This is a genomic window from Roseimarinus sediminis, assembly GCF_050433125.1.
In the GTDB taxonomy this organism is placed as follows: Bacteria; Bacteroidota; Bacteroidia; order Bacteroidales; family Prolixibacteraceae; genus Roseimarinus; species Roseimarinus sediminis.
In genome coordinates this window covers 238735-296405 of the sequence record NZ_JBNPXV010000006.1, presented here as the reverse complement: position 1 = coordinate 296405, position 57671 = coordinate 238735, and the positions used below count along the sequence as shown (strand labels likewise).

Sequence of the window (57671 nt, the reverse complement as noted above, 5' to 3'; positions counted from 1 at the left end):
CCGTTAAACAAACAGCGAATTAACAAACAAGCATGGTTCGCCTGCTGGAAGATCATATGATCCAACAATTTAAGCGAGACCCATGAATCACAATTAAAAAGAAAGAACGAATGAAAATATCAGTTATTGGAACAGGTTATGTAGGTTTGGTTTCGGGCACATGCATTGCCGAAACAGGCGTTGACGTTGCCTGCGTCGACATTGATGATAACAAGATCGAGCGATTGAAAAACGGAGAAATTCCTATTTACGAGCCCGGCTTGCAGGAAATCTTCAACAAAAACAAGGAAAAAGGAAGACTGTGGTTCACAACCAGCATTGAAGAAAGTCTGAAAGATACCGACGCCATCTTTATTGCAGTAGGCACACCGCCCGATGAAGACGGCAGCGCCGATCTGAAATACGTACTCGGTGTGGCAGCTGAAATTGGCCGGCACATCGATCATTACATGGTCGTAATTACCAAAAGCACCGTACCTGTTGGCACCTCGCAAAAAGTGAAGGCAGCCATTTTGAAAGAACTGGAACTACGCGGAGCCAATGTTCCTTTCGATGTGGCATCGAACCCTGAATTTCTGAAAGAAGGGAATGCGGTGGAAGACTTTTTACGCCCCGACCGCATCGTGGTGGGTGTTGAGTCGGAAAAAGCAAAGAAGGTAATCAAGAAATTGTACAAACCCTTCCTGCTCAACGGGCATCCCATTCTGTTTATGGACATTCTTTCGTCCGAAATGACCAAATACGCCGCCAATTCTATGCTGGCCACAAAAATCAGTTTCATGAACGAAATGGCCAACCTGTGTGAATTGGTTGGTGCCAACGTCGATGCCGTGCGCAAAGGAATTGGTTCCGATCCGCGCATTGGCAACAAGTTCATTTATCCCGGAACTGGCTATGGCGGCTCATGCTTTCCGAAGGATGTACAGGCACTGATTCGTACAGCCGACAGTATGGGCTTTTCCCTCGATGTTCTCAAAGCCGTCGAACTGGTCAACAATCGACAAAAGTCGGTTCTTGTTTCAAAAATCAAACAACATTTCAATGGACAACTGAAAGGACTGAAATTTGCAGTTTGGGGACTCGCGTTTAAACCCAAAACCGATGACATGCGCGAAGCACCATCATTGGTAATCATCGATGCACTGTTAAGCGAAGGGGCCGAGGTATCGGCTTACGACCCGGTAGCCATGAACGAAGGCAAGCGCATTCTGGGGAATAAAATCAACTTTGCCAACGACGAATACGATGCCTGCATCGACGCCGATGCACTGATTTTGGTCACCGAATGGCCCGAATTCCGTCTGCCCAATTTCAGGGTACTGGGCAAACTGCTCAAATCGAAAACCATTTTCGACGGCCGTAACATATACGATCCCGACGAAATGAAAGACATGAACTTCAGCTATTACAGCATTGGCCGTAAAACCGAAGTGAATAAATAAAACAGCTTATGAAGCGCATTCTCGTAACAGGAGGAGCCGGGTTTCTGGGATCACATTTGTGTGAACGCCTGCTGAACGAAGGCAACGAGGTTATTTGTCTTGATAATTATTTTACAGGAAAGAAAAGTAAAATCATACATCTGATCGATCATCCGTACTTCGAATTGGTTCGTCACGACGTCACCATGCCCTTCTACATCGAGGTGGATGAAATTTACAACCTGGCTTGTCCGGCCTCTCCCATTCATTACCAGTACAATCCCATAAAAACCATTAAAACATCGGTCATGGGATCGATCAATATGCTGGGACTGGCCAAACGCGTCAATGCCAAAATACTTCAGGCCTCAACCAGCGAAGTTTATGGCGATCCTGAAATTCATCCTCAAACCGAAGATTACTGGGGAAATGTAAACCCCATTGGAATCCGCTCGTGTTATGATGAAGGAAAACGCTGTGCCGAATCGCTCTTTGTCAACTACCATACGCAGAACAAGGTAAAAATTAAGATCATCCGCATTTTCAATACCTATGGGCCCAAAATGGAACCCAACGATGGCAGGGTAGTTTCCAACTTCATTGTGCAGGCATTGAAAGGAGAAGAGCTCAGCATTTTTGGAGACGGATCACAAACCCGCAGTTTTCAATACGTAAGCGACCTGCTCGAAGGCATGATCAGAATGATGGCTACCGGAAACGATTTTACAGGACCTGTAAACATTGGCAATCCCGATGAATACACCATACTTGAACTGGCACAAAACATCATCGCACTGAGCGGGTCGAAATCAAAGTTAAAATTTCATCCTCTGCCTGAGGACGATCCTGCACAGCGCCAGCCAGACATTGCACTAGCCAGGGAAATGCTGAATGGCTGGGAACCCAAAGTTGACCTGCGTGAAGGACTGGCAAAAACCATTGATTATTTCGACCAGTTACTTTCGGGAAAAATTATTACTTAGAAGGCACAGGCAAAGCAAGTACCATCTTAATCATAAAAAGCAAAAAAATGAAAGGTATAATATTAGCCGGAGGTTCCGGCACCAGACTCTATCCAATCACCAAAAGCATATCGAAGCAAATTATTCCGGTGTACGACAAACCCATGATTTATTATCCCTTGTCGGTGCTTATGCTGGCCGGGATCAGAGAAATTCTGATCATTTCGACACCCGACGATTTGCCTTTGTACCGCAAGTTGCTCGACGATGGCAGCCAGTTGGGAATTGCGCTCAGCTATGCCGAACAGCCCTCACCCGACGGTCTGGCCCAGGCCTTTCTGATTGGTGAAGACTTTCTGGGCGATAGTCCGGTCTGCCTTATTTTGGGCGACAATATTTTTTACGGCTACAACTTTAGGAGTACATTAGAAAAAGCATCGAGGCTGGAAAAAGGAGCCACTGTTTTCGGTTATTATGTGAACGATCCCGAACGTTACGGAGTTGCCGAATTCGACCAAAACGGCAAGGTACTGTCGATTGAGGAAAAACCAGAAAAGCCAAAGTCGAACTACGCAGTTACAGGGCTCTATTTTTACGACAATACGGTGGTCGAAAAAGCAAAAACACTGAAACCGTCCAAAAGGGGCGAACTCGAAATTACCGATCTCAACAAATGCTATCTCGAGAACAACCAGCTCAATGTAGAATTACTGGGCCGCGGCTTTGCCTGGCTCGACACCGGCACTCACGACAGTCTTTTGCAGGCATCCAATTTCATTGCAACCATTGAAAAAAGGCAGGGATTGAAGGTTTCTTGCATAGAAGAAATTGCTTACAAAAAAGGCTACATCGGTAAGGAGCAACTGATGCAACTGGCTCACCCCATGTTGAAAAACGACTATGGAAAATACCTCGAAATGCTGGTGAATGATCAAATCAAATCGTTTTAAGAATGAAAATAATCAGAACAAGCATACCCGATTTACTGGTGATTGAACCAATTGTTTACAAAGACCAGCGCGGCTATTTTTACGAAGTGTACAACGAAGCCCGCTTTTTCGAACAGGGCATCAAAGCCAAATTTATTCAGGACAACGAATCGAAATCGAACAAGGGAACCATTCGTGGCCTGCATTACCAGCTCGATCCGCATGCCCAGACCAAGCTGGTAAGGGTGATCGAAGGCATTGTATACGATGTGGCTGTTGACTTACGGGCAGGATCGCCAACATTCGGACAATGGCACGGCGAAATTCTGACTGCCGACAACAAAAAGCAGTTTTACATTCCACGGGGCTTTGCCCATGGTTTTTCGGTATTGAGCGAAAGCGCTGTTTTTGCCTACAAGTGCGACAACTTATACAACAAGGAAGCCGAACGCGGAATTCGCTTCAACGATGAAACACTCAACATCGACTGGAAAATTGCCCATGATCTTGCACTGGTTTCGGAGAAAGACCTGCAACAGCCAGCTTTTTCCGATGCTGAATACAACTTTGTATTTTAAACGCTCTGGAGAAAAGAAAAGCCGGACAAATGTCCGGCCCTGCTAATATAATCTATGAAAAAAAACGATGCTTATCTTGGGCTCTGTCTTTGAGTTCCACGTCGTTCAGGCGACTCGCGGCGCTCTTCCATCCTTTGACGACGTTCTTCCATTCGTTGCTCTTCTAACTCGAGGTGTTTCTTGTATTGTTCGGGAGTAAGAATTTCTTTCAGTTCAACATTCTTTTCATCCCTCAACTTTCCCATTTTCTCACGCATTTGTGAGCGGTCTCCCTGAGCATCCTGAAAGAGCTCCCTCATCTTATCACTGTATTTTTTATTCAGTTCCTGCACCTTGGTTGTCTGATCGGCATTGAGCTTCAAATCAGTTACCATTTGCTCGGTTTGGCGTTTGACCATCGCTTCGGGGTCAAATTGCCGGCCCTGTCCACCTGGTGGCTGGGCATATGTCATCAGGCCTAACAGCACACCAACGACAAGTAAAAAAAATCTCAGCTTCATAATTTTAGTTTTTAGCAAAAGTTAATATGCTTCTATTGATCATTCTGAGGCTCAAAAGTTTAATTCTTAGCCTAACAAACGTTCTCTTTTTTGCAAATTCATCAGTCCGCCCAACACAAAAACCACAGTGCCACTTATCAGAAAAATCCGGTTTTTGGTGGTCAATGCCTGCCACACTACGTTACTTACATCCGAGGGATTATTGTAAGGATTGAAGAAAATATTCCAGTAGCTCTCCCCAATTTCATCGCCCAGAATAAGCAGAAAAACACCAAGAATAATTACAACTGCCGCAGTTGCATTACCCGAACGAAGCACAGTTGACAGGAAAAAGGTAAACAGACCTAAAAACAAGAGGGGCACCATTACCTGAACAATCATGTCCACCATGTTGTACGACACGAAGACATATTTCAGCAACCAGGCAATGGCAAAAAGTATCACAAGGGTAATTGCATAAATCATAATTAACCGCATAAGCCATACCCGGTACCGATAATCGGGAATTCCAAAAATCACCTCCAGTGTCCGGCCATCTTTTTCACTTTGAATCCCATAAGCTACAGGATAAAAAAGCAACAAGGCCCCTACAAGCAGCAAGGTACTGTACACCCCTCCCTCATCTACAGCATCGCCACTGAATAGATTTACGCCCACAATAAACAATGAGAGCGCCAGCGCACTAACCAAAAAATAAATGAACCGGTTTCCAAAAATGATTTTCAGATTGTATCGTATCATCTGAAAATTATTAATTATTGTTTTGCTTTTAAATGATCTCATGTTTTTCTTCATTAATGAAATTGAAAACACTTGTAATCAGCATCGGTGTTCTTTAACTTACACTAGCTTACTTTCTTCCCCTTTTGTAACCACAGGTAGGCATCCTCGAGGTTGGGAGCCATTGCTGTCGCCTCAGGATGCGGCTGTCCGTCGGACACAATCCGAAGTTTTACCATGTGTCCCTCCTTAGTATGATGTGCCACATTGAATTTTTTAGTGTACGCTTCAAATTCAGTCTCGTGTACCTGTAACTGCCATACATGCCCATCGGCTTCATCGGTCATATTGCGTGGCGATCCGATATATTGAACCTCGCCCTTTCGGAGTACGGCCACCTGCTTGCACGAACTGGCAATGTCTTCGATAATGTGGGTTGAAAAAATAACAATGCGCTCGCGGCTGAGCTCAACCAGCAAGTTTCTAAAACGGATTCTTTCACGCGGATCAAGGCCGGCAGTAGGTTCATCAACCACCAGTACCCTGGGCAAATGCAAAAGTACCTGTGCAATTCCGATGCGCTGTTTCATTCCACCCGAAAACGACCCGATCTTCTTGTCTTTGTTCTCCCACATGTGAACACTTTCGAGTACTTGTTGCACCCTTTTGTTTCTTTCCTCAGGGTTTTTCTGTTTTTTCAGAATCGCCTGATATTGCAGATAATCCCAGGCCGTCATATTTTCATACATTCCAAAATCCTGCGGCAGATAACCAATTAGTCCCTGTAATTCCTCTCGTTTCAGGTCGGTATCGATATTGTTGAACCACACCTTGCCGTAGCTTTGCTGATTAATGCCGCAAATGGCACGCATGAGTGTCGACTTACCGGCACCATTAGGCCCCAGCAAACCATACATTCCCTTGCCAATTTCGAGTGTTACCCCTTTGAGTGCTTTAAATGGCTGCTGCTTTTTCCCAATTATCGGAATCGACAATACAAACTGGAACAATACCCGACGTAATTCACGGTGGCGGCCTTTCAGTCGCTTCACGTTAATATGTTCGCGATGAATTTTGTTTGAAACAGCATCGATAAGCAGGGCAGCATAGATGAGCAACAACAGAACAATGGAGCCACCAATGTTTTCGTAACTCAGATAGAGATAGGCTACAGCAGCCAGCGGAAACAACCAATGCCACAACTGTTTGGCCAGTTTCACTATCCGCCAGGCACTTTTACCTTCCGAACGCCAAAGTTTCAGCACATTTATTACATCCATTACCATAAAAAACACGGCCGAAAGAAAGGCAAACTTCCAAAATCCCTTTTCAACATAGAAAAACGCCATGTAGGCAGCAAAGCCAATGAGCGGTAACTTCCAGCTCAGTTCATTCAAATCGGAAAACTTTCGATAGTTTTTGGCTTCATTAAAATGGGTGCGCAACTGTTTTCCACCCCGCCATTCACGCACAAAGCGCCCCGGACGGTCGTATACTTTTACCAAATTCTGTATTCGTATCACAATGTCATCATCGACAGGAATGCTGGTTTCGCTTGCCTTTCGCAAACTGTTCAGAATAAACCATACAATAGCAGGCACCAGGGTAATCAGTAAAATGGCACACACCATTTGCCAGATAAAACTGTTCACTTCGAGATAAATAAATAAACCACCTCCGGCAAATAAAGCATATTGAAGTAACTTGAGCCACACGGGCAAATCGCGGAACCAGGCCAGCGCATTATGTAAGCCCGAGTAAAAAGTCGGGATAAATACCAATGTAAGTACTGTACTGAAAGCCAGTCCGCCAATTACCGTTAAAGCAAAGGGGGCACCTATGATTCCCACATACTCCGATTTGCCCATGGCCAGCGGCAACATGGCAATAATGGTGGTTATGGCTGTAATCATGATGGGACGCAAACGTGCCAGTCCGGCCATCATGAGCGCACGCTGACGCCGATAACCGCGCTTTTGCAGAATATTGCTGTAGTCGATCAGGATGATGCCATTGTTCACCACCACCCCCAGTAAAATGATAAAGCCGGTAAGCGTGTTGGCCGACAATAAGGAGTTGCCCGATGCGATGAGTAAAAGCAGGGAACCTATTGCCGCCAGCGGGATCGAGAACATCATTACAAACGGAGTGGCAAACGACTCAAAAACCGAAGCCAGAATCATGTAAATCAAAAAGAAAGCCAGTGCTATCAGTGGATAGTAAGCAGCAAAATCGTCTTCCTCATGAACCACCTCAACGGCAATACCGGCAGGCATTGGGATCGAAGCCACCAAATTATCAACTTCGGTACGGGCCCCTTCGAGTAAATCCTTATCGCCGGTGATTTCATCATCGAAACTATAGGTCAGCTCGATGGTTTTTTCCTGATTCAGCCGGTTGATGCGCGAAATTCCACGGCTATAGTAAATGCGCGAAATATCCTGTAATGCAAAGATTGAGCCTTCGCTGTTCTGAATTTCGAGGTCTTCGAGATCAGTCATTCGCATGGGAGTTAGTTCCTTCACCGTGTCGGTACGAATAACGATGGCATATTCTTCGTTGTTGTGCTGATAGTAAAAGCCCGATTCTACTTCTTTTCTGAACGATGACAATTCACTCATCACATTGGTCATACTCACATTGTTTCGGCCGGTCATTTCGGGATCGAACAAGAGATGCACTTCAGGACGGTTCGAAGCCAGATTATCGCGTACACGGCCAATCTGGTCCATGTCTTCGAGATAATCTTCCATATCGTCGGCCACCTTTTCCATCATGGTATAATCTTCCCCTTTGATGATTACCCGTTCCTGATTCGATCCAATGCCCATCATCCGCTCCATTCGCTGGCCCTGACGCATGCCGCCACCACCGGTACCCGACTGTTCACTGGCGGCTGATTGTTCAAAGTCGATTTCGGCACCTCGATCGTGTTCATCCATGATGTTTTCCACTTCACCGCGGATACTTTGGAAATCACGACCCGCTATTTTTCCAAAATCCTCTTTTAAAACCAGGGTAATTACCGCACTTTCTTCTTCAATTTTACTACTGATAAAATCCCTTTCGGCCAGTTCCATCAGTGCTTCTTCAAGACCAGTCACCAGTTCGTCGGTGGTTTCGAGGGTAGCCCCCGAGTCCATGGTCACGTAAAGGTTCATCTGGTTGTTCTCGACTTCCTGCAGGCTTTGCGTTTGCGTGGCCAGGCTTATCAAAAGCGTGGCAAAAAACACCACCAGGCCGCTAATAATGGTCGTCACCGGATTACGCATGGCCGTTTTCAGCAAGAGCAGATACACCTGTACCATACGGTTTCTGATTGATACTTTTTCAAAAATGGCCATACGGTTTTGCTGTTTCTCCCGCCTCAAAATCAAATAGGTCACCATGGGAATGAGCAAGAGTGCCACCAAAAAAGAGATCATCAGGGTCGAGACAATGGAAACACCGATTTGTCTTCCGAATAATTTCACAATGATGTCGTCGGTAAACAGGAAAGGCAGAAACACGCAAACAGTGGTGAGCGTGGCTGCAAAAACCGAGCGCCAAACCTCGCGGGTCCCGTTCACCACCGCATCGCGTACAGGCACCCCCCGCCCCGCCAGCCGGTAAATGTTCTCAAGTACCACCACGCTGTTATCGATGAGCATGCCAATGGCCAGTGCCATTCCTACCAGGGTTATGCTATTGAGGGTAATACCAAAAGCGTAAAAGAAATTGAAGGCAGCGTACACCGAAATGGGAATCGAAAGTGCTACTGTAAATACCAGCCTGATGTTCCGAAGAAAGAACCACAGGATGATCACCGCCAGTATTCCGCCAATCAGTGCCAGCTCGATGATCTGGTCGATGTTCTTCTCCATTGTTTCGGCCGAGTCGCTCTGCACCAGCAACTCAACGCCCACCGGTTTCAGCTGCCGGTTCAGCTCATCAATCACTTCGCGGGTGCGGTGCGACAGGTCAATCAGGTTGGCTGTGTTGTCATTGATTAGTACCATCGAAATTACATCCATGCCATTCACCCTGCTGTACGATGTTTCCTCTTTGGTTCCGAAGGTAATGGTGGCAATGTCCTTGAGCAGGATGCCCGAAGTGCGGTCGACAACCACCTTCCCGATGTCTGAAATATCTTTGAACTCAGCCGACACATTCACATAGTAGCGTGCCGAGGCATCGTACACTTCGCCCACAAAAGTCCGCTCGTTATGTCCACTTTGCAGCAACTGGCGAATGCGAGCCGGGGTAAGTCCGTAGGCTTCGGCCACATCGGGTGCAATTTCTATCTCGATTGATTTTTCTCTTCCTCCATAGATGTTCACACTCGAAATGCCGTCGATATTCAGCAGCGGATCCTGAATTTCCTTTTCAGCTACATTCCGCAAGCGGTCAACACCACCTTCGCCCAGCACCTGAATGCTCATGAACTGATTGAGCATGGCACGCAAATCGACCTTGTCGAGCACAATCATAAATTCAGCTGGAATTTCGGCTTTCACCTCATTCAGCTTTTCCTGAAGGCGCAACTGCGCATACTTCAGATTCACCCCCTCGTTGAAGGTAATTTCGATGGTTCCGTTTCGCCGGGTAGCCATCGAGCTGATTTCCTCCACACCGTCCATCTGACCAATGGCTCCTTCGAGCGGAATAATGGCCTGCTTTTCCATGTAACCCGGATCCACCTCGATGGTCGAGTTCACCATCACCACCATGGTGGGCAACTCAGGCGTTGGATACAGCTCCATCGACAACTTATTGTACGAGATGATCCCCAACATCACCATGGCTAAAAAAACCATGCTGATCAGTGTTCTTCTGCGGATAATAAAATCCATATTTTATGTTTTATAAGTCATTGAAAAAAAGAGTCATTAGTCACTAAGGAAAAAGTTATTAGAAAACTTTCTTAATGACTATTGACCATTTCCTTCTTTCTATTGACTATTTCCTTTTTAGTCATCACATCGTAAACACAAGGGATTACAACCAAAGTCAGCAGGGTCGATGTGATCAATCCGCCAACTACGGCCCAGGCCATGGGCGAACGCAGCTCGGCACTTTCGCCAAAGCCAAAGGTCAGTGGCAACAGGGCCAGTATGGTTGTTAAGCTGGTCATGATAATGGGCCGAACTCTTTGCAGGGTACCCTGAACGATGGCCAGTCGTTTTTCCATGCCCTTTCGTCTTAGCTGATTCACTGTATCTACAAGAATTATCGAGTCGTTCACCGCGATACCCGCCAGCATAATCATCCCAATGTAAGCCATAATGTTAAGCGGTGTTCCGAGGAAAAAGAAGGTGAGTACTGCACCTACCATGGCCAGCGGAATGGTGAGCAAAATGGTAAACGGATGAATCAGCGATTCAAACTGAGAGGCCATCACCATGTAAACAAGTATGATTGACAGGATGAGTGCAAAAGTCAGACCTTCCATCGATTCACGACGTTTTACTTCATCGCCGGCCATGCGTATGCGATAGCCATCGGGAATGGGCAATTCGGCAATCTTCTCCTCGAGGCTGCTGACTACATGATCGAAAGCCACCGATTCATCAACATAGGCACTTACTTTTCCTACCCTGCTCTGATTGCTGCGGTGAATTTCGCGCGGAAGCTGTTCTTCGGTAATAATGGCCACATCGGCCAGTCGGTATTTGTTGGCTCCACTGGTAATCTCCAGCAGTTCCAGTTCTTTTTTGCTCAGCTTTGGCTGTCTGATGGTGATGTCGCGCATCTCCCCTCCTTCGTCGTACTGACCTGCATCAAGCCCTTCGAGACGGTTTTGCAGTTGCGAAATAATTTGCTCAACCGTAAGATTAAAATAACCTGCCTGAACCCGATCGATGTAAATATCAATTTCGGGAGCTCCGTTTTCGATGGAACTTTCAACATTGTACAAGCCATTCATTCCTTCGGTAACGGTTTTCAGGCGGGCCGTTACCTCGCTGATGATCTCAAGATCTTCGCCCACCACTTCAACCACCAAAGGAGCTTCGTTATTTCCAAGGGTCGACTGCAGGCTACCCTCTTCCTGTTTAAAGGTAAAAGCCACCTCGTTGTTGGCCGCCATGATGTTGCTGAATGTTTGCATCACCTGGTCATAGGCCTCAACACCGACAGCATTCAGGCTCACATACATTAAAGCACTATTTTCACTGCTCAGACTAGTTCCGCCTGCACTTGCAGCCACTTCGCCCACCTGGGTGTACACCGATGCAATTTTGTCACCCATGGCATCGTGTATCATGCTTTCGATGCTTTCCAGCGTGGCGCCCGATGTTTTCAATAACGAACCTTCGGGCAATTCAAATTCTACAGTAAAATTATCGGATGTGGCACCGGGCATGAATTCACTTCCAATGCGGGGAATCAGGAGCATCGAAGCCCCGGTAAGCACTGCTGCTACAACGATCACTCCCCAGCGATAACGCAGAAACCACTCCAGTACCTGCGGATACCATTTCATTTTAATTGATTTTGCCTGCGGTGCTTTGGCTTTCTTTCCAAACAGTTTACTTACCAGAACAGGAATGACCAGAATGGCAACTGCCAACGATGAAAGCAGCGAAAAGGCCACTGTCCAGGCCATGTCCTTGAATAACTCGCCCGAAGCTCCCTGCAAATAAACAATTGGCAGGAAAACAACAATGGTTGTTAAGGTAGAAGCCGTGATGGCTCCCCCCACTTCGGCAGCACCATCGATGGCCGAACGAACTACACTCTTACCGCGCTCCATGTGGCGATAAATATTTTCCATTACGATGATCGCATTATCGACCAGCATCCCCGCTCCCAGGGCCAGACCACCCAGAGTCATTACGTTCAGGGTGAGTCCCTGAAAATACATCAGGGTAAAAGTGGCCACAATTGATACGGGAATGGCAATACTGATGACCAGGGTGGTACTAATGCGTCTTAAGAAAACAAACAGCACCACGATGGCCAGTAAGATGCCGGCCAATGCCGATTGTCGTACTTCCTTAATGGCACCACTAATGAATTTTCCCTGGTTTTTTACCACGGTAAATTCGTAACCCGGCAAGGCTTTGCCGATGTCATCCATGGCTTCGTTCAGTGCTTTTACAGCCTTCACCGTATTGTAGCGGGGCTCTTTGTACACCGACAAGCCAATACAACGCTCCCCATTCAGGGTCACCATGGTTTCGGGTTCTTTATTTTGAACTGAAACAGAGGCTACATCGTAAAGATACACGGGTACGCTTGCCACCGATCCGTCGATTTGTTCTTCGCTTTTCATGCCAACGATGATACGCTCCAGATCGCCGGGCGAGCTAATCATGCTCAGCCCCTTCACACTGAAGTTGACTCCGTTTTCCTCGATCGATCCGCCAGACACATTGCGGTTATAGCTTTGTATTTTCTGACTCAGCTCTGAGGCGGTAATTCCGTATGCTTCGAGCAAATAGGGATTGGTTTCAACAAGAACCTCGGCCACCTCTTCGCCGGCCAGTTTTACATCGGCTATTCCTTCGAGCCTGATCAGCTCATTTCGGATGTAGTTTTCGGCCACCTTGCGCACTTCGTCGAGGTTGAGCAGTTTGTCGTTTTTCAGCGCAACCACCATGACCGGCATGGCATTCGGGTCGTACTGAGTTATGCTTATGGCATCGATGTCTATATTTTGGGCGTAGGTGGTCATGGCCTTCTGAAGGTCGAGAAAAGCCTCATCCATGTCCTTGCCCCAGCTGTACTCAACGGTGATGGTGGCATAGCCCACGCGGCTAAGCGACGATACATTCACCACATCGCTCTGCCTGATGGCCTGCGCTTCGATGTTACGAACAAAGAGGTTTTCTATTTCGTCGGGCGGACGGTTGCCTGCTTCCATTTCGATGTACAAGCGGGGATTGTTTAGTTCGGGAAACAGGTCAACTCCCAGCCGTGAGAATGAGATGTAGCCCAGCAACAAAACAGCCATCACCATCATCAACACCGTAACCGGGTAGTTGACCGAAAATTGCGTTAATTTCTTCATCTTTTCAGCTATTAGATGTTAGAGTAAAGGCCAAGACATGAAATTGAAGATGAGGATACTTGTGATTCATAAGACATAGTTACATCACAGTTCACACCATTCAAGCTACAGGTCTTAAGTCTTCGGTCTCTTATCTTTGATCTAATTTTTTTCAATTTTGAACTTTTACCTTGGTACGATTCGACAGCATCTCGTAACCTTCAACCACCAGTTTTTCTCCAGTATTCAATCCGCTAAGAATTTCCACTTCCGTATCGGTTTCGATACCGGTATTAATTGGTTTTTCAACGGCAGCATTGCGTTCAACAATGAACACCACCTTGCCACGCCGCTTGTTTTGAATCACGTCGCGGTCGATCACAATGGCACTGTCGCGTTTTTCCACCACAATTTCGGCTTTGACAAACATTCCGGGGCGCATCAGCAGGTTGGGGTTTTTAACTTCAAGCACGCCCTTGAAAGTGCGGGTGGCTTCGTTAATGGCCGGTGAGAGCTCGGTAATGACCGCCATTAAAGTATCGTCTTTCAGGTTATAGTTCGTTACAAAGGCCTCCTGCCCCAGTGTGACTGTAGCAATAAATTTCTCGGGAAATTCGGCATTTAGTAAAAGGGAACTGTAATTCATGACCGAAGCGACCAGTGTTCCCGATGGCACCCTCACTCCGGGTGTAAAATAAGGCAGGTTAACAATCACTCCTTCGAAGGGGGCACTCACCACCAGCTTCTTCATTTGCAATTCGGCATTTTCAAAATCATATTTGGCATTCAAATAGCCCAGCTCCGAAGTTTGCAATTCGCGCAGGGTTACCCCGCCTTTGTCGTAAAGCGATTGCTGCTTTTCGTATTCCTGTCGGGCATTTTCCAGATCGAGCTTTTTGGCTTCCATGCGGATACTCAGTTCATATTCCTTGTTTTCGAGTTGAACCAATGCCTGTCCCTTCTTCACCCGATCGCCCATTTTAAAGGGTTTATTCGTTGCGGGATTGATCATCAGCCGGTAGTTTCCTTCGGCTTCGGTGCTCAGCTCAATGCTTCCCTCGGGCGAAACAGTGCCGTTAATTGCCAGCGTGTTGTAGATGCTTTTCTTTTTCACATCGTTTACCCTTACCGGTACACTTACATCGGCTCCCTGTGTTGACTGCTGATTTTGGCAAGCAGAGGCAAGGAGCAACAGGGCCAGGCCCAAAACGAATACTTGTAATCTCATTGCTGTTTGATTTATGTGGTAGTTCATTGCTGTTCTTATTTAACTGTTACTAATTGATGTCTTCAAATTCAGGAGAATAAACCGAAGGCACAATGCTCGTCCGTTTTTCAAAATCCCAGAGCGTCTGAATCTTCATGTTCAAGAGTCCCAACTTATAGTTGATGAGTGCATTGGTCAGTTCATTTTTTTGCGATGAGAGCTGGTTCTGGTAAAGGCTAAGGTCCATCCCCGTCAAATCGCCGTTTTCGTATTTTTCGAGATTCAGTTCGTAGGTCAGGCGTGCATTTTCGATGCTTTTTTGCGCGATTTCAATCTGGTTGATCATATTTTGTAAATCGCGGTAAATCTGGCGGATATTTAATTTGATCGATACTTTTTCGTTTTCAAAATTTAGCTCCTGCATTTTCAACGAAGCTTCAGCAGCCCTCAGGCTCGACTGTTTTTGTCCCCAGTCCCAAAGCGGGATTTCAAACGACAAGGCCACCTGTTGGTTATCGGTGGGCGAATCGTAGAGTTTTCCAATTTCTTCATTATCTCCAAATAGTCCTACCGCCAGGGATACATTTCCCTTGAACTCATTATTGGCATCGACCTGAATAAGATTGAAACGTGCATTTTCGATGTCGATTTCGCGCTGACGTAATTCCATCCGCTGCTTCAGCGCATAGTCGATGGCATCGGCCATTTCCACATCGATGGTTTTCACCTCAACATTGGCGATGATGTCCATTTCATCTTCGAGCGGCAAGCCGATGGTTTGCTTCAATTCGTCTTTGGCATTGGCAAGTGACACTTCGGCATTGTAAACCGACGAGCGGGCATTGGCAAGGTTTAGCTCGGCCTGCCATAATTCTTCGCGGGCAGCTAAACCGGCTTCCACCTTGTTCTTGATCAGGTCGAATGATTTTTGCTGGTTGTCGAGCTCTTCACGGCTGATCAGTAAACTTTGCTGCTGCTGATAAACCTGATAGAAATAACGTGTTACCTGCATTTCGATGTTCAACTTTTGCATGGCATAACTCAGCAATGAATTTTCCAGATCGAGCTCGAGTTCACGCAGGTTCATCTTGGTGCGGTTGTAGGTAAAAATGGGCTGATCGAAACGTAACTGTACGTTGTTGCTAAACGAATTGACCGGATCATTGTCGTTGAGTGCGCTGCTCTGAAAACCAAAACGGTTCACCAGACTCAGGGTACCGTCGCTTGCCTTAATGGGCTGCGAAATACTGAAAGTACCGTTCGATCCCATGTTCTCATAGGTTCGCCATTCCTGAAAGTCCTGGGAATATTCACGCTGATTGCTGTAGGTAAAGGGGCTTACATTGAGTGCAAACCTCGATTTGAGGGCTGCTTTTTGTGCATTCAGTGATTCGCGGCTCCTAAGCAGGTTCAGTTTCGATTGCTGAATGGCCGGACTGTTTTCATAAGCAACTTCGAGGGTATGCTCAAGGGTATAAAGCTCCTGTGCGCTTGTACCTTTTTGCTGAAAGAACAGCACAAGCACAAGCATAAAAAACCATTTGCTAGTATTCATCTTATTCATATTAATTTTCTTTCATCCTTTGCGAGGCATTTTTATTAATTATCGGGATCAATGTTTATTTCTGCTTCACCCATTTTACGGCATCGGCTACCACACGGCTTGCTCCACCAGCATCGGTAAGCGTTACCATGGCACTGTCGCCCGAGAGGTAAAACGAGCCCAGCAGGTTCCATCCGTCTTCAAAATCATCTACTTTGAGTTCTATTTCTTCGGTACCGTCGGCATGAGGGATGATGTAGTGATAGCTTCCATCGTCGCCACCCCGGCCACGTCGGGGGCCGAAACGCCGTGGCGCATTCAGGTACACATATACATCGTAGTAGGCTTCGTCAGGCAAGGCAATGCTCCAGCTGGCCTTTTTGCTGCCATCGCCCGAGCGAATGATCATGGCCGAATGTTCTATTTTTCCAAAGAAACCGGCATCGGGACTCAAACTCCAACTGGCCGGTGCCTGCCCAAAGCCCTGCCCCACAAATTCGGAGCTTTCTTCTTTTTTACGGCTTTCAACAAACTTGCGTAAAGGATTTTCGAGTGCCGGATCGTAGCTTGTAAAACCGGCATCGCGGTTATCAACGATCAGTTCGTTTTCGTTGTAAAGTTCGACCGGCTGATCGACCACCCGCTCATATTCTTCGGCTGCCAGCTTGTTGTTTTTCTCGGCATTCAACCCAAACTGCATCATACTCGAAGGAATGTTTTCGGAAAGCAGGGAATTGAAAATCACCGAACGGGGTGCTTCGTAAAGCAGCATCTGTATTTCTTTCGTTTGCCCGGCATCGACCAGATAGATTCGTTCTTCGGGCTCCGATTCGGCAGCTGCGCCAAAAAATCCGCCACGGCCACCACCCCCTCCTCCGGTTTGGAAGGTGAATTTAACCATTCCGTCAACATCGCTGTAGTTGGTCACTTTGGTCCGTACCAAAAATACAGCCTGCGACTGGTCGATGGTTTCGAACACCTGGTAGGTGCCTACACCAAAGGCTGGCAAACCCGTTGTGTTGTACCAGTCGGCAATAAAACTGCCCATTTCGGTATCGAAGCGCTTCGACAAATCAGCGGCCAGTTCTTCGTAGCTGATATTCCGGTAGCTGTTGTTGTACAGGTAGTCGAGCAGGTATTGTTCAAATTGCGGATCGTCGATTTGCTTTTCCATCCAGGTGAGCAAATAAGCGCCTTTGGCCCTGAGCACCCGGGCAATATCCTGCTGGTCTTCTACCTCAGCAATGATTTGTTTCAGACTCCGCTCTTTCAACAACTGATTGGCCAGCTCATTATCGCCCAGTCCCGACATACGCGACATAAACATTTGCCGGGGGTTATCCTCTCCCTTCATCAAATAACTTTCGAAGGCATAATTAATTACCGGACATTCGTCGGAGCTGATGTAATTGACGTAGTAATAGTAATTTGGAAAGATACTGTATGGATTTGCCTTGCCTGCCTGCCCGTCCTGCTGACCAAACCTCATATCGGCATCTTCGGCAGCAAAGGTACTTCGCAGAAATCCTGTAAATACGCGTGCCTGTATTTCCGCCTCGCTTAGGCCCTCGTTATTTCGTTCGCTATTACGCTCCACCTGGCGTGCGCTCGATTTAAAATCGGCCTGACGCAGATTAAAACCCCATTCGGGATAGTGGATGATTTGCGGCTGATTGTGCGCCTGGGCCGATGTCCATGTATGGGCCTGTGTGGCAAACTGTACCGGAACTTCAACCAGTGAAAAATTCTGATAGGGATAGTACAGGCCCAGAGGGCGTTCATAATCGTCGAGAAATTCAAAAAGCAGATCACTCAGGGTATCCTGAAGTGCTGACAAATGCCGGGTATAAAAGTCGTGCCCCTCGATGTGCGCCAGTTTAACCGCGATGCCGTCGAGATCAATTTTCTTTTCAACATACCTGCCGATGGCCAGCGATAACTGAGGCAACGGATCGCGTACTTCAAATTCGTAAGTCAGACTGTCGCTACTAGTTCGACTGCCCTGCGATTGCGGGAGCAAGCCTTTCGAGGTTTTCACCTTCAAATTAAAACGGGTAAACTGTTGGCTGAAAATTGCAGGACGCAGCGGGTCGTAAAAAACTCCGGGCAAAGGATACCACAACAATTCCTTGGTCAGCAAAACATAGTCATCGGAATAAAAGCCATACTGCCGGTCGATGCGTAAATTCATGAAACGATCGTATGCCAGAAAATCTTCATCATCGGTATCGAGATAAGCAATGCGCTGATCAGGAAGCCCGGAGTAATGAATTGTTACCGTTAACTCTTCACCATTGGTCATGAAACGCTCCAGGGGAACAAATACCAATTGAAGCCGCTGACTGAATTCGGCAATTTCTTCACCGGCTATGTTCACGCTTTCAACTTTAAAGCCTGGATTAATGGTGAAAAAAAGCGTATCGAGTGTACTTCCTGTATCGTTGAATAAAAGCATTTCGGCCGAGGCCTTCATGTTTTTGGCATGCTCCAGTTCGATATTGCATGCTTTTAACTGAGGAACAGCCCGCTTGTACCAGTCGGATGCGACGACTGAATACTGTTCGCGCATTTCAATGGTTTGCCGGTGTTGCTTATACAGTTGAAAGAAGCCGGCACCGGCCAGGAGGGCAAAAACGAGCATCAGTACGGCCGCATAAGTGCCCGCATATTGTTTATTGGGCAAACGGTTCAGTCGCCAGCTGGTAAAAAAGATAAAGGCAATGCCCAGTAAAAAATAGCTGAGCCGGTGAATCAACACATCGCCAGGATTACTAAAGCCAATGATGTCGGAATAAGGAAGTGGTTTTACAAAGGCCATGTAATCGAACAGATAATTGACCTTGTCGCCCAGGTAAAACAATACCAGAGCAATGTATCCCAATAAAAGAATAAAGGCAATGGGCTGGTTTTTGATCAGGTTCATTACAAAAAATGAAAGACCGATAATAAAAACCAGCGAAGGAATGCTTACCAGCAGGAAATACAAAAGAATAGGCAACAACTGAAATTCAACCTGATCGGAAATGATAAGCATAATTGAGGTAAGCAGCATTACCAACAGGTTTAAATACATAAAAACCGAAATCAGGCCGAGTGTTTTACCGCCCAGGTATTCTCCGTTAGTCATTGGCCTGATAAAAAGAACTTCGGAGGTATTGAGTTTCTTATCCCTTTTCATGAAATCGGTCGCCAAAAAAACGGCAATAACCGATTGAAAAATATTAAGCAGAAACATGTTGGCATAAATCATGGACGATGGCATGCTTCTGAAACTCCAGGTAAAAGGATTAAAATTGAACAACATAGTACCACTGTACATGCCAATAATGAACAAGGACAGAATGGCAAAAATGCGGAAGAACCAGCTGCGCAACAAAATTTTACGCTCGTACCTGGAAATGGTTGTAATGTTTTCGAATGAGATCATGGCCAATAACTGTTAGGCGTTAGCTTGTTATTTGTTGCTTTGCTTGCTGTTACAATACCGTATCAATATAGTGTTCCATGTAATACACATAAGCATGTTCCAGGTTCGGATCGATGGCTTCGGCCTGATAGCCATTGACTGAATCGGCCACTACTTCAAGCTCCCATCCTCCCGCTGAAGGGATGGTAGAGATGACATTGAAATTTACATTCACCTCGTCGAACTGCTCGTGCGAAGCATGAATGCGCCACACGCGGCCTTTCGATTTGTCGATCAGTTCTTCGGGCGAACCATTATAAACCACCTTTCCATTTCGTAAAAGTGCCATTTGATTGCAGGTACTCGAAATATCGCCTACAATATGTGTACTCAGTAAAATGATCACGTCGCGACTGCTGATGCGGGTGAGCAGGTTTCTGAAACGGATGCGCTCATCGGGATCGAGCCCGGTAGTTGGTTCGTCAACAATGATGATCTGCGGATCGCCAATTAAGGCTTGTGCAATCCCCAGGCGACGCTTCATACCGCCCGATAGTTTATTGGCATAGCGCTCGCGGGCTTCGTAAAGTCCCACCTCCTCGAGCATCTCATCAACGGCATCGCGTCGGGTGCGTTTATTTTTCACCCCTGCCAGCCTGGCCGAATAATCAAGAAACTCCCAGGTTTTTAACATTGGGAAGGCGCTGAAATCCTGAGGCAGATAACCGGTCATTGAGCGAATGGCCTTTCTGTTTTTCGATAGATCCATTCCGTTGACCAGCACTTTGCCCTCGCTGGGCTTCATCAACGATACCAAAATGCGCATCAGTGTTGATTTGCCGGCTCCGTTGGCCCCCAGTAAACCAAACATCCCGTTTTCAATTTCGAGATTGACCGATTTAAGGGCTTTATGACCGTTGCCATAAATTTTTGATAAGTCCTGAATTGAGATTTTCACTTTGGTACTGTTTTAACGTCACGTTTTTAGATTGGTCGACCGATGAAAGGTTTAACCAGCATTTGATTAAAAGTGTTAAATAAAGCAAGTATTTCCCTGATAATTTACAAGCGATCGGCCAAAGGCACTTATGAATCGGTAACTGAACAGCTAAAACAGCTTTCGAAATAGAAAAAAGCCAGACACAATGTCCGGCCCTTTCTATTTTTTGTCTTAAAATTACCTTAGTACCTCAACCATTTGCCCAATTCTTTCCAACTTGGCTTTTTACCATACATTAAGATTCCGGTGCGGTAAATCTTACTTGCAATCCAAATGGCCCCGTAAGTCGAAACTGCAAGAATGCCAATTGAAATAAGCACTTCGTACCATGGCACGCCAAACGGAATACGCACCATCATAATAATGGGCGAAGTAAAAGGAATATGGGAAGCCCAGAAAGCCAGCTGCCCTTCAGGGTTTTTGATTACATTGGCCAAAATAATGATGGCCGCAACCAAAGGAATGGTGATGGGTAACATAAATTGCTGCATGTCCTCTTCCGAATCGACAGCCGAGGCCACGGCGGCCATCAAAGAGCTGTAAAGCAGGTAACCCAGAATAAAATAAATGAGGAAGAAGAAGATGATCTGCGTAAAATTAACCGCCTCGATTTGTGAAATGATCTCGGCCATTTTATCGTCAGCCATTTCCTGTACCATTTCAGCAGCTTCGCCCCCTCCGGCCATCATGATACTTTCGCCCTGAACCATTTGCTGCATGGCATCTTCGTTCACAAACATCGATTTTGCACCAATGAAAATACCTCCCATCAGGATGATCCAGATAAGGAACTGGGTAAGACCGACTGCAGCAAGTCCGATAATTTTTCCCATCATCAACTGAATGGGTTTTACCGATGAGATAATGACCTCGACAATCCGGTTTTGCTTTTCTTCGAGCACACCACGCATAAGCATGTTTCCGTATATAAATACAAACATATAAATCAGAAAACCGGCTGCATAGCCAACCCCCATGGCAATTTCGGTTGAGCCTTTTTTGGCTTCACCACCTTCACTTAACTTAATGGTTTCGACCGAAATACGGGTCTCTGTATTCTGAAGCTGGTTTTCCAGATCGGCAATACCAATGCGCTTCATGAGTTCGGCACGCTTCTGGTCCTCAAGAATTTGCTCCAGCTGCCTGTCGATATGAGACTTCACATCCAGGTTGATCTGTTTGTGCGAATACACATTTACCCGGTTGATGTTTACAATGTTTTCGGGAATGTCGAGCAAGGCATAGTATTCATTGTCCTTCAGATGATCTTTTACCTCGTTGTACTCTTCCTCTTGAATAAAATGAAACTGAGTGGATGCAGCGTCTTCGAGTTCTCCCAGAAAAAGCGCTGAACGGTCCAATACGGCCACTTTGTGTTCTTCCTTGCTATCGCGCGTAGCCAGATAAGCCGGAAGAAACATAATGCCTGCAAATAACAAGGGGGTTAAAATGGTCAATATTAAAAACGATTTCTTTTTAACCCTTATTAAATATTCACGTTTAAAAATGAGTATGATCTTATTCATTGCGCTCGGGTTTAGTTGTTGCTTTCTACTACGTTAATAAATACTTCGTTCATACTTGGTATGCGCTCGCTAAACGATACAATTTCGGAAACCGACATGATCATCTTCAGCATTTCGTTGTTTTGCGCACCATTTTGATGTTTCACGGTAAGCTGGTTAAAATGTTTTCCTTCGTCGTGCGACAATACATCGAAAGCGGCCCCAAGCCTGCTGGTTATTTCGTTAAAATTCCCCTTGTACACTACATCGTAGGTATTGGTCTTGAAACGGGCTTTTACATCGTGAATGTTCCCGTCGAGAATTTTTTTCGATTTATTGATCAGGGCAATATGATCGCAAATTTCTTCGACCGAACTCATGTTGTGGGTTGAAAAGATGATGGTTGCACCCTGCTCGCGTAAATAGAGTATTTCCTGTTTAATCAGGTTGGCATTAATGGGGTCGAAACCACTGAAGGGTTCATCAAAAATGAGCAGTTTGGGTTCGTGTAATACAGTACATACAAACTGGATTTTTTGCTGCATCCCTTTCGAAAGCTCCATGAGCTTTTTATCCCACCAGCCCTGAATTTCAAATTTCTCGAACCAAAACTTGAGCTTTTTCAGTGCATCACGACGTGAAAGTCCTTTCAACTGTGCCAGATACAGTGCCTGTTCACCAACCTTCATTTTCTTGTACAGCCCCCTTTCTTCAGGCAAATACCCAATGTTATAAATGTCGGTCGATTTTAACGGACGGCCTTCAAGAAAGATGCGTCCTTCATCGGGCGCCGTAATTTGATTGATGATGCGGATGAGGGTGGTTTTTCCGGCACCATTGGGGCCCAGCAATCCAAATACCTGGCCCTGCTCAATAGAGATACTTACATCGGTAAGCGCCTGATGTCCCGAATAGCGTTTACTTACATTTTCTGCTTTAAAGAATTCCATTGTTTTAGTGCTTTGCTTTTATAATTGTTTAATTGGTCAGTGTTATTGAATTTTTGTTACAAACGAAAGTAATAATCATTCGCATTTCGTGTAGAAAAATGTGCCTGCAATTTCTATTTTTGCACTACTTAACTAAACATCATGCATAAAAGCGCTTTTTTTCTGTTCCTTCTTTTATTACCAGCGTGGCTTTTTTCTCAAACAAGTGATCAAAGCGAGTGGATTAATTTTGGAGGCGGACACATGGCCCAATGGTTGCAGATAGCTCCCGGCAAAATGGGCCCCAATGCTTTGCTGGTTCCCCGAATGGACTATGCCCGGGTGGGTTACGAATCGAAGCTCGAACTGGGTGCCCATTATCACCAAATGACCGGCGATACAGCTGTTAACTCATTTTTCAGGTATTACTGGAACATTGCTCCCGGCCGTGCTGCCGTTGAAATATGGGGCCAACCCAGCGAAACTTTCAGAAGCTCAAACCAGGTACGCGACTTCCGACAAGTAGTATACCGCGATGAAGGTTGGACGACCGTGGCTGGCGATTTGCTTATCAGCACTTACATTCAGTTGCTGAAAGACAAGATCTACCTGCCCGACATGGTGCTGAATTACACCCTGAAAACCACCACCGGCGACAACTACCATGCCCGCTATACCAATGCAGGAATGAACTATTTTTACATGGCTTTCGGAAAAAGCTTTTATACTTCGTCAAAATGGCTTAGCGAAATCAGAATCGCCGGCCTTACGGGTTTTTATGTATGGCAAACCAATAAGGTAGAAATGGCCCAGGATGAAGGGGCAGTTATTGAACTGGGAATAGAACTGAAAAACCAGTGGCTGAGCTTATACACCGAATACGGAGGGTACAATGGTTACGATGCCTACAAATACCTGAACGGCATTTATGGCGAAGGAGCCATACAGGGTCATAATGATCCTCGGATTTTGCGAACGCGCATCAAAAAAACCGGCAAGCTCTTCAACATTGCTGCTGAATATCAAACCGGTTTTCAGGATTATCATTATCAAACTTTTCGTCTGGCTGTGATTTATCATTTTAAAGCACCCGAACGAAAGTGGTAGTTGCTTACTGAGTCAGTGCTTTTAAAAGGCTGCGCACACCTGCAACCGATTCAACCTTAAAGCGGGCTGCTGTATTTACCATCCCAACCTTCACCGTTACTGCATTTTCGGGCAGTTCGCGGAACATGTATTCATCGGTCCAGTCGTCGCCAACGGCAAGGATGAAATCAAACCTGCGATCGCCGATAAAACGCACGGCCGCAGCACCTTTGTTAATCCCACCGCTTTTCACCTCAATGACCTTGTTGCCCTCCATGATTTCGAGGTTATGATTGGCAATCAGATTGGTCAGCTCGTCTTTCAGCTCGTTGGCGCGCAAAGCACCCTGTTCGGGTTCCGATTTGCGGTAATGCCAAACCAGTGAGTAATTTTTTTCTTCGATAAATGAGCCAGGCGTACGGTCGACAAAATTTTCAAGCGCCGGCCTGATATTCTCCTTCCAGTCGGCATTAATCTGGTAGAGCATTCGCCATTCATCGCCCCTTACTTTGGTCCAAACACCATGTTCTACAATCAGGTTGATATCGTGACCCTCGAACCATTTTTCAAGGGTAGCCCGGTCTCGACCGCTGATAATGGTTACCTCATTTCGCTCGTCACCGGTTAGTTTTTTGATCAGCTGATGAACTTCAACATCAGGACTGGCGGCTTGGGGATTGGTTTTAAAACTGGCAAGCGTACCGTCGTAATCGAGAAAAATAGCCCTCTTTTCCGCCTTCGCATATTCCTGAGCAATATCCTGCTGCACCCGGGCAGTAATTTTTTTGGTATTGAACTGATGTTGTATGGTCTTGATTTTCTCCATCGATTTAACAAATTCGCCGGCCCACTTAAACACATCGTACCGCTTGAGTCGTTTCTGCATTATTTCCATGCGCTCGCGTTGTTCTGCTAGTGGCATTTCAAGTGCATTGTAAATGCTCTCGGCAATTTCGTTGAAGTTATTGGGATTGATAATAATGGCTTCCCCCATTTCTTTACTCACACCGGCCATTTCACTGATGATAATCACCCCGCTTTTATTGACCCTCGAAGCCACATATTCCTTGGCAACCAGGTTCATTCCGTCGCGTACCGGAGTAATCAGCGCCACATCGCAGGCATTGTATAGTTCAATCAGATTTTCGAAGGGCAACGAACGATAGAAATACCAGATGGGATTATAGTTCACCATTCCAAAGCGGCCATTGATGTAGCCCACCAGTTCATCGACCTGTTTTTTCAGCTTTTTGTACTGTTCAACCTTTCCGCGCGAAGGAACAGCCAGCATTACCAGGCTTACATTGCCCCGGTACTGCGGGTATTTTTCGAGGAACATGGCAAAAGCCTTTAGCCGGTTGGGAATGCCTTTGGTGTAGTCCATCCGGTCGATCGACAGAATTAGCTTTCGTTGCGGAGCATTTAAAAAATAACGCTCCAGTTCAACCTGAAGTTCTGATTTCTCCTGGATGAGTTTGTTTTTAACGTTGATAGAGGCCTTACTAAACTTGCTGTAATCGATCCCCATTGGAAAGGCATCGGCCAGAATGATCCGGTTCTCGGTATGAATTTGGTTGAAATTGATTTCCAGCCCCAACAAACGGCGTACACTGCTCAAAAAGTGGCGTTCATAATCATAGGTATGGAAGCCCAGCAAATCGGCGCCCAACATACCACTTATGATTTCTTTCCGCCAGGGAAGAATTCTGAAAACCTCGAACGAAGGAAAAGGAATGTGAAGAAAGAACCCAATGGTTACATCGGGACGCATTTTTTTGATCATTCCGGGAACCAGCATTAGCTGATAATCGTGAACCCAAATCATATCATTTTCTTCAAGCACCCTAAGGGCTGCATCGGCAAATTTCTGGTTAACCTGAACATAGGCCTCCCACTCTTCGTGCTCATACTGAACAAACTCGTTAAAATAGTGGAAAAGTGGCCAAATCGTTTTATTGCTAAATCCTTCGTAATACTTATTGATTTCCTTCTGATGCAGGTGAACCGTTACACAACCTTCTTTTTCAAGTGCACGATCGATTTTCTGCTCATCATCGGCTTCAAATTGTTCGATGGGTAAGCCCGGCCAGCCAATCCAGTTGCCCTTGTAATTCTTATAGATCGATTTCATTCCGGTGGCAAGGCCTCCTACACTCGGAGTTAGTTCGAAATCGTTGTCTACCTTTTCGGCATTAAATGGTAAGCGGTTAGATAAAATATGAATTCTGTTCATCGTATCAGTTTTAATTTTTGGCAATGCTGATATCATAACCTTTTCATAAGGAATATGTTTATTTGATATCTGATCTTGTTAAAATAAACATTTTCTCCTTTATTGCAAGGGAAAAGCCAGTCATATTTAATATAAGATAACATTGCAGTGGTCAACTTTAAGTATAAAGTTCGACACGAAAAGCGTTTTATTGCAACGAGAGATGAACTAGCTTTGTTTTATCAAAACAGGTCGTTGCATTGTGAGTCATTTTATTAATTTTAAGCATGAATAATCTGAATTACGGAATTATAGGAAATTGTCAATCGGGGGCCCTGGTTTCTGAAGATGGAACCATTGAATGGTTATGCCTTCCCCATTTTGATTCGCCTTCGGTATTTGCCGCCCTACTCGATCAGGAAAAAGGTGGAAGTTTTGAAATAAAGCCACTGAAACCTATCAGCATACATCAGGAATACGTTAAAAGTACCAACATACTGAAAACCCGTTTCACCTGTGAAGATGGTATTTTTGAAGTACACGACTTTATGCCCCGCTATAAGGTCGACGGCTCAAAGGAACGGTATTTTCCGCCCGATCTGATTCGCTATTTTAAACTCATCGAGGGGCAGCCCGAGTTAAGCATACGCTACAACCCGAAGCTTGAATATGCCCGTCATGAAACCTTTAATCGTGTCGATGAAGGCTATATTAAATCGTACACCTCCGAAGGAGTTTATGATTCAATGTACTTTTATACCGATTTCGACAGGGAAAAAATCGTTGCCGGCGAAGCAATCAAACTCAGCGAGGACAATTACTGCCTGATCAGTTACCATCAGAAATTACTGAAACAGTCGACCGAACGTGCCTACCTGAAACTTCAGCGAACCAAAGTATACTGGCTCAACTGGATCAACCGCACCATAACCTATACCCAATACAACGATGAAATCCAACGCAGTGCCCTGGCATTAAAACTACTGAGCTTTCAGAAGAGCGGTGCCGTGCTGGCGGCCCTCACCACATCGCTGCCCGAAACCATTGGCGAAGTTCGTAACTGGGACTATCGTTTCTGCTGGATCAGGGATGCCTCAATGGTGGTAAAGGTGATGAAACAACTGGGACACAACAGCATCTCGCGCAGCTATTTGAATTTCATTATTAACATCATGCCCGACAAGGATGAAAAAATGCAGATCATGTATGGCATTAATGGCGAAAAGAACCTGACTGAATATGAGCTCGATCATTTGTCGGGTTATGAAAATTCGCGCCCCGTCAGAATCGGAAATGCAGCCTACGAACAAAAGCAAAACGACATTTACGGCATCCTGCTCGATGTGATTTATCAGAATTTTAAGATACACGAAACCTCATTGATGAACAGTGAAGAGCTATGGACACTGGTTCGCAATGTGGTAAAAATAGTAGCACGAAACTGGCACCAACCCGACAAGGGAATCTGGGAAATTCGAAACGAAGACAAGCATTTCACTTTTAGCAAGGTACTTTGCTGGACAGCCATCGACCGCGCCCTGCGCATTGCTGCGCTGCTCAACCAAAGCAAATACCTGAAAAGATGGATCAGCCTGCGCAAGGAAATTCACGACGACATCATGAAGAATGCATGGTCGGAAAAAAAGCAGGCCTTTACCCAGGCCTACGATTCAGAAGAACTCGATTCATCGGTTCTGCTCATGGAAAGCTATGGTTTCATTACCGGCTCCGACCCCAAATATGTCAGCACCGTCGAAGCCGTACAGAAGGACCTTGAATACAAAGGGCTGATGTTCCGCTATCGCAACAAGGATGATTTTGGAGAACCTAAATCGGCTTTTACAATTTGTAGTTTCTGGCTCATCAATGCACTGATAAAAATTGGAAGAAAAGAGGAAGCCAAAAAGAAATTTGAAGAATTACTGGGCTATTCAAATCATTTGGGACTGTTCAGCGAAGACATCGATTTTGACAGCAAGCGCCTGTTGGGCAATTTTCCGCAGGCTTATTCCCATCTGGCCTTAATTGAAACAGCCATTAACCTTACTCAGGGAGAAAAGACCGAAGAAGAATTGCTGCTTGAGTTCATTCACTGACAAAAAAACAGCAATCAACTTCTCCAGGGTTTCATTACCCTTTCGAGTGCCTTTTCGCCCTGCATCCACGAAAGGAATACACCATAGTTGCTTACGGGCACGCTGGCTGTGCGTAATTCGCGCAGGCGTGCCTGTAACTTCTGATTACTGATCATACAGCCGCCACAGTGAATAATCAGCCGGTATTTCCGGAGGTCCTCATTGCTTTGAAATTCACGACCGAAATTGAAATCAACCTCCACACCGGGAAAACGTTTGGCAATCATTCCCGGAATTTGAACAGTTCCAATGTCTTCCTGAATGCGTGAGTGATTGCAGGCCTCAGCAATCAACACCCTGTCGCCCGCCTCCAAATGATCGAGTGCGCTGATTCCTTCATAAAACTCCATGATGCGTCCACGACTGGCATAATTGATCATCATAATAGAAAAAGTGGTGAGTACGATATCATCCGGTACCCAGGCAGCCATGATGTCCATCGCCTGCGAATCGGTAATAATCGCCTTTGGACGTTGCTTAAAAGAAGAGAGGAAACGCTCAAAACGTTGTCGTTCGGCTGTAGTGTTCCCGCTTCGCGCGAGCCTCAGGTTCATACGGTAAGCTACCGGATAGGCCCACTTTCGCGTAATGTATTCCTGCGCCATGGCTTGTGGTCTGAGGAAACGTCCGCCGGGGGTTTCTTCATCCATGGGGATGTTCAGCACATAAAATTCGTTGGCCTCTACAAAGGGGAGCAACTCAGGGGTCTGATTTTTCGAATCGAAATGTGCGAGTATGAACTGCAGCAGGCGGCTTCGGTCCGACGATTCGACGGCAGATAAAACAATTGACTGAATACGTTCAAGCACCGGCAGCTTTTCTTTTATCCTGTCAATGCGTTTTTCGTCGCTTTGCTTAAAGAGATTGAAAATTACCAGGATTTGCTTGTCTGCCTCACGGGCTTCGTTTAGCACCAGTTCTTCGGTTTCGAATTGTTGCGTTGACGGATCAATAACCAACAGGACCAGATCACATTCTTTCAGCGCATTCAGCACCTTGTTGCGCTTTTTGCTTCCCAAACCGCTCAACTCATCGAGACCTGCCGTATCGTAAAGCTTAACAGGCCCAAGTCCATGAATCTCCTGCATGGCAACTTTAGTATCGGCCGTTGTGCCGGGAGTGGCATCAGCAATAGATGTTTCCTGCTGGGTAAGTAAATTCATCAAACTACTCTTCCCTGAATTCATCTTACCAAAAAAACCAATGTGATCACGCTCAACTATCATATTATCATATCCTTTAGATTCAACAAACTCACGAAAGACCAAAGGTAGCAGCTCTCTTAAAAAAACAATCAGTATCAGATCAAAATAATTACAGCAGGCAGGTGATTTTAATTTGACTTAATTTTTTAGCGGGTTTCAATAAAAATTTTAGTTTTGTAAGTTGAAGCTTGATAACAATGGAAAAGGTTGCAGTATTTCCCGGATCGTTCGATCCTTTCACGATAGGACATGAATCGGTATTGAAAAGGGCACTCCCTTTATTCGATAAAATTATCGTCATGCTGGGCGTGAATGATGCCAAGAAATATCTTTTCCCAATTGAAGTACGCAAGCAAATGATTGAGACACTTTTTGCAGAAGTACCAGCCATTGAAGTTTCGATTTACAACGGGCTTACAGTCGATTTCTGCAAACAGGTTGGAGCAACACACATCCTTAGAGGGCTGCGGACGGCTGCCGATTTCGAGTATGAAAGAGCCATTGCCCAGGTGAACAAAAAAATGTACAACAACATCGAAACTGTTTTCCTGTTAACACTGCCTGAACATACACCGGTTAATTCGTCGGTTGTTCGTGATATTTTGAAACACAAAGGCGATATCAGCATGTTTATACCTGACCGGCTTGATATCAAAAAATATTTAGGGAATGATAATGACTAAAAGTGGCCGCTTAACCATTCTATTTTTAATCGTTGGCACCCTGGCAATGGGCGCTGAGATTAAATTCAGCGCACCCGAATATGCAGGAAGCACTTTTAGTTTCTATACCATCCCCAATTTCCTTACCGACAAGCAAGCCATTGTAGGCGAAGGAACGGTTGGCGACGATGGCAGTTTTGTGTGTGAAATAGAACTTTCGCAGGAGATGCCTGTGTACAGCGAATTTGGAGTTTACAAAGGCTGGCTGGTGATGCAGCCCGACGAAGCGCTTGAAATTGTTTTGCCGCCCAAAGCCGAGAAGCGTTCATCCAATCCTTACTTCCGCCCCAAACTTGTTCACCTTGGAATTAAAAACAACAACGACAACAACATCAATTTGCTCATTGAAAATTTTACACGGCAATACAATGCCCAGATGAGCAAAAACATGCAACAAATTTTCTACCGTCGCTCGCTCGAGACTGCCGAACAGGTGGTTGCCGATTTACAAAGCCAGTTTCCTGATTCGGGAAATGAATACTTCGAGAATTTCAAAAAATACAAATACGCCACAACTAAATACACTGCACTTATTCAGGATCCGACACCGGTAATGGAAGAATATTTCATTGAGCAGCCCATCCTTTATACCCAACCTGAATACAGTGAACTTTTCGACAAGCTTTTTACAAAATACCTGCAATATGCCACCCAACAGGTGAACGGGCAGAAAATAAGTGTCATGCTCAACTCGGGCGCCTATCAGCAACTCATCGACTGGCTCACCATCGACATGATGTTTGATCAGACCTTATCGGAAGCCATCATTCTCAAGGGAATTAAACCACTTTTTTATTCCAAGCGATTTAACACCGTAGGGCTTTTCAATATTCTTCAAAAGATTACCGAAACATCGGCCATCGAAGTACATCAGACTTCGGCCGATCAAATTTTCAACGAACTGGCCCGAACCATGTACGGAGCCATAGCTCCCGAACTCGATCTGGTCGACATCAATGGCAACTATGTTGGATGGGATAGTTTTGAAGGAAAATACGTTTACCTGTGTTTCACCCGTACCGACAATGAAAAATTTGTTGCTCACAAGGAACTCATCAAACAGTTTCAGCAAAAATACACCGACGACCTGGCCATTGTTGTTGTACTCGAAGATGACAACATTGAACAAAATGCCGAATTGCTTTCGAGCGACGATTTTGAGTGGACAGTACTACGGGGTATGACACGTCGCGAAATTTACGAATCATTTAACGTACGTATTCTTCCCACTTATTTTCTGATTGATCCGCAGGGGCGCATGGCCGGATCGCAGGCCCCCTGGCCCGATGAGAATTTTGAGATGCAGTTTGATAACATTCTCAAAGCCACCCGCGACTAACACTTATTTAAAGCTGCAATTTCAAATAAAATGCAAACAAAGGCTGCAACGAAGCGTAGGTATTTTGCTGCACTTCTGACAACTCGTGACGCCTGAACCAACGTACTTCACTTATGTCTTCTTCGCTTTGAGGAACAGGCTGTTCTTTACCTTCATAATACATTAAAAACCAACAGGTCGTTTTAAAAATCCATTGACCAGGCACATAGGGCGACTCATAAACATGAAAGCTCGAATCAAGCTGTTTTTCAAGAGAAAAACCTTTCAGGCCGGTTTCTTCCTCCACCTCACGACAAGCTGCCTGCGCCACTGTTTCTCCTTTTTCAAGTTTGCCTTTGGGCAGATCCCACAAACCCCATCGCCTGATGCACAGCAATTCACCGGCTGTATTTACAGGCAATCCGCCTGCAGCTGTAATACATTTAAATGCAGAAGAAAAAAGTGCACGCAGATCGCTGGCAGGCAAGCCATACAAATAAAGCAGTTGGGGGCCGTCGGATTTTATCATTAGCTCTCTGGCCTTTAGCGCATCGGCATGAGCAACTACCTGCATCAGCACTGCTTCCTCTGGTGCATCGGAAGGTGCAGCGCTGTTTATAAAAACAGTTCGGTCATTGAAAAAAACTTTGTACATTTGCCCGATATTATTTAAAACCTTAGTCATGAGTGATTTTCAAATTGAAGTAACCAAGCGACTGTTACAAATTAACACAATAAAAGTTCAACCATCAAATCCCTTTACCTGGGCATCAGGATGGTTATCTCCTATTTATTGCGACAACCGCAAAATATTATCCTATCCCGAAACACGGAATTTTATACGTGACCAATTTGTCAACATTATCCGTGAAAAATATCCCGAAGCCGAAGTAATTGCCGGCGTTGCCACCGGTGCCATAGCACATGGAGCACTTGTAGCCGACCAGCTTGGCTTACCTTTTGTGTATGTCCGTTCGAAACCCAAAGATCACGGGCTCGAAAACCTCATAGAAGGAGACCTGAAACCCGGCCAAAAAATTGTTGTGATTGAAGACCTGGTTTCTACCGGTGGCAGCAGCCTGAAAGCCGCAGAAGCACTCAGCAACTTTGGAGGTGATGTAAGGGCCATGGTAGCCATTTTTACTTACAATTTCCCGATTGCCACACAAAACTTTGAAAAAGCAGGACTTGAACTGACTACCCTCAGTAATTATCAAATTCTGATTGACCATGCGCTGAAAATGAATTTAATTGCCGAAGAGGATGTTGAACGACTGCAAAACTGGCGGGAAAACCCCGCTCAGTGGGGAAAAGAATAAGCCACGCTGCCTTTTTTTGCAGTAATAAAATTCTATCATACACTTCAGCCGGACAGCAATGTTTCCGGCTGTTTTACGAAATCGAAAAATGAGTACAAGTAAATACGTAAGCGATGTAAAAGTTGTAAATCAAAATCATGAAACGGTTTACAACTTCCTGTCCGATTTCAATAATCTGGGACAGTTTTTCAATGAGTATACCCTGGCTCAATTATCGGGACAGCTGCCCAATGCAAGTATCGAAGATGTATCAACCGACACCGATAGTTGTACTTTCACCATTTCGCCCATGGGTGAAGCAGGACTGAGAATTATCGGGCGGGAGCCGACAAAAACCATTAAAATTAGTGGTGAAGGAAAAATTCCTTTTCAGCTTTTTGTATGGATACAGTTACTGCCGTCGGGGCCTTATCAGACAAAATTAAGGGTTACACTCCATGCCGAACTTAACATGATGTTGAAAATGCTTGCTGGGAAGAAACTGAAGGAAGGTGTGAATAAAATTGCCGATGCACTTACCATGCTGCCTTATCAATAAGCTGACAGAATGGCGCAGCTTTCAGATAATTGCCGATGCGGGTGTCAGTCAACGCCGGATTTCAGCTTGACGCCAAAAATTCAACTTCCTTAAAATGATAAGTACGTAAGTGACCACTTTCATCTTCAATCTGCAATTGACCAATTTCGTTTAATCCGGTAATAGTTCCCTGAAAAAAGCCATTTTTATCACGGTACATGGCTGCAAAACCATAGCGATACAAACGCTCAATATAATGCTGATCAATACTCCCGGTGTCGGCACGACACAATGCTCCATACCATTGGTCGATTGCTTCAGTAAGCAGCTTAAATACTTCATCCCGTTTTAGTTTTTTGCCACACAACTGAGCCAGCGAAACAGGATTGGGGGCATCACTTTTGAACACCAGCTGATTCACATTCAGGCCAATACCTGCCACACAGGAGCCCAGCTCATGACCGGTTATACTTGTTTCGATCAGAATTCCAGCCACTTTTTTATCTCCAACATAAATATCATTGGGCCATTTAATTCGTACCTCCTCAGCAAACAGCTGTACCACATCGGCCACTCCAAGCGCAATTACCTTCGACAGCAGAAACTGAAATTGTACCGGCAAAAAACGCGGATACAACACAAGGCTGAGTAACAGGTTTTGCCCCGCTTCACTCTCCCATTTGTTATTGCGTTGACCTCTGCCCGACAGTTGCTCTTCGGCCAACACCACGGCACCTTCGGGCCAGTTATTCTTCAATGCATTGGCAGTGGCATAATTGTTGGTAGAATCAAGCTTCACCAATTTTAGTATTTTAGAACCAATTATTTCTGCCATAATTTCCGGGGAATTAATCAGGTAAAAAGTTTAAATTTGCAATTTACTCACAAATATATGGAGAACATTAAACAATACAGCTCATCAAATCATTTAATAGAGGCAATTATCGAAGGAGTGCGGCGAAGGAAAGGAAAAGAAATAATCAACCTCGATCTAAGCCATTTGGAAAATTCACAATGTAATCACTTCATTATTTGTCATGGCGCTTCCAACACACAGGTTGAAGCAATAGCCCGCTCGGTTGAAGAAACCGTTGAAGAAATTACGGGCGAAAACGTTTGGCATACCGATGGATACAGAAATGCAGAATGGATACTGCTCGATTATGCCGACATCATGGTTCATGTTTTTCAGGAAGAATGGCGTAAACATTACGATCTGGAAACACTATGGGCCGACGCTAATTTTACAAAATATAACGCAGAAAATTAATCATAATGGCTGAAAAAGATAAAAAGAAAAAAACCAGTTTTACCGATAATTTTAAACCCAAAACTCCGGGTAGCGGTAAGCCAAAATTCAACATGACTTACCTTTACATAGCGATCATTGTATTATTGGGCATTCAGTTCTTCTCTGGAGGCAATGCTGCCGTTGAAACAACCTGGTACGAAGTAAAACGCACCATGATATTAAATGGCGATGTCCAGAAAATTGTCGTGTTAAACAAGTCGGAAGCCAACATCTACTTAAAAAAGGATAGTTACGAAAAATACAGCGAGAAACTGGGATCCGGTTTTTCAAAACCCACTGTTTCAGGTCCGCATTTTTATTTTACAATTGGCTCAACCGAGGGTTTCGAACAAAACCTGAAGGAAGCCTATGCTTCATACAATATCCCCGACAGTGAAGAAATCCCCATCGAATACCAGGACACCTACGACTGGGGTGGTATTTTTCAGATTCTTTTCCCCATCGGTTTGATTATTTTCTTCTGGTGGTTCCTGTTTAAACGCATGAGCAAAGGCGGTGGCGGCGGTCCTGGTGCGGGCATTTTCAATGTTGGTAAATCGCAGGCAAAACTTTTCGATAAAGACCAAAAAGTAACCACTACTTTTAAAGATGTGGCTGGTCTTTCAGAAGCCAAACAGGAGATTGAAGAGATTGTTTCCTTCCTGAAAAACCCAACACGCTATACCAAACTGGGAGGTAAAATCCCCAAAGGAGCACTGCTGGTGGGCCCTCCGGGAACCGGTAAAACACTGCTTGCAAAAGCCGTGGCTGGCGAAGCACATGTTCCTTTCTTCTCCATGTCGGGTTCCGACTTTGTTGAAATGTTTGTCGGTGTTGGCGCATCGCGTGTTCGTGATCTCTTTAAGCAGGCCAAGGAAAAATCGCCCTGCATTGTGTTCATCGACGAGATTGATGCCATTGGCCGTGCCCGTGGAAAAAATCCCAACATGGGATCGAACGACGAAAGAGAAAACACCCTGAACCAGTTGTTGACCGAAATGGATGGTTTCGATACCAATTCGGGGGTCATTATTCTGGCTGCCACCAACCGTGCCGACATTCTCGACCGGGCACTGATGCGTGCAGGACGTTTCGACCGTCAGATTCATGTTGAATTGCCCGACCTGAACGAACGTAAAGCGATTTTCAAGGTACACCTTCGTCCCCTGAAAATATCAGAAAGCGTCAATACCGACTTTCTGTCGAAACAGACTCCTGGTTTCTCGGGTGCCGACATTGCCAACGTTTGCAACGAAGCCGCACTGATTGCAGCCCGTAACGACCACGAATCGGTTGAAAAACAGGACTTCCTCGATGCCGTTGACCGTATAATCGGCGGACTCGAAAAGAAAAATAAGATCATCTCGATGGATGAGAAGAAAACCATCGCCTATCACGAAGCAGGACATGCCACGGTTAGCTGGTTGCTTGAACACGCTCACCCCCTGGTAAAGGTAACCATTGTGCCTCGCGGTAAAGCACTGGGTGCTGCATGGTACCTCCCCGAAGAACGATCAATCACCACCAAAGACCAGATGATGGACGAAATGTGTGCCACTTTGGGAGGTCGTGCTGCCGAAGAAATCTCGTTCAATAAAATTTCATCAGGAGCACAAAACGACCTTGAACGGGTAACCAAACAGGCTTATGCCATGGTATGCTACTTTGGAATGAGCGAGAAAGTAGGCAACCTCAGCTTCTACGATTCAACAGGGCAGGCCGACTACAGCTTCACCAAACCCTACAGTGAAAAAACGGCCGAACTGATTGACGACGAAATCAAAAACCTGGTTGACCTGGCATACAAACGCGCAAAAAAGGTGCTTGGTGAAAATGCCGAAGGGCACAAGGTGCTGGCAGAACGCCTCCTCGAAAAGGAGGTGCTGTTTACCGAAGACCTGGAAGAAATATTTGGACCACGTCCTGGTGGAAAAAGCATTGAAAAAGATCAACACCTGGGGCCTGAAGTCCTTAAAGAAGCAAGTACCGACGATGAAGTACAACAACAAACACCATCAATTGAGGAAACTGCGGGCTAATGTTTCAATCCGACATTCAATAAATCGAAAGGCGCCCACTGTGGTGCCTTTTTCTTTGTCAGTTACTTAGCAAATAATTCATCAACTTAACGTTTTCTGCAAAGCAAGGTTAACTGTATTTCGTAGGTCCGTAATTGCACAAATCATCTTTTATTTTTTTATATTGTTGAAAAAGCATCATTAAAGCAAAAAGATCATGGAAAAAGGATGGAAACAAGTATTTTTGTCGGGAGAAATGTACCAGGCAGAAATAGCACGGGAATTATTAGAGAACAATGGCATCGCAGCCGTAGTGCTCAATCAAAAGGATTCATCGTATACTGCGTTTGGAAACATTGAAGTTTATGTAAACGAGCATGACGAAACCAAAGCGATTGAAATCTTAAAAGAACTAAAACATTGAAGCAATTAATTGTCCGAACGATTACAGGCCTTGTATATGCCGCTCTAACTATTGCCAGTATTCTTATCAGCAAATACACCTTTGTTGTCTATTTTGGAATCGTCGTTGCATACACCCTTTTTGAGTTCTACCGACTCTGTAAAAAAGGAGGAAATAAGCCACAATTTACACTGGGGATCAGTACGGCACTGTATCTTTTTTTGGCCTTCTTTCTGTTTAATTTTGAAGGATTCAATGCTACTTTGTTTTTTGGTTTTGTGCCGCTTTTAATGCTGATTCCTGTAATTGCCCTGTTTCAAAAACAAAAGAAACCGCTACTTAATGTCGCATTTACTTTGCTGGGCATTGTTTATATTGCATTGCCACTTTCAATGCTCGTCTTTATTGTTAACCCCGATGCATCCCAACCAGGAAACTACGATCCCCGCTTACTGCTCGGCTTGCTGTTGATACTCTGGGCAAACGATTCCGGAGCATACATTATCGGAAGCTGGCTGGGGCGCAACAAAATGTTTGAAAAAATTTCTCCTAAAAAAACGTGGGAAGGTGCACTGGGAGGCATGTTGCTTGCCATGTTGCTTGCATTGGTTTATTTTAACTACTTCAACTATGCTTCTATTGCACAAACACTTATTCTTACTTCCTTAACCGTTATTGCTGCCATTTTGGGCGATTTAAGCGAATCGCTCATTAAAAGGAGTTTTGGAGTGAAAGACTCAGGCGCAATTTTGCCAGGCCATGGTGGCTTGCTCGACCGTTTCGACAGCATGCTGTTTGCGGCTCCTGTATATTTTGTCATGATAACTTTGATTTTAAATTAACCTGCTATGAGAGTACATAAAGAAGGAAGAGTAACCCTCCTTATTTTGGCAATTTTGATTGTAAGCATCAATTACGCCTTGATTCGGTTCAACTTCCCCTCATCAATAGTATATGTCGTTGCCTTTGCTTCATTATTGGTGTATCTTTTTAATCTGTGGTTTTTCAGAGTAGTTAACCGTCCGGTAATTAGCGATCCACTGTCGGTAATGTCCCCCTGCGATGGTCGCGTGGTGGTAATACAGGAGACCGGGATCAATGAATTTTATCAGGACGAAACCATTCAGGTATCCATCTTCATGTCACCGCTCGATGTACACATGAACTGGTTTCCCATTGGCGGAAAAATTCTCTATTCCAAACTGCACAAAGGAAGCCATACAGTAGCCTGGGCACCTAAAGCTTCTGAATTGAACGAGCACTCATCGGTTGTTATTGAAAGCGAATCGAAACAAAAAGTGTTGGTTCGCCAAATTGCCGGCGCCATGGCCCGACGGGTAGTATGCTATGCAAAAGAAGGAGCTTATGCCGAGCAAAATGGCAACATGGGCTTTATTAAGTTTGGCTCGCGTGTTGACCTTTTTCTTCCAAAAGATGCAAGTATAAAAGTTGAATTGAATCAAAAAGTAGTCGGGACTCAAACAGAAATTGCCCGTTTAAAATGATGGAAAAGCAAACAAAGAAAAAGTGGTATGCTTTTGTTCCCAACCTGCTTACCCTTGCTAACCTGCTCTGTGGAACAATAGCCGTTTATATGGCTTTCAATGGTGAAATAGCCCTGGCCGTTTACCTCATGTTTGCTGGTGCCCTTTTCGATTTTTTTGATGGCTTTGTTGCCCGTTTATTGAAAGTTTCGGGCGAGCTTGGTAAACAGCTCGATTCGCTGGCCGATGTCATTACCTTCGGATTTCTGCCTGGCGCACTGGCTTTCATGATACAAAGCAAGTTAATCGGTTTTGACGCGGGAGAAAATCATCACTTGAAAATCGCTGAATACATTTATCTGTTAATCCCCTTGTTAATTCCGGCTTTTTCTGCACTGCGGCTGGCAAAATTTAACATCGATACCCGGCAAAGCCACTCTTTTATTGGCCTGCCTACACCTGCCAATGCCCTCTTTTTTGCAGCGCTGGCTTTAATCATCTTTGATCAGAAAAACACGGCCTTGTCATTTCTTCATCATCCACTTTTGATTGCCATCATTGTCGTCGTATTTTCACTTTTACTGCTAGCCGAAATCCCTCTGTTTTCTTTAAAATTCACGACCTTCAAAGGAAAAGAAAATTTCATTCGCTACCTCTTTCTTGCTGCCTCACTGGGTTTGTTGCTCTTATTCAGCATTAAAGGCATCGGTGCAATTATTCTGCTTTACCTGCTGCTTTCGATCATTAACAACATGACAGGGAAATCGGTTAAAAGTTAAGTAAACCAATCAATGCCAGTCTTTCGGATTGCTTTTATACGAGATGATCTTTAGCAGATCGTCAAGTTGCTCCGATTGAGAAATATCAAGCACCAGGGCTTGAAGCTTCCCGATTGCTTTGGCTTCGCGAAATTGCTGTTTAATTGCCTCCGCAATATCCAGCTCTTCGACACCCTGCCGGTTTTTTGCATTAAAATAGAAGGCCACTGTAAAAAAAGCCTCCCCAACCGACAGCCAGAAAATGGTCTGCTTTTTCTTCTGAACTTTACACAACCAGGCTTTTCCATCTTGGTAATACCGCCATTCGGCCAGTAAATTGTGTGGTGGTTCAGCAAGTGTATTCATCAATAACTGATAGGCATTGAAACCATTTCCCAGATGTGCTTCGAGTACCTGCTCATCGGGAAACACCTGTGGATCTCTTAAGTGAACTTCATTCATAATCCTTCATTTTTTATGCAATATCGAAACTTAACGCTTTTGTTTTTTCAAAAATGGCCGCTGTTCCTTTCTTCTCCTGTCATTACAGGAATAAAGTTACACAAATGAATATACTTAAGCTGTTTTCCAGCAGCATATTCTTCATAAACAGCTTCAAAGTTGCACTCACACCCTTTGCCGGTGCATTCATGTATATGTACAGGACTTCGCTTCCGTTTTCCTTAAAAATATTAACTTTGCACACCAAATTTTTTGTTACCATGCAACAATCGAACGACCGCTACATGGCACGGGGTGTTTCAGCTTCGAAAGAAGATGTACACGCTGCCATTCAAAATATCGACAAAGGCCTTTTTCCAAAGGCATTCTGCAAGATCGTCCCCGATTATCTGGGAGGAGACGATGCCTATTGCAACATTATGCATGCCGATGGCGCAGGCACCAAATCATCGCTTGCTTACATGTATTGGAAAGAAACCGGCGACTTGTCGGTATGGAAAGGCATTGCCCAGGATGCGCTGATCATGAACATCGATGATCTGTTGTGCGTTGGTGCAACCGATAACATTTTGCTGTCGTCGACCATTGGGCGTAACAAAAACAAAATTCCCGGTGAAGTAATCGCAGCCATCATCAACGCTACCGATGAACTATGTACCAGTTTGTCGGATATGGGAGTAACTGTAATACCTACAGGTGGCGAAACAGCCGATGTGGGTGATTTGGTTCGCACCATCATCGTCGATTCAACGGTCACATGCCGGATGAAACGTTCGGATGTAATTGATGCTTCGAACATTGCACCCGGAAACGTCATTATTGGTCTGTCATCGACCGGAACAGCCAGTTATGAAAAAGAATACAACGGAGGCATGGGAAGTAATGGGCTCACTTCGGCCCGTCACGACGTTTTTGCCAAATACCTGGCCGAAAAATACCCCGAAAGCTTCGACTCCGAAGTACCTTCCGAACTGGTTTACAGCGGTTCGTACCAACTTACCGACGCCATTAAGGGTTTGGGTATTGATGCCGGGAAACTGGTACTGTCACCCACCCGTACCTACGCCCCCATTATCAAAAAAATACTTGACCAGTACCGTGATCAAATCACCGGCATGGTTCACTGCTCGGGAGGAGCACAAACCAAGGTCCTGCACTTTGTCGATAAAGTACATGTTATCAAAGACAAGCTGTTTGAAGTTCCGCCACTATTCGAAATCATTCAGAAAGAATCGGGAACCGATTGGAAGGAAATGTACAAGGTTTTCAATATGGGACATCGCTTTGAGATTTACACCGGAGCTGATAATGCGGAGGAAATTATCAATATTTCCCGCTCGTTTGGAGTTGATGCAAAGATCGTAGGAAGGGTCGAGGCTTCAGATAAAAAGCAATTGACCATCAGCTCACCATTTGGAACTTTCGTATATCACTAGCTTTTCTTTAGTTAAAAGAAACAGCAGCTAATCGAAAACACAGTAAAACAAGAAAGAAATCATGGCAGATAAAAGAATATTAGGCAAATACGAACACATCAGGTATCGCTTCGACGAAGTAGGTCAACAAATTACCGACCCGGAAGTAATGAAGGACATGAAGCGCTATATCAAGCTGAATCAAGAATACAAGCACCTTGAAGATTTGGTCCGCTCTTTTGAGAAATACAAGAACATAGTCGATAATATTGCATCGACAAAGGCCCTGCTCTCGGAAGAAAGCGACGAGGAAATGCGCGAAATGGCCCGTGAAGAACTGGCCGAACTGGAAGCACAGGTAGAACCAATGGAACAGGAAATAAAGTTGTTACTGGTTCCCGCCGATCCCGAAGACGTCAAAAATGCCATTCTTGAAATCAGGGCCGGTACCGGAGGCGATGAAGCCAGCATTTTTGCCGGCGACCTGTTCCGCATGTATTCCAAGTTCATCGAGCGCAAGGGCTGGCGCATGGAAGTGACCAACATTGCCGAAGGGACATCAGGTGGTTACAAGGAAATTGTAGCCAAAGTCAGTGGTGAAGGTGTTTATGGAATACTGAAATACGAATCGGGGGTTCACCGTGTACAGCGGGTTCCTCAAACCGAAACCCAGGGAAGGGTACATACCTCGGCAGCCTCGGTAGCCGTGCTGCCCGAAGCCGAAGAATTTGATATCGATCTGAGGGAAAGCGACATCCGTAAAGATACTTATTGTTCGTCGGGACCTGGCGGACAAAGTGTAAACACAACCTATTCGGCCATCAGGCTTACGCACATTCCAACAGGAATTGTGGTTACCTGCCAGGATGAAAAATCACAGCTGAAGAACCTGGCCAAGGCAATGACCGAACTTCGTACGCGTATTTACAACATGGAATACCAGAAGTACATCGATGAAATTGCCTCAAAACGTAAAACCATGGTTTCGACGGGCGACCGTTCGGCCAAAATCAGAACTTACAACTGGCCCCAGGGCAGGGTAACCGACCACCGCATTGGCTTAACACTTTATAACTTGCCGGCAATAATCGATGGCGACATTCAGGAAATCATCGACAAATTGCAACTGGAAGAAAACGCTGAAAAACTAAAGGAAAGCGAAATTTAATGGCTGTTTTCTTTTAGATAAAAAGCATGTTGGATTAGCAAGGAAGCTTATTGGCTGAAAACCCCCGACTGTACAATGACCACCAACTCCGATAAGCGTTCTTCCTTTACCTGTCGGCTTTCATCTTTGATTGGTGAATTGCTGTTTAATGCAACATCCTGCACGATGTTATTAAACCATAAGGCCGAACCATACAGTGGAAGGATCTCACTCTGCAGATCAGTTTGTCCCTTGCCTGCATAAAGGCCAATCAGGTTGGCCTTGTTGTCGAATACGGGGGCGCCTGTCATCCCATATCTGAATGGCAATGAAACCGTCATATTGACAGAATTACCTGAGGAAACCGACATCAGCTCTCCCTGATACACTTCGGGAGGCGTTAGAATGCAACTAACAGCATTGGGAAAGCCCGTTGAAAAAACGGCTGATCCCGAAGCTGGCTTAAGCATTGAATATCCATAAGGCAGCTTCTCAAATTCAGCAAATACGGTATCACTTAGCTCAAGAACTGCCAGGTTATTTGTTTCATCGAAAGTGCTAAGATGCACCTGTTTTTCAAACACTTTTCCTCCCACACGTCCCTTTACCCTGATCTGTTTCATCCCGGCAACCGCTTCGTAAGTGGTCAGAATATGCGCGGGTCCGATAAAAAAACCAGTTCCTCTTCCCATCAATATTGACTCAGTCAGAAGATGTCCGGCATCGAGTTCCGATGTAAAAGAGAAAGCATCAAAAAGTACCAACTCATCGGTACCCGAAACCAGTGCAATTTTATCACCGTCAAAATCAGGAGCCATTGTAATAAATTCAATTCGATTGTTGATCTCAAATAAGAGGTCACTTCCACGCCTTCTGACCAACAACTCATTTTCTCCATCGCCTTTATTATCTACACCTTCTCTGCGGTCGCTTAAGAGGTATTTTTCACCATTTTCAACCAACGAAACCGAAAAATAGGCACCATCGATCCACTCAAAAAGCAAATGGTTTTTTTCATCTTTCCACCACAAGGCAATGCCGGGCTGCATATCGGTAAACGCCTCCGGAATTACCACACGGCAGTCGAAATCATAATTCAGATCGAGTGGCATTTCCGGTTGATAAACCCCGTATGCCATCCCCTCCTGATCTTGCTGGAGCAATAAATATCCACCTTCGATGAGTAGCCCATGTCCCTGCCAGCTACCAATGTCCACATCAAAACCATCACTCCAAAGTGCCCGGCATTCCTCGCTTAGTTGACAATCGAAATCAAACAACAGGAAACCACCTTTTTTGATGTGATAACTGCTTAAATAGCCCGATGGATCAAAAAGAGCAACAGCTCCGTCAACATCATTCATCTGCGGCCGCACTTCTCCGTTGACCCTGGCCTTTACTGCATTTGCCGCATAATATTGGAAGTAGTAATTTGAATCGGGAACGCTGATCCCATTGACATAATAGTACATACGGCTTAAACGGCCCTCCTTATCAAAGAGCGCACGCCAGCCATTTCGCAACTGACTCTGCCCCGTTAAAGCAAAAAACAGGATAAGGCATGTGAAATAATACTTCTGCATTAGCTGATCATCATTCGGGCATAATTTAAAAAGAAAATCTTAAACCAGCCTGCTTCATCGGTTTAATTCCAAATTAATCGCCGGTCTGTCTTTTTTAAGCAGCTTAGCCATTCTCTGATCCTTCACTAATTTCAATTTCATTATTTTATAATATATTTTCTGCTTTTTCATTATTTAAAGTGAATTTTCACTATAAAAATTCTATATTTAGAAATGTGGATTTTTGCATAACTCTATGTGACTTTTTTCACCAAAAACAAGTTTTAAAAAATACATATTGTGAATCGGGTATTTTGTACAGGGAAAACAAACATCCAATTTTTTGAAGTGACACTAAGCGCTTAATTAAAACCATCTTCCCCGTAACAAAACAGCAAGAAGGCAAGGCATTTTAACATAAATAAATTGTGGCGTTTTCTAAACTTTTAACGACTCATTTTGTTTACAATTCGAGTCCTCATATCTACCCGAAGCGACATAATAAAATCAGTAAAAACCAAAAATATTTTATCTATGGTATTTGATCTTGACCTTATTCAAAAGGTATACGAAGGCATTAAAGATAAAGTGGATACAGCCAAAGTGCAGCTCAATCGTCCACTCACTTTAACTGAGAAAATTTTGTATGCCCATCTTCATAAGGATACGGCATTGCAAAATTTCGAACGGGGCAAGGCCTATGTCGATTTTGCACCCGACAGAGTCGCCATGCAGGATGCTACTGCACAAATGGCTTTGCTTCAATTCATGCAGGCAGGAAAAAAACAAGCAGCGGTACCCTCAACAGTACATGCCGACCACCTGATTCAGGCACACATTGGAGCTGATAAAGACTTGCAGGAAGCACTGAATAAAAACAACGAGGTATTTAATTTTCTCGAATCAGTTTCAAATAAATACGGCATTGGTTTTTGGAAACCAGGAGCTGGAATTATCCATCAGGTAGTACTTGAAAATTATGCTTTTCCTGGCGGAATGATGATAGGAACCGATTCACACACCGTAAATGCAGGTGGCCTGGGCATGATAGCCATTGGAGTTGGTGGTGCCGATGCGGTGGATGTGATGGCCGGCATGCCATGGGAACTGAAAATGCCCCGCTTGATCGGTGTCAAATTAAGTGGAAAACTCAATGGTTGGGCAGCACCCAAAGACATCATTCTGAAGGTAGCCGGAATCCTTACTGTAAAAGGAGGTACCGGTTGTGTTGTAGAATATTTTGGCGAAGGGGCTCAGTCGCTCTCATGTACTGGTAAAGGAACCATTTGTAACATGGGAGCTGAGATTGGAGCAACCACTTCGACCTTTGGCTATGATGATTCGATGCGAAGATACCTCGCAGCCACAGGACGAAAAGAAGTTGTTGACCTGGCCGACCAGGTAGCCGATTATCTGACAGGAGATCCGGAAGTATACGCCGAACCTGAAAAGTACTTCGATCAGGTGATCGAGATCAACCTTTCCGAGCTCGAACCTCATCTCAACGGACCTTTCTCACCCGACATTGCTACCCCTATCAGCAAAATGAAAGAAGTAGCCGAGAAAAATGGCTGGCCATTAAAAATTGAAGTAGGGCTCATTGGTTCATGCACCAACTCATCGTATGAAGACATTTCGAGAGCTGCTTCGCTGGCCGAACAGGCTTTAAAGAAAGACCTGAAAGTGAAATCGATGTTCACCATTACTCCCGGCTCAGAACAGGTAAGATATACCATCGAAAGAGATGGTTTCATCGATACCTTTACTCAAATTGGCGGAAATGTTTTTGCCAATGCCTGCGGTCCCTGTATTGGTCAATGGCATCGTGAAGGAGCCGACAAAGGTGAAAAAAACACCATTGTACACTCGTTTAACCGCAACTTTGCCAAACGGGCCGACGGGAACCCCAACACCCATGCTTTTGTTGGTTCACCCGAACTGGTCACCGCATTGGCCATTGCCGGCAATCTGGGCTTTAATCCCGTAAGCGATACACTCACCAACCAAAAAGGCGAACAGGTAAAACTCGATCCACCCACCGGATGGGAACTCCCGCCGAAAGGATTCGATGTAGAAGATGCAGGTTATGTTGCCCCGGCTGCCGACGGATCGGACATCGAAGTCGTAGTCAAGCCCGACTCACAACGGCTGCAATTGCTTTCACCTTTTGAAGCATGGGATGGAAAAAACATTACAGGAGCCCGCCTGCTCATTAAAGCCAAAGGCAAATGCACAACCGATCATATTTCGATGGCCGGACCCTGGCTTCGTTTCAGGGGACACCTCGACAATATTTCAAACAACTGTCTTATTGGAGCAGTGAATGCTTTCAACGACGACACCAACAAAGTAAAATCGCAACTTACAGGGAAATACGATGAAGTTCCTGTAACACAACGTCAATACAAAGCCAACGGAGTTCCCACCATTGTTGTGGGCGATCATAACTACGGAGAAGGATCATCGCGCGAACATGCAGCCATGGAACCCCGACACCTTGGTGTTAGGGCCGTACTTGTAAAATCCTTTGCCAGGATTCACGAAACGAATCTGAAGAAACAGGGCATGTTGGCACTTACCTTTGTAAACGAAAGCGATTACGATAAAATTGAAGAAGACGATACCTTCAACTTCATTAATCTCGATCAGTTTGCCCCGGGTAAAACCATCGATATTGAAATTGTACATGCCAATGGTGAAAAAATTACCATTGCCTGCAATCATACCTATAATCAACAACAAATCGGATGGTTCAAAGCCGGGTCGGCATTGAATCTTATTAAACAACAAAACCGGAAATAAGAAGTACCTATGAACAAAATCAAAGTAGTAAATCCCGTAGTTGAACTCGACGGAGACGAAATGACCCGTGTGATCTGGTCTTTTATTAAAGAAAAACTGATTCTGCCTTATCTTGATATCGATATCAGGTATTACGATTTGGGGATCGAAAGCCGCGATGCCAGCGACGACCAAATAACCGTCGATGCGGCCAATGCCATTAAAAAATACGGAGTTGGCATTAAGTGTGCAACCATCACACCCGACGAAGCCAGAGTAGAAGAATTTGGTCTTAAACAAATGTGGAGGTCTCCCAACGGAACAATACGCAATATTCTCGGTGGAACAGTATTCCGTGAGCCCATAATTATCAATAATATTCCACGCCTGGTACCCGGATGGACAAAGCCCATCTGCATCGGCCGTCATGCTTTTGGCGATCAGTACCGCGCCACCGACTTTGTAACCAAGGGAAGAGGAAAACTGACCATCACTTTCACACCGGAGGATGGCAGTGCACCACAATCGTTCGATGTTTACGACTTTGAAGGTGACGGCATTGCCATGGCCATGTACAACAACGATGATTCAATCAGAGGTTTTGCCCGCTCATGCATGAACCAGGCACTCGATAAAAAGTGGCCGCTTTATTTGAGCACAAAAAACACCATCCTGAAAAAATACGATGGCCGTTTTAAAGATATTTTCGAGGAAGTTTTCGAAAGCGAATTCAAAGAACAGTTCGAAGCTGCCAACATTACTTACGAACACCGGCTGATTGACGACATGGTGGCTGCTGCCATGAAGTGGGAAGGCGGCTTTGTGTGGGCCTGTAAAAACTACGATGGCGACGTACAATCAGACACCGTTGCCCAGGGTTTCGGTTCACTAGGACTCATGACTTCAACATTGGTTACTCCCGATGGTAAAACCATGGAAGCCGAAGCTGCACACGGAACAGTAACCCGGCATTATCGTATGCATCAGCAGGGGAAACCAACTTCGACCAATCCCATTGCTTCCATCTTTGCGTGGACACGCGGACTGGCATTCAGAGGAAAACTTGACAATACCCCTGAACTGATCAATTTTGCTGAGACCCTCGAACAGGTATGTGTCGAAACGGTCGAAAGTGGCCAGATGACCAAAGACCTGGCACTTATTATTCACGGAAAAGATTTAAAAGAAGAACACTATTTAAGCACTGAACAGTTTCTTGAAGCATTGAACGACAACCTGAAACTTAAGTTTAAATAAGAACAGCAAGGACCATCACGACTATTGAAAATGAGCGATAAAATCAGAATAGAAGACGGAAAACTCAAGGTTCCCGATAAGGTAATCATTCCTTTTATCGAAGGCGATGGAATAGGCAAAGACATTTCAGGGCCTACCCAAAGAATTGTCGATGCGGCGGTTGAAGCTTCGTATGGTGCGAATAGAAAAATCGACTGGTTTGAAGTACTGGCCGGTGAAAAATCGTACCAGCAAAATCATGAATGGCTACCCGAAGCAACCCTGGAAGCCTTCAGAGAATACATTATCGGAATTAAGGGCCCGCTTACCACACCGGTTGGAGGAGGAATCAGATCGCTGAACGTGGCTTTACGTCAGGAACTCGATTTGTACGTTTGCCTCCGACCTGTCAGATGGTTCAAAGGAGTCCCCTCACCCATCCGCTTTCCGTCGATGGTCGACATGCATATTTTTCGTGAAAATACCGAAGACATTTATGCCGGAATCGAATTCATGACGGGAACTGAAGAGGGAGCAAAATTCAAAAAACTGCTGGAAGAAAATTTCGATACCGGCAAAATACGCTTCCCCGAAAGTTCATCGTTCGGCATTAAACCCATTTCGAAAGAAGGCTCAGAACGACTGGTTCGTGCTGCCATTCATTTTGCCGTTAAACATCAGCTTCCTTCGGTAACCCTTGTACACAAAGGCAATATCATGAAATTCACCGAAGGTGCCTTTAAAAACTGGGGATATACGGTAGCAGAAAAAGAATTTGCGGAACAAACATTTACCTGGCGACAATACCTTGCCATTGCAGGCGAAGAAAGCCCTGAAGTTGCACAAAAGGCAATCGATAAAGCCAAAGCCGACGGCAAAGTAATTATCAAGGATGTGATTACCGATGCTTTTTTACAGGAAAGCCTTTTGCGTCCTTTCGATCATTCTGTAATTGCCACCATGAATCTGAACGGCGACTACATCTCCGATCAACTGGCTGCCATGGTTGGTGGAATTGGAATTTCACCGGGTGCAAACATCAACTATTCCAGCGGATATGCCATCTTTGAAGCAACCCATGGAACAGCACCCAATATCGCAGGTTCGGGAAAAGCCAATCCCAGTTCGCTGATACTTTCGGCTGCCATGATGCTGGAATACATGGGATGGGACAAGGCCGCGGAACACATCTATGACGCGTTGGAACACACCTTCTCAAAGCGAAGGGTAACTTCCGACCTTCATGCACTCATGGAGGGTTCGACCCTTCTGACCACATCACAATTTGCTGATGAAGTAATACGGAACATACATTAACAGAAATCTAATAAAACAAACCAATATGGAATACATTAAAAGCCGCTTCTACAACAAAGCCAGCAAATGCATTGCCGAGTACAACCGATTAAAAAAAGAACACGGCGATAAAGTTATTGCCAATGTCACCGTAGGGCAGGTGATGACCGGTATGAAAGGCGTACCCAGTTTAATTACCGACACTTCGAAACTTGATCCCAACGAGGGAATTCGTTTCAGAGGATACACCATTCCTGAACTACGACAAAAACTGCCCCGGCTTACCCCCGAGGGAGAACCACTGCCCGAAGGTTTATTTTATTTGTTACTGATTGGTGAAATTCCCGAAGAAGAAGATGTGATGAACCTGTCGAAAGACTGGTCAACCCGTTCGCATGTACCTCAGCATGTTTTCGATGTGATTGATGCACTGCCAAAAAATTCACGTCCGATGACCCAGTTCAGTTCCGCCATTCTGTCGATGGCTACCGAATCGGTGTTCCAAAAAGCATATCGCTCAGGTGTAAACAAAAAATATTACTGGGATTTCATTTACGACGACGTAATGAATCTGATTGCCAAACTGCCGCGTATTGCAGCCTATATTTACCGACGTAATTTCTTCAACGGAAAACACATTGAACCTGATCCACGCCTTGACTGGGCTGGTAACCTGGCTCACATGATGGGACACGATTCGGAAGAAGTGAAACGACTGCTTCGACTTTACATGGTGATCCATTCGGACCACGAAGGAGGTAATGTTTCAGCACATACCACCCACCTTGTTGGTTCGGCGCTAAGTAACCCATATTATGCCTTTACTGCCGGAATGCTGGGTCTTGCCGGACCACTGCACGGATATGCCAACCAGGATGTTATTCACTGGATTTTTGAACTGATGGATGAACTGGATACGCAGGAACCAACAAAAGAACAATTGGCTGATTATGTGAAAAAAACACTTAGCAATGGTCGTGTTGTTCCGGGATACGGACATGCTGTGCTGCGCCAAACCGATCCACGCTTTACGGCGCAAAAAGAATTTGCCGACAAATACATTAAGAATGACCCCCTGATCAACACCGTAAACAACCTTTACGATGTGGTGCCGCCAATACTCGGCAGCATAGGAAAGATCCAGAATCCATGGCCCAATGTAGATGCCTATTCCGGCTCCTTACTTTATCACTATGGTATCAAGGAATATACCTTCTATACTGTGCTGTTTGGTGTTTCAAGAGCACTTGGCGTACTGGCCTCGCTGGTAATGGACCGTCTGTACGGCTTGCCCATCGAACGGCCTTCGTCCTATGAACTCAAATGGTACATTGAAAAAGCAACCGGTGAAAAAGGCAGTTGCGAATAAACAATAAAGCATAAAAAAATCCGTCAAAATCATGGCGGATTTTTTTATGCAAAAATTAACGAATTAAACTTTAAGGGGCCCCTACGGTTTATTAAAGCACAAATTCGATATCAATACATCCTTTGTAAAGCACCACAGACCTATGAGCAAAAAAAGTTTTACCACTCGTTCACTGAATATCGCCTTTCCTTCCAACGATCCCTATCGTGCCCTGCATATGCCAATATACGAATCGGTTGCCTTCGAATTTGAACGGGCAGAGGACATTGCTGCCAATTTCAGGGGCGAATTGCCGGCACACGTATACTCACGCACCGGAAATCCAACGGTACTGTATTTAGAAAAGAAGATCAGGGAACTTAGCGGAGCTCATCAGGTACTGGCAGTTTCATCAGGCATGGCAGCCATTTCAAACAGCTTGTTAAATCTTTGTGAAGCAGGTGACAACATCATTGCCGGAAACAGGCTCTTTGGTCATACCTATGCACTTTTCAACGAAACATTGCCTAAAATAGGGATCAGCACGCGTTTTGCCAATCTCGAAGATGAAGCATCCATTGAAGCACTGATTGATGATAAAACCAGGCTCATTTATTTTGAGACGGTAACCAACCCTCAACTCGAGATTCCCAATATTGGCTTATTGAAAAAGTTAGCTGTAAAACATCAGCTGGTGCTAATGGCCGACAGTACGCTTACCCCGCCTGTTACCTTTGATGCCCGTGCTGCCGGAATCGACATCGAAGTAATGTCGACCACCAAATTTATTTCAGGCGGTGCCACTTCCATTGGAGGAATCATTGTAGATTATGGCTCCTACAACTGGAACAATCATCCTCACCTGTCGGCTTATGTGCCCAAACTTCAAAAAGATACCTTTTTTGCAAGACTCAAAAAAAACATATTCAGAAATACAGGGGCCTGTATGACTGCCCATTCGGCCTATTTCCAGCTACTGGGTCTCGATCTGCTTGAGTTAAGGGTTGAAAGATGTGTGAACAATTGTCTTGAACTGGGTGCTTATCTTGAGAAGCATTCTTCTGTTGTGTCGGTAAATTATCCGGCACTCCCCTCCTCGCCTTTCTATGAGCGAAGCGGGCAGTATTTCAATCACCAACCCGGAGCCATCCTCACCTTTGACCTTGAATCGGAAGCCGCCTGTTTCGAATTCATGAACCGGCTAAGGATCGTCCGAAGAGCCACCAACCTGAACGATAATAAGAGCCTGATCATCCATCCCTGGTCGACCATATACGTTGAGTTCCCGGCTGCCGAACGCCTGTCGATGGGCATACGACCTGGCATGATGCGCCTTTCGGTTGGCATTGAAGGGATCAGCGATTTAATTGATGACATTGAACAGGCACTAAACTGAAGCTGATTCACCTGGCTTTGCACCATTTGCAATGGCAACTGCTACGAGTTCAACATATTGATAAGTCCCAGGGTTAGTCCTTTGATCTCGGCCAGGTTTTTCATTCGTCCATATAAACTGTAACCCGGATAGTTCTCCTTTCCAACATCATCAAGCATCTGGTGTCCATGATCGGGACGGAGCGGTAGCAGGCATTCAATTCCCGCTTCGGCCTCCCTGCGCTTTCCTTCCTTTACCAGCACTTTCACCACTTCAAGCATGTCGACGTCCCCGTCAAAGAGGCTCTCTTCCCTGAAATTCAAACTGCTATCGCGCACCACATTCCGCAGATGAACAAAATGAATGTGGGGTGCAATTTGAGCTGCGATCTCAGGCAGCCTGTTGAAATGGCCTACCCCGAGTGATCCGGTGCACAAGGTCACTCCATTCGACGGTGAAGGAATCATGTTAACAATTTCCGTCAGATCGTCAATCGTGCTGACAATGCGTGGCAGCCCCAAAAGATTCCATGGCGGATCGTCGGGATGAACAGCCATTTTAATCCCATTTTTTTCAGCCACGGGTACTATTGAATTGAGAAAGAAGTGAAGATTTTCTTTCAGCTTCTTCCGATCGATTCCTTCGTAACTGGCAAGCAGCTGCTTAAATTCTTCCATCGAATAGGTCTGCATTGAACCGGGAAGACCATACAAAATGGTATCCTTCAGCTCCTGCACTTTTTCTTCCTCCAGGTTATAAAGAAATTCCTGTGCCTTTGTGATCACTTCTTCCGGGTAATCGCTGTGTGCATTCTCCCTGCCCAGTATAAAGAGGTCGAAGGCTGCAAACTGATACAGCTCAAAACCTGAGGTATAGCTTCCGTCGGGTAAATCGAGGCGGAGCCGGGTACGTGACCAGTCGAGTACGGGCATAAAATTATAACAGATGGTATTGATACCACATGCGGCCAGATTCTCAATCGATTTTTTATAATTCGTTATGTGTTGCAAATAATTTCCACTGTGCTTTTTAATGTCTTCGCTAACAGGAAGGCTTTCAACCACCTCCCATTGCAAACCAGCTGCTTCAATCAATTGCTTTCGCTCAAGAATGTCATTCTTCTCCCATATTTCGCCAACAGGAATCTGATGTAAGGCTGTTACTACAGCACTTGCACCCGCCTGTTTAATTTGTGAAAGCTGAATCCGGTCGTTTGGACCAAACCAGCGCCATGAATAAATAAATTTCATACCTGTTATTGCTAATTTGAATGTACCATCACTCAATGACCAATGGCTTTTTCCTTTATTCCTTCAATTTATACACCACTAAAAGTGCTGAAACCACCGTCGACAGCCAAAACCACACCGGTAACAAATGAAGCCGATTCGCTGGCAAGAAAAAGCACAGCACCTGTTAACTCATGTGCCTCACCAAAACGCCCCATGGGAGTATTTGCAATAACCTTATGGCTCCTTTGGGTTAATGAACCATCTGGATTAAGCAACACATCGCGGTTCTGATTCCCAATAAAAAAGCCCGGTGCAATGGCATTGACCCGTACCGAACCTTCAAATTTCATGGCCATCTCCATGGCCATCCATGAAGTAAAATTCGAAACAGCTGCTTTGGCTGCTGAATAGCCCACCACGCGGGTGATTGACTGCAGAGCTGCCATGCTTGAGATGTTGATAATATTTCCCGAACGCTGACTGGCCATTACTTCTCCAAAAACCATCGAAGGCAACACTGTGCCCTTGAAATTAAGATCGGTCACCTTGTCGAGATCGCCCACCTGCAAGTCGAAAATGTTCTTGTCCTCGGGAATGGTGGCTCCGGGCAGATTACCTCCTGCCGCATTAAGCAGCAAATCGACTTGTCCGTATTTTTCAAGCACCCGGTCTTTTGTCGCTCGCAAGGCATCCAGATCGAGTACGTTCGATTGAAGTCCCATGGCTTCACCGCCCATGGCTTCGATCCGCTTAGCTGCTTCAATAGCCGCCTGTTCGTTGATATCGATAAATACTATTTTCATCCCTGCTTTCGACAGGCCGCTTCCTATTTCTGAAGCCAAAACTCCACCGCCACCGGTTAATACGGCAACTTTTCCTTCCAGTTGAAATAATTGATCAAGATAACTCATGAAAACGTTCTATAAATTTTTCCAATTTTTATTAGTTAAATACCCGGCACATAATGAAACTGAAGATTCTGATAGTATTCCAGTGTTTTATCGGGTTTCTCATATTCCTCGGGAATCGGCATTTTGGAGTATTGCTGAAAATATAAAAGCAGCGCATTTCTCCACCACACTGCCTCATCGGCCTGTATTGCCAGCAATTGCTTAACATGATGATGGCGTTCCTGATCGATATAGGGCTCCATCTTATTCCACGTTTCCTGCATTTGCTTCACCGTTGCCGCTCCGTCGTAATATTTTTTGCACATTTCATTCCACAAGCTACGTCCCGACTTCATTCGGTAATCCCAGGGTACATGATGAAACCACAACAGATATTCCTCTGGACACTTTTCAATGTCTCCAAACATTTTCTCTATTTCAGGGAAATATTGAGCTACAGCATTGCTACCGGCAGCCGAACGGTCAAAACCAATTCCTGCAGAATCAGCACGATGATAGTAAGCTGATGTCCAGTCGGGACGGCCTATGTTCACCCAGGGGCCGGGTCCCCAGTGATGATCCCATGCCATTTGATGATGAAGACCAAGCGGCGTCATATAATTCACAGCGGTTTCTCTTGACTTAAGCATCATTTCCTTAACCGCTTCGATAAAGCCTTGATTGTTTGTAAAGGTCATACGAAGCCATTCATCGGCAATGCTTGCTGAACTGAGTTGTGGATTCCAGGCCATACGTCCAAAGGCATACCAGTTGGCTTGTCCGAATGGATGACCGGTCCAGTTACGGTCGGTTCCGATGTTGGAAACACCTGCCATACCGGTAATTTCATTTTGGTGCAGCGAGCCGTCTATCACACGGGCAACCGTCGAACCTTTCCCCCTTGCATAGGTGTCCGACTGCAGATTTTCTTCAAACAGCGGGGCCAGATAAACCAAATGGGTAGCACAGCCCAGGTATTCCTGCGTAATCTGAAATTCCATCATTAGCGGCGTTTGATCCATTGCACCAAACAGTGGATGAAAGGGTTCACGGGGTTGAAAATCGATGGCACCGTTTTTCACCTGTACAAACACATTCTCCCGGAAACTTCCATCGAGTGGTTTGAACTCGTTATAAGCTTGTTTGGCTCTGTCGTCGGGGACTTCGTGACTGTAAACGAAAGCCCTCCACATTACTACTCCTCTGTGAGGAGCCAGCGCTTCGGCCAGCATATTGGCACCTTCGGCATGGCTGCGTTCATAATCCTGTGGACCAGGTTGTCCTTCGGAATTGGCCTTCACCAGAAAGCCACCAAAATCGGGAATGAACGAATAAATTTCATCCACTTTATTTTTCCACCAGCTTCGAACTTCTTCATTCAGCGGATCGGCCGTTTCGAGTCCTCCAATTTCGATGGGGGCACTAAAGCGGGCGGTCAGATAAACCTTTATCCCATAAGGACGGAAAACTTCAGCAAGGCCCTTAATTTTTTGCAGATACTGAGGCGTAAGAATCAGCGCATTGGCATTGACATTACTCACTACCGTGCCATTGATTCCGATTGAAGCATTGGCACGTGCATAGTCATGATATCGTGGATCGATGTAGTCGGGCAATTTATGCCAGTCCCAAATTGAAAAACCGGCGTAGCCGCGCTCAACGGTACGATCCAGATTATCCCAGTGATTCAGCAGGCGATGAGTTGTAGCCGGCTTTTCACTGATATAACAGTTTTCAATACTGCGCTCACTTTGTAATAAACGCAAAAAATGAAAGGTTCCGTATAGAACACCCGTTTCTCCTTCCGAAGCGATTACGATCATTTTATGACCATCGATTACCCGCGAAGTAATCAGATAGCCTTCAGGGCCGAGTGCTCCCAATTCATCATTGAGCCGGAGCGACTGTATTATTTTTGAACCCGATGGAGTACCGGCTAAAATTCCAGGTCTTGAAATTTCTGCTGTTTTTTCCACCGTACGTTCAAGTAAAGCGGAAAGGCCTTTTTCCAATTCATTTTCAATAACTTCAAAAGTTGGAGAGCTTTGCTCAAATACAATTTGCTGGATATTGTTTCTGTAATTTTCCTGCAGGTATTTGTCTCCAACAGGCTGGTATCGTAACCAGAGTTCATATCCGTCTTCAGCTTTTGTAAAAAAAGCCATAGCGCTTAGAACAAACACTAAAATGATTTTGATTTTCACCGTTGATTGTTTTTAGGTTTTATTGATTGTTATTGTTTGTTTTACGTATCGAAGATGCCCGAATTATTAATTGTGCTTTCAGCATTTCCCTGCGTCCTGCTGATGAAGGTTCACCTTCTCTCTTTATACATTCAATCAGGCTGCCGGCTGCCAGCATCCCTGCTCTTTTTCCGGGATAAGCAACTGTTGTCAGGCCCGGTTGAACAATGCTTGCCACCGGATCGTTGTTGAAGCCGACAACCGCCAGCTCGTCGGGAATCTTAATCCCTTTTTCTGTCAGACTCACAATACAGGCTGCTGCAACGATATCGTTGGCCGCAAAAATACCATCAGGCAGTTTAGCCAGTAAGCTCTGAGCAACTTCCTTCCCCTTTTCAAAGGTCAGCGAGTCGAGAAAGACCACTTTGCCGGAACAGTTCCCGCAGTCATTCACTGCTGCTTCAAAGCCCTTTTTACGATCGATATAAACATTCGATGTGGAGTTCAGTGTAAGATGAACCAATTGCGAACACCCCTGCTCAATTAAATGCCGTGTCGCATCGTAAGCACTTCTGAAATTATCAATCACAAAACTCATGTGTCGGGTATTTTCAGGAACACGATCGAAAAAAACAAGTGGTACCTGCTTTTCATCGAAACGTTTAAAATAAGACAAATCGCTGCTTTCAGCGGTTAACGAGACAATAACACCATCCACCCTGTTATTAAACATGGTAATACTATTTTGTGCTTCCCGTTCAACCGATTCTCTCGACTGACTAATGATGGTATTAAATCCCCTTTCATTGCATACTTCTTCCATGCCAGCCAGACAAGCCGACATAAAACTACTGTCGAGACGCGGAACGATTATTCCAATGGTATTTGTTCGTTGTGTTCGTAAATTCCGTGCAAATGAATTACTTCGATATCCCAGTTCCTCTGCGCATTGTTGCACCTTAATTCGTGTTTCACTGTTGATCACCTTGCTCCCTTTAAGTGCACGGCTCACCGTCGAGGCTGAAAGCTTCAGTTCCCTGGCAATATCATAAATTGTTGTTTCTTTTTTCAAAAATGCTGACTTTTATCAAAGAATGGGAACAAAGATAAAGAAAGCACAGGTACATTTGCAATCGGTTGCAAAAACTTTTTCTATTTTTGTTTGACTAATGAAAACCTAATGATGAAACGAAAATTTATCCTTACCCTGTTATTGTTGCCAATGATAACAGTCCTTTTTGCCTTCGAGAAAGAAAGCTATTCCAATCTGCGTTTCAAAAACTATTCGACCCACGAAGGATTATCACAATCATCGGTACTGTCGATCACACAGGATGCTGAGGGTTTTATCTGGATGGGAACAAAGGATGGTCTCAACCGTTTCGACGGATACCGCTTCATTACTTATAAAAACGCTCCTGACGACAGTGCGTCGCTGAGTAACAACGAAGTTATTTTTCTAAGCACTTCGGCTACAGGTAACTTATTCATTGGTACCCGCGGGGGCGGATTGAATTACTACATTAAAAATGAAAATCGTTTTATCAGGATGAATCAGCTCAACCTGATGGATGGTACCGTTAGCCATGTAGAACAACGCGATG

The 57671-nt window shown here is 45.1% G+C and carries 44 protein-coding genes (1 of these 44 running past the window's edge); 24 read left to right on the top strand and 20 right to left on the bottom strand.

The features are described 5' to 3' along the window. Positions 1 to 110: 110 nt before the first annotated feature. Genes FHS86_RS10085 through rfbC form a run of 4 tightly spaced genes read left to right on the top strand, consistent with a single transcriptional unit; the run spans position 111 to position 3890 of the window. Complete coding sequence (locus FHS86_RS10085; protein WP_429412899.1) at positions 111 to 1442, top strand: UDP-glucose dehydrogenase family protein; 1332 nt, start codon at positions 111 to 113, stop codon at positions 1440 to 1442. Positions 1443 to 1450: 8 nt separating this feature from the next. Next, entirely contained in the window at positions 1451 to 2404 is a 954-nt protein-coding gene (locus FHS86_RS10080) for a UDP-glucuronic acid decarboxylase family protein (RefSeq protein ID WP_429412897.1), read from the top strand. Positions 2405 to 2451: 47 nt separating this feature from the next. After that, entirely contained in the window at positions 2452 to 3333 is an 882-nt protein-coding gene (gene rfbA, locus FHS86_RS10075) for a glucose-1-phosphate thymidylyltransferase RfbA (RefSeq protein ID WP_429412895.1), read from the top strand. A 2-nt stretch (positions 3334 to 3335) separates the two neighbouring features. After that, positions 3336 to 3890, top strand: a complete 555-nt coding sequence (rfbC, locus tag FHS86_RS10070; RefSeq protein WP_429412893.1) for a dTDP-4-dehydrorhamnose 3,5-epimerase — start codon at positions 3336 to 3338, stop codon at positions 3888 to 3890. 71 nt (positions 3891 to 3961) lie between these two features. Here the strand turns inward: rfbC and FHS86_RS10065 are convergent, their stop codons facing one another. The 10 genes from FHS86_RS10065 to FHS86_RS10020 form a co-directional block, all read right to left on the bottom strand. Further along, a complete protein-coding gene (locus FHS86_RS10065) occupies positions 3962 to 4390 on the bottom strand; it encodes a DUF4890 domain-containing protein (protein ID WP_429412892.1) in 429 nt (142 codons plus the stop codon). Between the two features lie 66 nt (positions 4391 to 4456). Continuing rightward, positions 4457 to 5131 (bottom strand): hypothetical protein, encoded by a 675-nt coding sequence (locus FHS86_RS10060; protein ID WP_429412890.1) that lies wholly within the window; start codon positions 5129 to 5131, stop codon positions 4457 to 4459. 104 nt (positions 5132 to 5235) lie between these two features. Continuing rightward, positions 5236 to 9942 carry an efflux RND transporter permease subunit gene (locus FHS86_RS10055; RefSeq protein ID WP_429412888.1) on the bottom strand — a complete coding sequence of 1569 codons (4707 nt, stop codon included), beginning with the start codon at positions 9940 to 9942 and terminating at the stop codon, positions 5236 to 5238. Between the two features lie 71 nt (positions 9943 to 10013). After that, the gene (locus FHS86_RS10050) at positions 10014 to 13103 is read right to left on the bottom strand and encodes an efflux RND transporter permease subunit (RefSeq protein WP_429412886.1); all 3090 of its coding nucleotides are present in this window, start codon (positions 13101 to 13103) and stop codon (positions 10014 to 10016) included. Positions 13104 to 13254: 151 nt separating this feature from the next. Then, the gene (locus FHS86_RS10045) at positions 13255 to 14310 is read right to left on the bottom strand and encodes an efflux RND transporter periplasmic adaptor subunit (RefSeq protein ID WP_429412884.1); all 1056 of its coding nucleotides are present in this window, start codon (positions 14308 to 14310) and stop codon (positions 13255 to 13257) included. Positions 14311 to 14359: 49 nt separating this feature from the next. Continuing rightward, positions 14360 to 15844 carry a TolC family protein gene (locus FHS86_RS10040; protein ID WP_429412882.1) on the bottom strand — a complete coding sequence of 495 codons (1485 nt, stop codon included), beginning with the start codon at positions 15842 to 15844 and terminating at the stop codon, positions 14360 to 14362. Between the two features lie 64 nt (positions 15845 to 15908). Further along, positions 15909 to 19259 (bottom strand): golvesin C-terminal-like domain-containing protein, encoded by a 3351-nt coding sequence (locus FHS86_RS10035; RefSeq protein WP_429412880.1) that lies wholly within the window; start codon positions 19257 to 19259, stop codon positions 15909 to 15911. A gap of 49 nt (positions 19260 to 19308) precedes the next feature. Beyond that, positions 19309 to 20196: an ABC transporter ATP-binding protein gene (locus tag FHS86_RS10030; RefSeq protein ID WP_429412878.1), complete on the bottom strand. Its 888-nt coding sequence runs from the start codon at positions 20194 to 20196 to the stop codon at positions 19309 to 19311. Positions 20197 to 20420: 224 nt separating this feature from the next. Beyond that, positions 20421 to 21764 (bottom strand): ABC transporter permease, encoded by a 1344-nt coding sequence (locus FHS86_RS10025; RefSeq protein ID WP_429412876.1) that lies wholly within the window; start codon positions 21762 to 21764, stop codon positions 20421 to 20423. Between the two features lie 11 nt (positions 21765 to 21775). Then, the gene (locus FHS86_RS10020) at positions 21776 to 22693 is read right to left on the bottom strand and encodes an ABC transporter ATP-binding protein (protein ID WP_429412874.1); all 918 of its coding nucleotides are present in this window, start codon (positions 22691 to 22693) and stop codon (positions 21776 to 21778) included. Positions 22694 to 22834: 141 nt separating this feature from the next. Here FHS86_RS10020 and FHS86_RS10015 point away from each other — a divergent pair, with 141 nt between their 5' ends. Next, a complete protein-coding gene (locus FHS86_RS10015) occupies positions 22835 to 23779 on the top strand; it encodes a hypothetical protein (RefSeq protein WP_429412872.1) in 945 nt (314 codons plus the stop codon). Positions 23780 to 23783: 4 nt separating this feature from the next. On the opposite strand, the gene FHS86_RS10010 is transcribed toward FHS86_RS10015, so the two are convergent. Further along, positions 23784 to 25991, bottom strand: coding sequence for a bifunctional alpha,alpha-trehalose-phosphate synthase (UDP-forming)/trehalose-phosphatase (locus FHS86_RS10010; RefSeq protein WP_429412870.1), 2208 nt, complete (start codon positions 25989 to 25991; stop codon positions 23784 to 23786). A 266-nt stretch (positions 25992 to 26257) separates the two neighbouring features. Here FHS86_RS10010 and FHS86_RS10005 point away from each other — a divergent pair, with 266 nt between their 5' ends. Further along, entirely contained in the window at positions 26258 to 28066 is a 1809-nt protein-coding gene (locus tag FHS86_RS10005; protein WP_429412869.1) for a glycoside hydrolase family 15 protein, read from the top strand. A 14-nt stretch (positions 28067 to 28080) separates the two neighbouring features. On the opposite strand, the gene FHS86_RS10000 is transcribed toward FHS86_RS10005, so the two are convergent. Then, positions 28081 to 29331 carry a GTPase gene (locus FHS86_RS10000; RefSeq protein ID WP_429412868.1) on the bottom strand — a complete coding sequence of 417 codons (1251 nt, stop codon included), beginning with the start codon at positions 29329 to 29331 and terminating at the stop codon, positions 28081 to 28083. A gap of 176 nt (positions 29332 to 29507) precedes the next feature. On the opposite strand from FHS86_RS10000, the gene coaD reads away from it, so the two are divergent. Both coaD and FHS86_RS09990 read left to right on the top strand, forming a co-directional pair. After that, positions 29508 to 29993, top strand: a complete 486-nt coding sequence (gene coaD, locus FHS86_RS09995; protein WP_429412867.1) for a pantetheine-phosphate adenylyltransferase — start codon at positions 29508 to 29510, stop codon at positions 29991 to 29993. Beyond that, complete coding sequence (locus FHS86_RS09990) at positions 29980 to 31371, top strand: TlpA family protein disulfide reductase (RefSeq protein ID WP_429412866.1); 1392 nt, start codon at positions 29980 to 29982, stop codon at positions 31369 to 31371. Before coaD ends, FHS86_RS09990 begins: the two co-directional genes overlap by 14 nt. 7 nt (positions 31372 to 31378) lie before the next feature. Here FHS86_RS09990 and FHS86_RS09985 read toward each other — a convergent pair whose 3' ends face one another. Next, on the bottom strand, positions 31379 to 32005 hold the full coding sequence (locus FHS86_RS09985) for an NUDIX hydrolase (protein ID WP_429412865.1): 627 nt from the start codon (positions 32003 to 32005) through the stop codon (positions 31379 to 31381). A gap of 28 nt (positions 32006 to 32033) precedes the next feature. On the opposite strand from FHS86_RS09985, the gene pyrE reads away from it, so the two are divergent. Together pyrE and FHS86_RS09975 are read left to right on the top strand one after the other, a co-directional pair. Beyond that, complete coding sequence (pyrE, locus tag FHS86_RS09980; RefSeq protein WP_429412864.1) at positions 32034 to 32669, top strand: orotate phosphoribosyltransferase; 636 nt, start codon at positions 32034 to 32036, stop codon at positions 32667 to 32669. A gap of 88 nt (positions 32670 to 32757) precedes the next feature. After that, positions 32758 to 33207: a hypothetical protein gene (locus FHS86_RS09975; protein WP_429412863.1), complete on the top strand. Its 450-nt coding sequence runs from the start codon at positions 32758 to 32760 to the stop codon at positions 33205 to 33207. A gap of 61 nt (positions 33208 to 33268) precedes the next feature. On the opposite strand, the gene FHS86_RS09970 is transcribed toward FHS86_RS09975, so the two are convergent. Beyond that, positions 33269 to 34021 carry a biotin--[acetyl-CoA-carboxylase] ligase gene (locus tag FHS86_RS09970; RefSeq protein ID WP_429412862.1) on the bottom strand — a complete coding sequence of 251 codons (753 nt, stop codon included), beginning with the start codon at positions 34019 to 34021 and terminating at the stop codon, positions 33269 to 33271. Between the two features lie 57 nt (positions 34022 to 34078). Between FHS86_RS09970 and rsfS the strand changes: the two genes are divergently transcribed. The 6 genes from rsfS to FHS86_RS09940 all read left to right on the top strand — a co-directional run bounded on the left by rsfS (position 34079) and on the right by FHS86_RS09940 (position 39161). After that, positions 34079 to 34456, top strand: coding sequence for a ribosome silencing factor (gene rsfS / locus FHS86_RS09965; RefSeq protein WP_429412861.1), 378 nt, complete (start codon positions 34079 to 34081; stop codon positions 34454 to 34456). Positions 34457 to 34461: 5 nt separating this feature from the next. After that, positions 34462 to 36516: an ATP-dependent zinc metalloprotease FtsH gene (gene ftsH / locus FHS86_RS09960; RefSeq protein WP_429412860.1), complete on the top strand. Its 2055-nt coding sequence runs from the start codon at positions 34462 to 34464 to the stop codon at positions 36514 to 36516. Positions 36517 to 36712: 196 nt separating this feature from the next. After that, positions 36713 to 36919 (top strand): putative signal transducing protein, encoded by a 207-nt coding sequence (locus tag FHS86_RS09955; protein ID WP_429412859.1) that lies wholly within the window; start codon positions 36713 to 36715, stop codon positions 36917 to 36919. Continuing rightward, positions 36916 to 37740, top strand: a complete 825-nt coding sequence (locus FHS86_RS09950) for a phosphatidate cytidylyltransferase (protein ID WP_429412858.1) — start codon at positions 36916 to 36918, stop codon at positions 37738 to 37740. Before FHS86_RS09955 ends, FHS86_RS09950 begins: the two co-directional genes overlap by 4 nt. A gap of 6 nt (positions 37741 to 37746) precedes the next feature. Beyond that, positions 37747 to 38403: a phosphatidylserine decarboxylase family protein gene (locus tag FHS86_RS09945; RefSeq protein WP_429412857.1), complete on the top strand. Its 657-nt coding sequence runs from the start codon at positions 37747 to 37749 to the stop codon at positions 38401 to 38403. Beyond that, positions 38403 to 39161 (top strand): CDP-alcohol phosphatidyltransferase family protein, encoded by a 759-nt coding sequence (locus tag FHS86_RS09940; protein WP_429412856.1) that lies wholly within the window; start codon positions 38403 to 38405, stop codon positions 39159 to 39161. Before FHS86_RS09945 ends, FHS86_RS09940 begins: the two co-directional genes overlap by 1 nt. A gap of 9 nt (positions 39162 to 39170) precedes the next feature. Here FHS86_RS09940 and FHS86_RS09935 read toward each other — a convergent pair whose 3' ends face one another. Further along, positions 39171 to 39602 (bottom strand): DUF3788 family protein, encoded by a 432-nt coding sequence (locus FHS86_RS09935; protein ID WP_429412855.1) that lies wholly within the window; start codon positions 39600 to 39602, stop codon positions 39171 to 39173. 236 nt (positions 39603 to 39838) lie between these two features. Between FHS86_RS09935 and FHS86_RS09930 the strand changes: the two genes are divergently transcribed. Beyond that, on the top strand, positions 39839 to 41038 hold the full coding sequence (locus tag FHS86_RS09930; protein ID WP_429412854.1) for an AIR synthase related protein: 1200 nt from the start codon (positions 39839 to 39841) through the stop codon (positions 41036 to 41038). 61 nt (positions 41039 to 41099) lie between these two features. After that, a complete protein-coding gene (gene prfA, locus FHS86_RS09925; RefSeq protein ID WP_429412853.1) occupies positions 41100 to 42185 on the top strand; it encodes a peptide chain release factor 1 in 1086 nt (361 codons plus the stop codon). Between the two features lie 47 nt (positions 42186 to 42232). Here prfA and FHS86_RS09920 read toward each other — a convergent pair whose 3' ends face one another. Next, positions 42233 to 43747, bottom strand: coding sequence for a S1 family peptidase (locus tag FHS86_RS09920; RefSeq protein ID WP_429412852.1), 1515 nt, complete (start codon positions 43745 to 43747; stop codon positions 42233 to 42235). A gap of 513 nt (positions 43748 to 44260) precedes the next feature. Here FHS86_RS09920 and FHS86_RS09915 point away from each other — a divergent pair. From FHS86_RS09915 to FHS86_RS09895, 5 genes are all read left to right on the top strand, one after another. Next, positions 44261 to 46528 (top strand): aconitate hydratase, encoded by a 2268-nt coding sequence (locus tag FHS86_RS09915; protein ID WP_429412851.1) that lies wholly within the window; start codon positions 44261 to 44263, stop codon positions 46526 to 46528. A gap of 9 nt (positions 46529 to 46537) precedes the next feature. After that, a complete protein-coding gene (locus FHS86_RS09910) occupies positions 46538 to 47764 on the top strand; it encodes an isocitrate dehydrogenase (NADP(+)) (protein ID WP_429412850.1) in 1227 nt (408 codons plus the stop codon). A gap of 30 nt (positions 47765 to 47794) precedes the next feature. Next, on the top strand, positions 47795 to 49060 hold the full coding sequence (gene icd, locus FHS86_RS09905) for an NADP-dependent isocitrate dehydrogenase (protein WP_429412849.1): 1266 nt from the start codon (positions 47795 to 47797) through the stop codon (positions 49058 to 49060). A gap of 25 nt (positions 49061 to 49085) precedes the next feature. Continuing rightward, positions 49086 to 50408: a citrate (Si)-synthase gene (locus FHS86_RS09900; RefSeq protein ID WP_429412848.1), complete on the top strand. Its 1323-nt coding sequence runs from the start codon at positions 49086 to 49088 to the stop codon at positions 50406 to 50408. Positions 50409 to 50550: 142 nt separating this feature from the next. After that, a complete protein-coding gene (locus FHS86_RS09895; protein ID WP_429412847.1) occupies positions 50551 to 51783 on the top strand; it encodes a PLP-dependent transferase in 1233 nt (410 codons plus the stop codon). Between the two features lie 41 nt (positions 51784 to 51824). On the opposite strand, the gene uxuA is transcribed toward FHS86_RS09895, so the two are convergent. From uxuA to FHS86_RS09875, 4 genes are all read right to left on the bottom strand, one after another. Continuing rightward, positions 51825 to 53012 (bottom strand): mannonate dehydratase, encoded by a 1188-nt coding sequence (gene uxuA / locus FHS86_RS09890; RefSeq protein WP_429412846.1) that lies wholly within the window; start codon positions 53010 to 53012, stop codon positions 51825 to 51827. A 68-nt stretch (positions 53013 to 53080) separates the two neighbouring features. Beyond that, entirely contained in the window at positions 53081 to 53905 is an 825-nt protein-coding gene (locus FHS86_RS09885) for an SDR family oxidoreductase (RefSeq protein WP_429412845.1), read from the bottom strand. A 35-nt stretch (positions 53906 to 53940) separates the two neighbouring features. Continuing rightward, on the bottom strand, positions 53941 to 56049 hold the full coding sequence (locus FHS86_RS09880) for an alpha-glucuronidase family glycosyl hydrolase (RefSeq protein WP_429412844.1): 2109 nt from the start codon (positions 56047 to 56049) through the stop codon (positions 53941 to 53943). A gap of 58 nt (positions 56050 to 56107) precedes the next feature. Next, entirely contained in the window at positions 56108 to 57139 is a 1032-nt protein-coding gene (locus FHS86_RS09875) for a LacI family DNA-binding transcriptional regulator (protein WP_429412843.1), read from the bottom strand. A gap of 111 nt (positions 57140 to 57250) precedes the next feature. On the opposite strand from FHS86_RS09875, the gene FHS86_RS09870 reads away from it, so the two are divergent. Next, a protein-coding gene (locus FHS86_RS09870; RefSeq protein ID WP_429412842.1) for a hybrid sensor histidine kinase/response regulator transcription factor crosses the window boundary here: on the top strand, positions 57251 to 57671 show its beginning. The gene runs 3800 nt beyond the window's last position; the window shows 421 of its 4221 coding nt (coding positions 1-421); the start codon lies at positions 57251 to 57253; its stop codon lies beyond the right edge, outside the window.

Excerpts from the sequence above, each read along its gene's own strand:
- FHS86_RS09985 (WP_429412865.1), bottom strand. The coding sequence starts at position 32,005 with ATGTACAAAGTTTTTTTCAATGACCGAACTGTTTTTATAAACAGCGCT.
- FHS86_RS09935 (WP_429412855.1), bottom strand. The coding sequence starts at position 39,602 with ATGAATGAAGTTCACTTAAGAGATCCACAGGTGTTTCCCGATGAGCAG.
- FHS86_RS10055 (WP_429412888.1), bottom strand. The coding sequence starts at position 9,942 with ATGGATTTTATTATCCGCAGAAGAACACTGATCAGCATGGTTTTTTTA.
- coaD (WP_429412867.1), top strand. The coding sequence starts at position 29,508 with ATGGAAAAGGTTGCAGTATTTCCCGGATCGTTCGATCCTTTCACGATA.
- FHS86_RS09945 (WP_429412857.1), top strand. The coding sequence starts at position 37,747 with ATGAGAGTACATAAAGAAGGAAGAGTAACCCTCCTTATTTTGGCAATT.
- FHS86_RS10000 (WP_429412868.1), bottom strand. The coding sequence starts at position 29,331 with ATGATAGTTGAGCGTGATCACATTGGTTTTTTTGGTAAGATGAATTCA.
- icd (WP_429412849.1), top strand. The coding sequence starts at position 47,795 with ATGAGCGATAAAATCAGAATAGAAGACGGAAAACTCAAGGTTCCCGAT.
- FHS86_RS10010 (WP_429412870.1), bottom strand. The coding sequence starts at position 25,991 with ATGAACAGAATTCATATTTTATCTAACCGCTTACCATTTAATGCCGAA.
- FHS86_RS10050 (WP_429412886.1), bottom strand. The coding sequence starts at position 13,103 with ATGAAGAAATTAACGCAATTTTCGGTCAACTACCCGGTTACGGTGTTG.
- FHS86_RS10005 (WP_429412869.1), top strand. The coding sequence starts at position 26,258 with ATGAATAATCTGAATTACGGAATTATAGGAAATTGTCAATCGGGGGCC.
- FHS86_RS10045 (WP_429412884.1), bottom strand. The coding sequence starts at position 14,310 with ATGAGATTACAAGTATTCGTTTTGGGCCTGGCCCTGTTGCTCCTTGCC.
- FHS86_RS10025 (WP_429412876.1), bottom strand. The coding sequence starts at position 21,764 with ATGAATAAGATCATACTCATTTTTAAACGTGAATATTTAATAAGGGTT.
- rsfS (WP_429412861.1), top strand. The coding sequence starts at position 34,079 with ATGGAGAACATTAAACAATACAGCTCATCAAATCATTTAATAGAGGCA.
- FHS86_RS09910 (WP_429412850.1), top strand. The coding sequence starts at position 46,538 with ATGAACAAAATCAAAGTAGTAAATCCCGTAGTTGAACTCGACGGAGAC.
- FHS86_RS10020 (WP_429412874.1), bottom strand. The coding sequence starts at position 22,693 with ATGGAATTCTTTAAAGCAGAAAATGTAAGTAAACGCTATTCGGGACAT.
- FHS86_RS10080 (WP_429412897.1), top strand. The coding sequence starts at position 1,451 with ATGAAGCGCATTCTCGTAACAGGAGGAGCCGGGTTTCTGGGATCACAT.
- FHS86_RS09915 (WP_429412851.1), top strand. The coding sequence starts at position 44,261 with ATGGTATTTGATCTTGACCTTATTCAAAAGGTATACGAAGGCATTAAA.
- FHS86_RS10065 (WP_429412892.1), bottom strand. The coding sequence starts at position 4,390 with ATGAAGCTGAGATTTTTTTTACTTGTCGTTGGTGTGCTGTTAGGCCTG.
- FHS86_RS09895 (WP_429412847.1), top strand. The coding sequence starts at position 50,551 with ATGAGCAAAAAAAGTTTTACCACTCGTTCACTGAATATCGCCTTTCCT.
- rfbA (WP_429412895.1), top strand. The coding sequence starts at position 2,452 with ATGAAAGGTATAATATTAGCCGGAGGTTCCGGCACCAGACTCTATCCA.
- ftsH (WP_429412860.1), top strand. The coding sequence starts at position 34,462 with ATGGCTGAAAAAGATAAAAAGAAAAAAACCAGTTTTACCGATAATTTT.
- prfA (WP_429412853.1), top strand. The coding sequence starts at position 41,100 with ATGGCAGATAAAAGAATATTAGGCAAATACGAACACATCAGGTATCGC.
- FHS86_RS09970 (WP_429412862.1), bottom strand. The coding sequence starts at position 34,021 with ATGGCAGAAATAATTGGTTCTAAAATACTAAAATTGGTGAAGCTTGAT.
- FHS86_RS09940 (WP_429412856.1), top strand. The coding sequence starts at position 38,403 with ATGGAAAAGCAAACAAAGAAAAAGTGGTATGCTTTTGTTCCCAACCTG.
- FHS86_RS09990 (WP_429412866.1), top strand. The coding sequence starts at position 29,980 with ATGATAATGACTAAAAGTGGCCGCTTAACCATTCTATTTTTAATCGTT.
- FHS86_RS10040 (WP_429412882.1), bottom strand. The coding sequence starts at position 15,844 with ATGAATACTAGCAAATGGTTTTTTATGCTTGTGCTTGTGCTGTTCTTT.
- rfbC (WP_429412893.1), top strand. The coding sequence starts at position 3,336 with ATGAAAATAATCAGAACAAGCATACCCGATTTACTGGTGATTGAACCA.
- FHS86_RS09975 (WP_429412863.1), top strand. The coding sequence starts at position 32,758 with ATGAGTACAAGTAAATACGTAAGCGATGTAAAAGTTGTAAATCAAAAT.
- pyrE (WP_429412864.1), top strand. The coding sequence starts at position 32,034 with ATGAGTGATTTTCAAATTGAAGTAACCAAGCGACTGTTACAAATTAAC.
- uxuA (WP_429412846.1), bottom strand. The coding sequence starts at position 53,012 with ATGAAATTTATTTATTCATGGCGCTGGTTTGGTCCAAACGACCGGATT.
- FHS86_RS10035 (WP_429412880.1), bottom strand. The coding sequence starts at position 19,259 with ATGATCTCATTCGAAAACATTACAACCATTTCCAGGTACGAGCGTAAA.
- FHS86_RS09885 (WP_429412845.1), bottom strand. The coding sequence starts at position 53,905 with ATGAGTTATCTTGATCAATTATTTCAACTGGAAGGAAAAGTTGCCGTA.
- FHS86_RS09955 (WP_429412859.1), top strand. The coding sequence starts at position 36,713 with ATGGAAAAAGGATGGAAACAAGTATTTTTGTCGGGAGAAATGTACCAG.
- FHS86_RS09900 (WP_429412848.1), top strand. The coding sequence starts at position 49,086 with ATGGAATACATTAAAAGCCGCTTCTACAACAAAGCCAGCAAATGCATT.
- FHS86_RS10015 (WP_429412872.1), top strand. The coding sequence starts at position 22,835 with ATGCATAAAAGCGCTTTTTTTCTGTTCCTTCTTTTATTACCAGCGTGG.
- FHS86_RS10085 (WP_429412899.1), top strand. The coding sequence starts at position 111 with ATGAAAATATCAGTTATTGGAACAGGTTATGTAGGTTTGGTTTCGGGC.
- FHS86_RS09880 (WP_429412844.1), bottom strand. The coding sequence starts at position 56,049 with ATGGCTTTTTTTACAAAAGCTGAAGACGGATATGAACTCTGGTTACGA.
- FHS86_RS10060 (WP_429412890.1), bottom strand. The coding sequence starts at position 5,131 with ATGATACGATACAATCTGAAAATCATTTTTGGAAACCGGTTCATTTAT.
- FHS86_RS09920 (WP_429412852.1), bottom strand. The coding sequence starts at position 43,747 with ATGCAGAAGTATTATTTCACATGCCTTATCCTGTTTTTTGCTTTAACG.